Annotated in this window: 56 protein-coding genes, 1 tRNA gene, 1 other RNA gene and 2 pseudogenes (1 of these 60 only partly in view); 11 read left to right on the top strand and 49 right to left on the bottom strand. The window is 31.1% G+C overall.

Translation table 11 applies throughout. From position 1 onward, the window contains the following. On the bottom strand, positions 1 to 316 hold the 5' end (the start) of the coding sequence (locus FBF11_RS02730; protein ID WP_002856730.1) for a DUF969 domain-containing protein. 377 nt of this gene lie to the left of the window's left edge; the window shows 316 of its 693 coding nt (coding positions 1-316); its start codon is at positions 314 to 316; the stop codon falls past the left edge of the window. Between the two features lie 159 nt (positions 317 to 475). Beyond that, entirely contained in the window at positions 476 to 1,045 is a 570-nt protein-coding gene (gene efp, locus FBF11_RS02725) for an elongation factor P (RefSeq protein WP_002855210.1), read from the bottom strand. Positions 1,046 to 1,158: 113 nt separating this feature from the next. On the opposite strand from efp, the gene rnpB reads away from it, so the two are divergent. Beyond that, an RNA gene (gene rnpB, locus FBF11_RS02720) (RNase P RNA component class A) lies at positions 1,159 to 1,479 on the top strand. Here rnpB and FBF11_RS02715 read toward each other — a convergent pair. The 21 genes from FBF11_RS02715 to FBF11_RS02615 form a co-directional block, all read right to left on the bottom strand. Beyond that, on the bottom strand, positions 1,477 to 1,752 hold the full coding sequence (locus FBF11_RS02715; RefSeq protein WP_002791829.1) for a hypothetical protein: 276 nt from the start codon (positions 1,750 to 1,752) through the stop codon (positions 1,477 to 1,479). The genes rnpB and FBF11_RS02715 overlap by 3 nt on opposite strands. Continuing rightward, positions 1,733 to 2,119, bottom strand: a complete 387-nt coding sequence (gene fliS / locus FBF11_RS02710) for a flagellar export chaperone FliS (RefSeq protein WP_002776169.1) — start codon at positions 2,117 to 2,119, stop codon at positions 1,733 to 1,735. The genes FBF11_RS02715 and fliS overlap by 20 nt, the downstream gene beginning before the upstream one ends. 11 nt (positions 2,120 to 2,130) lie before the next feature. Further along, on the bottom strand, positions 2,131 to 4,059 hold the full coding sequence (gene fliD, locus FBF11_RS02705) for a flagellar filament capping protein FliD (RefSeq protein ID WP_057096860.1): 1,929 nt from the start codon (positions 4,057 to 4,059) through the stop codon (positions 2,131 to 2,133). A gap of 2 nt (positions 4,060 to 4,061) precedes the next feature. Next, a complete protein-coding gene (locus tag FBF11_RS02700; RefSeq protein ID WP_168977450.1) occupies positions 4,062 to 4,427 on the bottom strand; it encodes a FlaG family protein in 366 nt (121 codons plus the stop codon). 156 nt (positions 4,428 to 4,583) lie between these two features. Beyond that, the gene (locus tag FBF11_RS02695; protein ID WP_002868066.1) at positions 4,584 to 6,386 is read right to left on the bottom strand and encodes a menaquinone biosynthesis decarboxylase; all 1,803 of its coding nucleotides are present in this window, start codon (positions 6,384 to 6,386) and stop codon (positions 4,584 to 4,586) included. Then, positions 6,383 to 7,306: a hydroxymethylbilane synthase gene (gene hemC / locus FBF11_RS02690; protein WP_002820769.1), complete on the bottom strand. Its 924-nt coding sequence runs from the start codon at positions 7,304 to 7,306 to the stop codon at positions 6,383 to 6,385. Before hemC ends, FBF11_RS02695 begins: the two co-directional genes overlap by 4 nt. Next, a complete protein-coding gene (gene fxsA, locus FBF11_RS02685; protein WP_002868065.1) occupies positions 7,303 to 7,692 on the bottom strand; it encodes an FxsA family membrane protein in 390 nt (129 codons plus the stop codon). Before fxsA ends, hemC begins: the two co-directional genes overlap by 4 nt. Continuing rightward, complete coding sequence (locus tag FBF11_RS02680) at positions 7,689 to 9,398, bottom strand: proline--tRNA ligase (RefSeq protein ID WP_072225746.1); 1,710 nt, start codon at positions 9,396 to 9,398, stop codon at positions 7,689 to 7,691. Before FBF11_RS02680 ends, fxsA begins: the two co-directional genes overlap by 4 nt. Beyond that, complete coding sequence (gene hemA, locus FBF11_RS02675) at positions 9,382 to 10,680, bottom strand: glutamyl-tRNA reductase (protein WP_002868063.1); 1,299 nt, start codon at positions 10,678 to 10,680, stop codon at positions 9,382 to 9,384. The genes FBF11_RS02680 and hemA overlap by 17 nt, the downstream gene beginning before the upstream one ends. Further along, complete coding sequence (locus FBF11_RS02670; protein WP_002864642.1) at positions 10,680 to 11,573, bottom strand: hexaprenyl-diphosphate synthase; 894 nt, start codon at positions 11,571 to 11,573, stop codon at positions 10,680 to 10,682. Before FBF11_RS02670 ends, hemA begins: the two co-directional genes overlap by 1 nt. A gap of 13 nt (positions 11,574 to 11,586) precedes the next feature. Continuing rightward, on the bottom strand, positions 11,587 to 12,123 hold the full coding sequence (locus FBF11_RS02665) for a hypothetical protein (protein ID WP_057096861.1): 537 nt from the start codon (positions 12,121 to 12,123) through the stop codon (positions 11,587 to 11,589). Between the two features lie 2 nt (positions 12,124 to 12,125). Beyond that, positions 12,126 to 12,389, bottom strand: coding sequence for a DUF2018 family protein (locus tag FBF11_RS02660; RefSeq protein WP_002854834.1), 264 nt, complete (start codon positions 12,387 to 12,389; stop codon positions 12,126 to 12,128). A 138-nt stretch (positions 12,390 to 12,527) separates the two neighbouring features. Continuing rightward, positions 12,528 to 13,085: a 2-oxoacid:acceptor oxidoreductase family protein gene (locus tag FBF11_RS02655; protein WP_002812564.1), complete on the bottom strand. Its 558-nt coding sequence runs from the start codon at positions 13,083 to 13,085 to the stop codon at positions 12,528 to 12,530. Further along, positions 13,082 to 13,927, bottom strand: coding sequence for a 2-oxoglutarate ferredoxin oxidoreductase subunit beta (locus tag FBF11_RS02650; protein ID WP_002854895.1), 846 nt, complete (start codon positions 13,925 to 13,927; stop codon positions 13,082 to 13,084). Before FBF11_RS02650 ends, FBF11_RS02655 begins: the two co-directional genes overlap by 4 nt. Further along, on the bottom strand, positions 13,928 to 15,052 hold the full coding sequence (locus tag FBF11_RS02645; RefSeq protein WP_002858560.1) for a 2-oxoglutarate synthase subunit alpha: 1,125 nt from the start codon (positions 15,050 to 15,052) through the stop codon (positions 13,928 to 13,930). Positions 15,053 to 15,060: 8 nt separating this feature from the next. Continuing rightward, positions 15,061 to 15,372, bottom strand: coding sequence for a 4Fe-4S binding protein (locus tag FBF11_RS02640; RefSeq protein WP_002854819.1), 312 nt, complete (start codon positions 15,370 to 15,372; stop codon positions 15,061 to 15,063). A 14-nt stretch (positions 15,373 to 15,386) separates the two neighbouring features. Further along, positions 15,387 to 16,256, bottom strand: coding sequence for a succinate--CoA ligase subunit alpha (gene sucD, locus FBF11_RS02635; protein ID WP_057096862.1), 870 nt, complete (start codon positions 16,254 to 16,256; stop codon positions 15,387 to 15,389). A gap of 9 nt (positions 16,257 to 16,265) precedes the next feature. After that, positions 16,266 to 17,429, bottom strand: a complete 1,164-nt coding sequence (gene sucC, locus FBF11_RS02630; protein ID WP_002858590.1) for an ADP-forming succinate--CoA ligase subunit beta — start codon at positions 17,427 to 17,429, stop codon at positions 16,266 to 16,268. Next, positions 17,430 to 18,332: a malate dehydrogenase gene (locus tag FBF11_RS02625; RefSeq protein ID WP_002858544.1), complete on the bottom strand. Its 903-nt coding sequence runs from the start codon at positions 18,330 to 18,332 to the stop codon at positions 17,430 to 17,432. Then, positions 18,329 to 20,533 carry an NADP-dependent isocitrate dehydrogenase gene (locus tag FBF11_RS02620; protein WP_002858520.1) on the bottom strand — a complete coding sequence of 735 codons (2,205 nt, stop codon included), beginning with the start codon at positions 20,531 to 20,533 and terminating at the stop codon, positions 18,329 to 18,331. The genes FBF11_RS02625 and FBF11_RS02620 overlap by 4 nt, the downstream gene beginning before the upstream one ends. 116 nt (positions 20,534 to 20,649) lie before the next feature. Further along, entirely contained in the window at positions 20,650 to 23,220 is a 2,571-nt protein-coding gene (locus tag FBF11_RS02615; RefSeq protein WP_002858480.1) for a DUF3971 domain-containing protein, read from the bottom strand. Between FBF11_RS02615 and mltG the strand changes: the two genes are divergently transcribed. From mltG to FBF11_RS02590, 5 genes are all read left to right on the top strand, one after another. Beyond that, entirely contained in the window at positions 23,135 to 24,136 is a 1,002-nt protein-coding gene (mltG, locus tag FBF11_RS02610; protein WP_057042251.1) for an endolytic transglycosylase MltG, read from the top strand. The two genes, FBF11_RS02615 and mltG, sit on opposite strands and share 86 nt — an antisense overlap. An 80-nt stretch (positions 24,137 to 24,216) precedes the next feature. Further along, positions 24,217 to 24,648 carry a flagellar basal body rod protein FlgB gene (gene flgB, locus FBF11_RS02605; RefSeq protein ID WP_002858492.1) on the top strand — a complete coding sequence of 144 codons (432 nt, stop codon included), beginning with the start codon at positions 24,217 to 24,219 and terminating at the stop codon, positions 24,646 to 24,648. Positions 24,649 to 24,657: 9 nt separating this feature from the next. Beyond that, complete coding sequence (gene flgC / locus FBF11_RS02600; protein WP_002858484.1) at positions 24,658 to 25,152, top strand: flagellar basal body rod protein FlgC; 495 nt, start codon at positions 24,658 to 24,660, stop codon at positions 25,150 to 25,152. A gap of 6 nt (positions 25,153 to 25,158) precedes the next feature. Continuing rightward, positions 25,159 to 25,455, top strand: a complete 297-nt coding sequence (gene fliE / locus FBF11_RS02595; protein WP_002851122.1) for a flagellar hook-basal body complex protein FliE — start codon at positions 25,159 to 25,161, stop codon at positions 25,453 to 25,455. 6 nt (positions 25,456 to 25,461) lie between these two features. Continuing rightward, entirely contained in the window at positions 25,462 to 27,270 is a 1,809-nt protein-coding gene (locus FBF11_RS02590; protein WP_057042252.1) for a penicillin-binding protein 2, read from the top strand. On the opposite strand, the pseudogene FBF11_RS08440 reads toward FBF11_RS02590, so the two are convergent. The 11 genes and pseudogenes from FBF11_RS08440 to FBF11_RS02525 form a co-directional block, all read right to left on the bottom strand. Beyond that, positions 27,267 to 28,978 (bottom strand): annotated as a pseudogene (locus FBF11_RS08440) (Na/Pi cotransporter family protein). The gene FBF11_RS02590 and the pseudogene FBF11_RS08440 sit on opposite strands and share 4 nt — an antisense overlap. A 54-nt stretch (positions 28,979 to 29,032) precedes the next feature. Next, a complete protein-coding gene (locus FBF11_RS02570) occupies positions 29,033 to 29,467 on the bottom strand; it encodes a hypothetical protein (protein WP_002858595.1) in 435 nt (144 codons plus the stop codon). Beyond that, a complete protein-coding gene (locus FBF11_RS02565; protein WP_002858489.1) occupies positions 29,467 to 29,784 on the bottom strand; it encodes a rhodanese-like domain-containing protein in 318 nt (105 codons plus the stop codon). Before FBF11_RS02565 ends, FBF11_RS02570 begins: the two co-directional genes overlap by 1 nt. Further along, on the bottom strand, positions 29,781 to 31,607 hold the full coding sequence (gene htpG, locus FBF11_RS02560; protein ID WP_002868060.1) for a molecular chaperone HtpG: 1,827 nt from the start codon (positions 31,605 to 31,607) through the stop codon (positions 29,781 to 29,783). Before htpG ends, FBF11_RS02565 begins: the two co-directional genes overlap by 4 nt. 72 nt (positions 31,608 to 31,679) lie before the next feature. After that, positions 31,680 to 32,048, bottom strand: a complete 369-nt coding sequence (gene crcB / locus FBF11_RS02555) for a fluoride efflux transporter CrcB (protein ID WP_002859058.1) — start codon at positions 32,046 to 32,048, stop codon at positions 31,680 to 31,682. Continuing rightward, entirely contained in the window at positions 32,042 to 32,734 is a 693-nt protein-coding gene (locus FBF11_RS02550; RefSeq protein ID WP_002867672.1) for a lysophospholipid acyltransferase family protein, read from the bottom strand. Before FBF11_RS02550 ends, crcB begins: the two co-directional genes overlap by 7 nt. Further along, positions 32,715 to 33,911, bottom strand: a complete 1,197-nt coding sequence (locus FBF11_RS02545; protein WP_057096863.1) for an SH3 domain-containing protein — start codon at positions 33,909 to 33,911, stop codon at positions 32,715 to 32,717. Before FBF11_RS02545 ends, FBF11_RS02550 begins: the two co-directional genes overlap by 20 nt. Then, positions 33,883 to 34,555 (bottom strand): annotated as a pseudogene (gene purQ, locus FBF11_RS02540) (phosphoribosylformylglycinamidine synthase I). Before purQ ends, FBF11_RS02545 begins: the two are co-directional and overlap by 29 nt. 1 nt (position 34,556) lies before the next feature. Further along, on the bottom strand, positions 34,557 to 34,802 hold the full coding sequence (purS, locus tag FBF11_RS02535; protein WP_002858611.1) for a phosphoribosylformylglycinamidine synthase subunit PurS: 246 nt from the start codon (positions 34,800 to 34,802) through the stop codon (positions 34,557 to 34,559). An 8-nt stretch (positions 34,803 to 34,810) separates the two neighbouring features. After that, positions 34,811 to 35,521: a phosphoribosylaminoimidazolesuccinocarboxamide synthase gene (purC, locus tag FBF11_RS02530; protein WP_002854922.1), complete on the bottom strand. Its 711-nt coding sequence runs from the start codon at positions 35,519 to 35,521 to the stop codon at positions 34,811 to 34,813. 1 nt (position 35,522) lies between these two features. After that, positions 35,523 to 36,857: a S41 family peptidase gene (locus tag FBF11_RS02525; RefSeq protein ID WP_002856815.1), complete on the bottom strand. Its 1,335-nt coding sequence runs from the start codon at positions 36,855 to 36,857 to the stop codon at positions 35,523 to 35,525. A 117-nt stretch (positions 36,858 to 36,974) separates the two neighbouring features. Between FBF11_RS02525 and FBF11_RS02520 the strand changes: the two genes are divergently transcribed. Together FBF11_RS02520 and FBF11_RS02515 are read left to right on the top strand one after the other, a co-directional pair. Further along, on the top strand, positions 36,975 to 37,265 hold the full coding sequence (locus FBF11_RS02520; protein WP_002872629.1) for a metal-sensing transcriptional repressor: 291 nt from the start codon (positions 36,975 to 36,977) through the stop codon (positions 37,263 to 37,265). A gap of 111 nt (positions 37,266 to 37,376) precedes the next feature. After that, entirely contained in the window at positions 37,377 to 39,950 is a 2,574-nt protein-coding gene (locus FBF11_RS02515; RefSeq protein ID WP_057096864.1) for an AAA family ATPase, read from the top strand. A gap of 27 nt (positions 39,951 to 39,977) precedes the next feature. Here FBF11_RS02515 and FBF11_RS02510 read toward each other — a convergent pair whose 3' ends face one another. Genes FBF11_RS02510 through alaS form a run of 3 tightly spaced genes read right to left on the bottom strand, consistent with a single transcriptional unit; the run spans position 39,978 to position 44,985 of the window. Then, positions 39,978 to 41,909, bottom strand: a complete 1,932-nt coding sequence (locus FBF11_RS02510; protein WP_002868054.1) for a penicillin-binding protein 1A — start codon at positions 41,907 to 41,909, stop codon at positions 39,978 to 39,980. After that, positions 41,906 to 42,457, bottom strand: a complete 552-nt coding sequence (gene maf, locus FBF11_RS02505) for a septum formation inhibitor Maf (protein ID WP_002868053.1) — start codon at positions 42,455 to 42,457, stop codon at positions 41,906 to 41,908. The genes FBF11_RS02510 and maf overlap by 4 nt, the downstream gene beginning before the upstream one ends. Beyond that, positions 42,457 to 44,985, bottom strand: coding sequence for an alanine--tRNA ligase (gene alaS / locus FBF11_RS02500; RefSeq protein ID WP_002868052.1), 2,529 nt, complete (start codon positions 44,983 to 44,985; stop codon positions 42,457 to 42,459). The genes maf and alaS overlap by 1 nt, the downstream gene beginning before the upstream one ends. 114 nt (positions 44,986 to 45,099) lie before the next feature. On the opposite strand from alaS, the gene FBF11_RS02495 reads away from it, so the two are divergent. The 3 genes from FBF11_RS02495 to hemH are packed head-to-tail and all read left to right on the top strand — an operon-like array spanning position 45,100 to position 47,952. Next, positions 45,100 to 46,173: a DegT/DnrJ/EryC1/StrS aminotransferase family protein gene (locus tag FBF11_RS02495; RefSeq protein WP_057042254.1), complete on the top strand. Its 1,074-nt coding sequence runs from the start codon at positions 45,100 to 45,102 to the stop codon at positions 46,171 to 46,173. A 4-nt stretch (positions 46,174 to 46,177) separates the two neighbouring features. Further along, positions 46,178 to 47,044, top strand: a complete 867-nt coding sequence (locus tag FBF11_RS02490) for a Gfo/Idh/MocA family oxidoreductase (RefSeq protein WP_057042255.1) — start codon at positions 46,178 to 46,180, stop codon at positions 47,042 to 47,044. Continuing rightward, positions 47,041 to 47,952, top strand: a complete 912-nt coding sequence (gene hemH, locus FBF11_RS02485) for a ferrochelatase (RefSeq protein ID WP_002859048.1) — start codon at positions 47,041 to 47,043, stop codon at positions 47,950 to 47,952. Before FBF11_RS02490 ends, hemH begins: the two co-directional genes overlap by 4 nt. A 59-nt stretch (positions 47,953 to 48,011) precedes the next feature. Here hemH and FBF11_RS02480 read toward each other — a convergent pair whose 3' ends face one another. The 12 genes from FBF11_RS02480 to rpsL all read right to left on the bottom strand — a co-directional run bounded on the left by FBF11_RS02480 (position 48,012) and on the right by rpsL (position 57,397). After that, positions 48,012 to 49,247 (bottom strand): ammonium transporter, encoded by a 1,236-nt coding sequence (locus tag FBF11_RS02480; protein WP_002780812.1) that lies wholly within the window; start codon positions 49,245 to 49,247, stop codon positions 48,012 to 48,014. 286 nt (positions 49,248 to 49,533) lie between these two features. Next, positions 49,534 to 50,532 (bottom strand): tRNA 2-selenouridine(34) synthase MnmH, encoded by a 999-nt coding sequence (gene mnmH / locus FBF11_RS02475; protein WP_002854897.1) that lies wholly within the window; start codon positions 50,530 to 50,532, stop codon positions 49,534 to 49,536. Then, complete coding sequence (locus tag FBF11_RS02470) at positions 50,522 to 51,007, bottom strand: HIT domain-containing protein (protein WP_002854919.1); 486 nt, start codon at positions 51,005 to 51,007, stop codon at positions 50,522 to 50,524. The genes mnmH and FBF11_RS02470 overlap by 11 nt, the downstream gene beginning before the upstream one ends. A gap of 9 nt (positions 51,008 to 51,016) precedes the next feature. Beyond that, positions 51,017 to 51,793 carry an indole-3-glycerol phosphate synthase TrpC gene (trpC, locus tag FBF11_RS02465; RefSeq protein ID WP_002854779.1) on the bottom strand — a complete coding sequence of 259 codons (777 nt, stop codon included), beginning with the start codon at positions 51,791 to 51,793 and terminating at the stop codon, positions 51,017 to 51,019. Then, on the bottom strand, positions 51,790 to 53,067 hold the full coding sequence (locus FBF11_RS02460) for a hypothetical protein (protein ID WP_002899421.1): 1,278 nt from the start codon (positions 53,065 to 53,067) through the stop codon (positions 51,790 to 51,792). Before FBF11_RS02460 ends, trpC begins: the two co-directional genes overlap by 4 nt. Continuing rightward, entirely contained in the window at positions 53,040 to 53,414 is a 375-nt protein-coding gene (locus tag FBF11_RS02455; protein WP_002855009.1) for a YkgJ family cysteine cluster protein, read from the bottom strand. Before FBF11_RS02455 ends, FBF11_RS02460 begins: the two co-directional genes overlap by 28 nt. Next, positions 53,404 to 54,105: a tRNA1(Val) (adenine(37)-N6)-methyltransferase gene (locus tag FBF11_RS02450; protein ID WP_002874388.1), complete on the bottom strand. Its 702-nt coding sequence runs from the start codon at positions 54,103 to 54,105 to the stop codon at positions 53,404 to 53,406. Before FBF11_RS02450 ends, FBF11_RS02455 begins: the two co-directional genes overlap by 11 nt. Positions 54,106 to 54,110: 5 nt before the next feature. Beyond that, on the bottom strand, positions 54,111 to 54,260 hold the full coding sequence (locus tag FBF11_RS02445; RefSeq protein WP_002854981.1) for a hypothetical protein: 150 nt from the start codon (positions 54,258 to 54,260) through the stop codon (positions 54,111 to 54,113). Positions 54,261 to 54,277: 17 nt separating this feature from the next. Next, a tRNA-Arg gene (locus FBF11_RS02440) sits at positions 54,278 to 54,354 on the bottom strand. 28 nt (positions 54,355 to 54,382) lie between these two features. Next, entirely contained in the window at positions 54,383 to 56,458 is a 2,076-nt protein-coding gene (gene fusA, locus FBF11_RS02435; protein ID WP_002797112.1) for an elongation factor G, read from the bottom strand. A gap of 12 nt (positions 56,459 to 56,470) precedes the next feature. After that, complete coding sequence (gene rpsG, locus FBF11_RS02430; RefSeq protein ID WP_002779471.1) at positions 56,471 to 56,941, bottom strand: 30S ribosomal protein S7; 471 nt, start codon at positions 56,939 to 56,941, stop codon at positions 56,471 to 56,473. Positions 56,942 to 57,010: 69 nt separating this feature from the next. Further along, positions 57,011 to 57,397, bottom strand: a complete 387-nt coding sequence (gene rpsL, locus FBF11_RS02425) for a 30S ribosomal protein S12 (RefSeq protein WP_002782934.1) — start codon at positions 57,395 to 57,397, stop codon at positions 57,011 to 57,013. Positions 57,398 to 57,671 lie beyond the last annotated feature (274 nt).

The following is a 57,671-nucleotide window of genomic DNA, read 5'->3' as shown; positions in this document are numbered from 1 at the left end:
TAACTTGTCTAAAAACAAAATAACACATTAAAATTCGTCCTGTACTGGCAACTTTTATTTTGGATATTAAATTTTTAGCCTGCTCTCTTAAGCCTTTGCGTTCCAAAACAGCAAGTAAAGGTAAAATAAGCCAAATTATAGCAACATAGCGATTATCTACAAAAGATTTTCCTATATCACTAACAACCTTAACAAAATCAAAACCTGAAACAAGTCCAGCATAAATTCCAACTGAAGTTACCACTAAAAAGGGGTTAATCTTTAAAGCAAAACCTAAAACAATCAAAGGTATAGAAGCAAGAAGTAACCATTCCATCAACCATCTCCATAATATGAATTAGAAATATTATAGAAATTTTAAATTGAAGAAAAGTTTAAAAAAATATTTTTAAGAATGGAATGAGAAATTAAGTAACAAAATAAATTTTATATAAATTTAAAAAAGCCTTGGAATAGTCCAAAAGCTTTTTTTGTATTATTTGTTCGCTCTTTCTATATACTCACCACGCACAGTATCAACGCGTATAACTTCACCTTCTAACACATGAAAAGGAATTTGCACTACTGCGCCTGTTTCCAATGTAGCCGGTTTTTTATTTGATCCTTGAGTATCACCCTTAAAATTTGGAGCTGTTTCGATGATTTTGAGTTCAACAACTTGTGGAACTTCTACGCCGATAGCTTTACCATTATGGAAAAGCACATCTACCATCATACCATCAAGCATCCATTTTTTCGCCTCACCTACATCATCATCACTAATAGCTACTTGTTCATATGTTTGCGTATCCATAAATTGGCAATTTTCACCATCATCATAAAGATACTGCATAGTTTTATCTTCTAAATTTGGAGCTTCACATTTATCACCTGCATGGAAAGTTTTTTCAAGTACTTTACCATCAATAAAAGATTTGATTTTAATACGCACAAAAGCAGGACCTTTGCCTGGTTTTACATGCTGATACTCGACTATTTTAAAAGGAATTCCATCGATTTCTATTTTAAGTCCCTTTTTTAAATCACCCATTGAATAAGATGCCATAAATTTCCTTTGTTAAAAAATAAAAAACAATTTTATCAAATTTTGATTGATATCACAATAAAATTATTTTATTTGATGAAAAAATAAGTAAAATTACGCTAAAATCCAAATTTAAAGCATAGTAAATGCTCGCTTCTTTTTAGGAGAGGAAAGTCCGAGCTGCTAAAGACAAACATTCCATCTAACAGATGGCTAGGGTAACCTAAGGGATAGTGCAACAGAAAGAAAACTACCACGCAAGTGGAAAAGGTGAAACGGCGGGGTAAAAGCCCACCAGCGATTTTGGTAACAATTTCGGCTATGTAAACCCAATGTGCAGCAAGAAGGGATGGTTAGCGTCTTTGTTTTAACCCTTCGCTTGATTTTGTTTGCAAAAACAAAACTAGATAAATGAGCATTCAAGACAGAACTCGGCTTATCGCTATGCTTTTTTAAGATTTAAAATATGTCAACGCTTTTTGAAATTTTTGAATTTCAACAGCTTTTGTTTTTTTCTTTTGTTCAATCAGTATAACAGCTTCTTGCAAAAGAGCTTGAACTTGATAAAATACATCATTTGCATTTTCTTTTAAAAAATCTTCTGAAGGCGATTCTTTGGCTAAATTTTTAATAAAAGCTTTCATATCAAGTTCATCAAGTAAATTTTCAAGTTTATTGATATCTTCTTGGATTAATGCAAGTTTAAAATCACTGAGCCACTGTTTCATTGTTATGCACTTCTCTCCAAGCTTCTAGTAAACCTTTGGTTACATTTATAACTTCATTGATTCTATCTTCGTTATTTTCTAAATTTGCCAAAGATAAAAGTTGAATTTCTCTTGTATAAAGCCCGCTTAAATAATGTGCCACTTCTCCGCCTTTTTCATAGTTTAAAGTATTAATAAGCTCTATAAAAATAGCCGTGGTTCTTTTTACAAAATACACTCTTTGTTCTATATCTTCATTTCTTATGGCTACTTTAGCTCTTGCACAAAAACGCAAAATTCCCTCATAAAGCATTTCAATAAGTTTTTGCGGGGACTCTATCCCCACTTGATTTTGAGAATAAGCATTATAGGCTAAATTATTTTGCATCTTTTTTATCCTTAATTATTAGAATTGTTTGCCGCATTAATCATATTAGTCACAGTATTTAGCTGTTGATTGAGTTTATTTAAAATACTCTCATATTGCAACCATTGATTCGCCATTGTATCATATCTTGTATCAATCATAGCCTGAGTCGAGTCTTTAGAGGTATTTAATGATTTAATATCATTTGTCAAACTCTCATCATATTTTGTAATTGAACCATCTTTTCCAGTCATCTCTTGCAACGTGGCTTTTAATTTTGAAAAAATACCTTTACCTTCTATAGGCTTAGAGGTTATATTTACGTCAGACAAACCTAATTCCTTGAGAATGTTAGCATCTCCTTTGATTGAAAAATCCGAGCTACCATCTCCACTAAAATTCAACCTAAACCCTGTAACATTGTTTTGATTATAGGATTCAACCTTAACTTTTAAGCCTTCAATACCTTTACTGTTTATATGATTAGCTAAATTTTGAAGCAATTCTTCCTCTGTTTTTCCTGTTAATTTAAAATTAGTACCATCAGAATTTTTAGATAAATCATATGTTTGATTATTAAAAACTATAGTAAAATCTCCTGGTTTAAAATCTAAACCATTAGTATTACCTCCATTGGAATTAAGATATTTACTTAAACTTCCTGTCTTAATTACCTCTCCTGTGTGATTAATGTCTTCGTATTTAGTAATATTTGAAAAAAAACTTTCAGTAGAGTCTGGATCTTCTTTAACTTTTTGTTCAAATTTAGAAGAATCAAAACTCAAAGTGCCTGCATCATTTAAACTTAAGCCAAAATCCTGCATAGAAAGCATAACCTTAGTGTTTACTTTATTACCATTTGCATCTTCAGTAGTTCCATCAACAACTTGAGAATCAAACAAATCAGCAAGAATGCTTGAGCGTATTGAATTTACTTCACTGATGCCTTGTAAAGTTCCTTTTGTTCCAGTTTCACTATTATAGTCAGTTGCAGCATTAAGATTGGTTACTAAATCATTATAAGTATCCACCAAATCTTGCATGGCTTTTGTCACACCTTCAAAATCTTGCTGTACATCAAAATTAATTTCACCTGTTTTATTTAAAGTTAAAGTCATTCCTACACCAAGATCGGTAACAGTATTACTTGATCTAAACATCTTAATACCATCAAGTGTAAATTCTGCATTTTGCGCAGTTTGGATATGCAAAGAAGCATCCTTAATGCCATAACCTTTTTTATCCTTATCTGGATCAATAGAAGCCGATACATCTAATCCCCATCCAAGATCGTCGAATATTTTTTCTGCATTTGTATCTTTTTGATATTTACCATTCGAATCTTTTTTTCCCGCATAGAAACTTATCGCACTGTCTTCGCCTGTTTCTTTGCTGGTTAAAGTTAAGCGGTAAGGAGTGCCTTTCTCTCCTGTGTTTACAATCTTAGCAACAATCTCTCCTCCACTAGCTTCATTAATTTTATCAGCTAAATCTCTATAGGTTGTGTTTTTATCTACCGTAACAGTATATTCTTTGCCATTTGAAAAAAAAGTAAGATCGGCAGTTCCATTTAATTGTGCATTAACAAAACCACCGTCATTTGCTAATCCTTTACTTTGATACACATCTTTTTGTGCAAGTTGAGTAACATTGATATTCATGCTTTGTAAAGCAACACCCGAATTAACCGTAAGACTTGCTGGAGGATTATCGCTAATACTTCCTACAACTTTTCTTTTCGCAAAAACCGTAGCATCGGCTAATGATGAAACAGCCGTCTGAAAACTTAGTAATTTAGTTTTGATTTCTGTTAAATCTTTTTGTTTGGTTGTATTTTCTTCAATTTTTTTAGTATAAGGATCAATACGAGCTTTTTGCTCTGCTTCTTTTAATTTATCTATAGTATCTTGAGTTAAAACCCCAGAACCAAATCCTAAACTAGATAGACTACCAAATGCCATTTTTAACTCTCCTTATCAAATATCATTCCTATCACATCCCTAAAATACTCAGCTAATCTCATAGCTTCTTCACTAGGAATTTGACGGATTTCCCTTCCAGTGCTTTTTTCAGTCACGCTAATATACATAGAACCGATTTTATCACTATAACCAAAACGAACATTGGTATCTAGAGAATCCATTTGCTCATTTAACTTTTTTGTAATATCAGCCAACTTTTCACTCACACCTCGTTGCTGTCCATCATCGCCTTCTTGACCTTGACTTCTATCGGTTTGAATGTTTAAACTAGCCTGTATCTCACTTGTTCTTTGGCTAATGTTTGCCAAAGCTGTATCCATTTGCCCATTTGCCTTCGATATTTCCATTTTAAAATCCTTTTTAAAATTTCCTATTGCTAGTTAAAAGCTTATATCGACAAATTTATAAATTTATGAACACTTATAAAGAAAATTTTATTTTTCAATAATAAAAAAATAATAAGCAAAAACTGTGCCAAAATTTTAAAATAAATCTCAATTATCTTAAAAAATTTCAAATTTATTAAAAAGATCTGGATTATTTTCTAAAATATTACGCAAGATCAAATCTTCTATCACGCTTTTAGTGCAATCTGTTTGCTTAGGCCAAGCTCTTAAATAACCCTCAGCTTCACCTTTAGCACTTGCATCTACTCCAAGTCTTTCTTCTTTGATAAAAATATCTCTTTTAGCATCTATATTATTTACCACACGCCAAACAAGCATATAAGAATTTTCAAGCTTATTTTCAGCATCTAAAAACACTAAAATCCTAAAATATTTTTTAAATTCTAAAAGTTTGTCAAAACTTTGTTCGATTTTTTCTTTTTTATCAAGCAAAATACAAACTATAGGACTTTTACTTTCTTTATAAAATTGCTTTAAATTTAAAAGTTCTACCTTAGTTTTAAAAAGTTCTAGTAATTTTTCATCTTCTAAAATTTCAAGCTCTTCAACTTGTATTTCTTCACAAGCATCAAGTCCTGCTTTACCCCCAAAACAAGAATTAGGTGAAGCATGATCTAATTGATCACAAATTCCTTCTGAAATTAAAATTTTCTTTGTATTAAAACGATCTAACATATAAGGAATTAAAGCATCATAATCTTTCAAAGAAGGTGCATTTTTATCCACAAAAATTGCATGCTTAACAAAACTCATTTGCCCTACTCCCCAAAATGCATGCATAATTTGTTGCGCATGAGCGGGATATTTTGCATCGATTTTTGCTAAGATAAGATTATGAAAGACCCCATTTTCAGGCATATTATAATCAATTAAATCAGGTACTGAAGTTTGAAGCAAGGGTAAAAAAATTCTTTCAGTACCAAGCCCCATGATCTTATCTTCTAAAGGAGGCTTTCCTACAACCGTTGCTTGATAGATCGCATCTTTTTTAGCATAAATTTTTTCTACTTTCATCACAGGAAAAAGTTCAGCAGGAGTGTAAAAACCCGTATGATCTCCAAAAGGACCTTCGATTTTAAACTCTTCTAAATCCACATAACCTTCAATAACCACATCACTATCATAAGGTACAAAAATACCATTTTCACAAGGAGTAATTTTTGCAGGAGTTTTTTTAATAAAACCATAAAGTAAAAGTTCAAAAATTCCCTTAGGTAAAGGTGCTTGAGAACACCAAATATAAAGCGGATCTCCACCTATGGCTATACTTACAGGCATTTTTTTAAAACCAGCATTTTTGTATTCGTGATAAAAATTTGCCCCATCTTTATGAATTTGCCAATGTATTAAAAGTTCATTTTTATCACTCATTTGCAAACGATACATTCCAAGATTATTTTGAGTTTTATCTAAATTTTGTGTATAAACTTGCCCCATGGTAATAAATTTACCCGCATCATCTTCCCAAGTTTTTAGTATGGGAAGTTCTTCAAGTGAGTTTAAAATTTCATAATCATACAAGGCTTTATTTTTTTTCAGTCTTTTAGGAGGAATATTTTTAAAACTTAACAAATTCATAAAAAAATCCATTTTTGCTTTAAAACTCGTAGGAATATGAAGCTTGATGAGTTTTGAAATTTCTTCAGCCACCTCTTCATAATCACGTCCAAAAGCTAAATTTAAAGCCTTTTTATTGCAAAAAGTATTCATCAAAACAGGAAATTTATATTGTTTATTTAATTTTTTATCTATAGGATTTTTAAATAATAAAGCCTTCCCTTTTTCTCCTTTTTTAGCTTCTATATAGGCTAAATGAGCGATTTCAAGATCTACATCTACAGGTTCTTCAATTACCCTTAGAAGATCATTTTCTTTTAAAATTTGAATAAATTCTTTCATATCATACTCTCAGCTTTTTTTAAAAGTTCTTTAGCACCTTTAGCAATAAACTCCTTAGCCAAACTCTCTCCAAAACCTTTAAAATCATTCTTTTTAATCATTCTCTTATCTTTTAAAATTTCACTTCCATCGGGTAGTCCAAGTACCGCACGCACACAAATTTCATCTCCCAAGAGCTCTGCGTTAATACCTATAGGAACTTGACAACCTCCTTCTAAAGTAGCAATAAATTCTCTTTCAATGCTTGTTTCAATCAAAGCATTTTCATCATTTAAACATTTTAAAAGTTCTAAAATTTTTTCATCATTTATGCTTTCAATACCTAAAGCTCCTTGAGAAGCCGCAGGAATAAGCTCATCTTTGCTAAATTCATAAACAAAATTCACTTGCTTATCTAAGTTTAAGCGTTTAATTCCCGCCATTGCCAAAATAATCGCATCAAAATCATTATTTTTTAATTTCTCTATACGAGAATTGACATTACCACGCAAAGAAATAATATCTAAATCAGGTCTTAATAATAAAAGCTGCATCTTGCGTCTAAGACTAGTAGTGCCTATTTTTGCACCTTTGGGTAAAGAAAGAAAATCTTTATAATTTTGACTTAGCATAGCATCATTGCTTTGCTCTCTTTTACTTACCGCTGCCAAAACTAAACCTTGAGGAAAAAAACTAGGCACATCTTTTAAACTATGCACCGCTAAGTGTGCTTCTTTTCTTAACATACTTTCTTCAAGTTCTTTTGTAAAAAGTCCTTTACCACCAATTTTTGCCAAAGGAGAATCCAGCAAAACATCGCCTTTTGTTTTAAAACCTTCTAAAAGCACTTCAATTTGATGTGTATTTTTTAAAATTTGGGCTACATGCTCACTTTGCCAAAGAGCTAATTGACTTTTTCTTGTTGCGATAATAAGCTTCATTTTCTATCCTCTATAATTTCAACATCAATAATTTCTTCATTAGAATTTTGATACTCTTGCTTGGTGTATTGATATTTTGATTTAGTTATTAATTTCAAAGCAATACCAAAGAAAAATACAAAAATTCCAAAAACACTTGTAATAATCCCTGGAAAAATAAGTAAAAACCCTGCGATAACAAAAGAAAATTGTGTTAACATATCCTTTAAGCCACCCATTTGAAATTCAAGCATATTTTTCCAAAAAATTCCCAATAAAACCGCACCAAAAATCATACTCAAAAGTATGAAAAATAAAAAATTACCAAAACCAAAAAACACTATAAAAAGTATACTTGCAATAATTTCAAGTACAAATAAAGGGCTTAAACTTAATTTATAATTCATAACACTTTCTTTTTAAGAATTTCCATAAGTTCATCAGTTTTTATAAGTTCTTTTATCAAACCTTCTCTTTGGATAAACTCTATTTCATTATTTTCTAATCCTTTACCAATAACTAATGCACAAGGAAAACCCATAAGTTCAAAATCATTCATTTTAACCCCAAAACGCTCATTTCTATCATCAAGCAAGACTTCTAATCCAAGATTAGTTAAATCCTCATAAAGCTTATTGGCAAATTCTAAAGCCTTTTCATCTTTGAGATTTGAAACAATAATTTCAAGCACAAAAGGAGCTAAAGTTTTATTCCAAATACATCCTTTTTCATCATGATTTGCTTCAATAGCTACAGCCAACAAGCGTGAAACACCTATGCCGTAACATCCCATATAAAAAGGCTGACTTTTGCCATTTTCATCTAAGAAATTTGCATTCATCGCTTTGGAATATTTTTGTCCTAGCTTAAAAATATGCCCTACTTCTATACCTTTACTTTGTTTTAATTTTGCTCCACATTTAACACAGCAATCCCCTTCTTTAACTTCAATCAAATCTTTAAAACGATCTTTATTTAAATTTACAACATCAATACCGATTAAATGATAATCTTTTTCATTCGCACCCATAATCATTTGCTTTTCGTTTTCAAGCTCAAAATCTATATAAAAATCTATATCTTTTAATCCCACAAAACCTATAAAACCAGCTACTAAGCCAGCTTTCTCCAATTCTTCTTCGCTCGCATCGACTAGTTCAAGGGCACTGCAAGCATTTTGAGCCTTGATTTCTTGCAAATCATCACTTCCTCTTATAAAAAACACAACTAATTTGCTTTCATTTTCATAAATAGCTTTTTTTACCACTGCTTTAATCGTATAAAAAGCATTAATTTTAAAAAATTGTGCTAAAGAATCTATAGTTTTAATATTTGGAGTGTGAAATTTACTTGCATAATTTGCTTCAGGACGCTCATCTTGACAAGTTTTTTTAGCTCTTTTTGCAGCTTCAACATTAGCCGCATAATCACAATTTTCACAAATTAAAATATCATCTTCCCCATTTTTTGCCAAAACCATAAATTCCTTAGAACCACTTCCACCAATAGCCCCACTATCAGCTTCAACTGCTCTAAAATCAAGCCCCATTCTTTGTAAAATTTGAGAATAAGTTTTATACATAAGCTCAAACTCACGCCCTAAATCTTCTTCATTAGCATGAAAACTATATCCATCTTTCATTAGAAATTCACGACATCTTAAAAGCCCAAATCTAGGCCTTGCTTCATCACGAAATTTAAGTCCAATTTGATATAAGTGCAAAGGAAGTTGTTTATAGCTTGTGATTTTGTTTTTTACCAAAGAAAGCATAGCTTCTTCATGTGTTGGACCTAAAACAAATTCATTTTCTTTTCTGTCTTTAAAACGCAAAAGTTCTTTTCCAAAAACATTATAACGCCCACTTTCTTGCCACAAACTTGCAGGAGTGATAAAACTAAGATTTACTTCTTGTGCTCCAGCCTTATCCATTTCTTCTTTAACTATATTTTTAATCTTGTCTAAAACTCTTTTTCCCAAAGGCAAGAAATTATAAAGTCCGCTACCAATTTGTTCTACAAAACCCGCACGCGTTAAAAAAATATGACTAGGTAAACTCGCATCTTTTGGCGCTTCTTTTAAACTTGGTGCATAAAATTTAGTAAATCTCATCATTATTCTCCATATCAAATTCACATTTATATTGATTTAAACCTTCAAGATTATTTTGCAAATCAAAAACATAACGCATAGCATTAATCACTGTATCGCTTTGCATTTTACCTTGTAAATGTTTCAAATTTACAGTAGGCGTGTGTAAAAAAGCCTTAAAAACTTGATGAATCAACTTTCTAGCCTCTTCTTTATCAGATTTTTTCAAATATCCTTTTTTTAACGCAATTTCAAGTTGTTTATCTGCATATTCTTTAGCTTGCAAGCGTATAGCTTTGATAATAGGCATCAAAGCCAAATCGTTTAAATACCTAAAAAATTCACTTGTTTCACGACCTATTATCCCATAAGCCATACGAGCTTCTTGTTCTCTTAGTGCTAAATTTTTTTGAACCACAATTTCAAGATCATCTACAGCAAAAACAGATATATTTTCATTTTCATTGATATCAATATCCCTTGGAACTGCAATATCAAAAAAATACCTTTTATAAGAAAGTTCTTCTATTAAAGAATTTGTAATAATAGCATTTGGTGCATTGGTAGCTGAGAAAAAAAACTCGTATTGATTTAAATATTTTTTTAAATTTTCTAAACTATCATATTCGCTTAAAACACCAAGTCTCTCACACAAATCTTTAGCTTTTTGTAAATCACGATTTAAAATAATCACCTTAGCACCCGCAGCAATTAAATGTTTTGCCGCAAGTTCTCCCATCTCTCCAGCTCCAATAACAACAGCTTTTTTTTGCGTTAAATCTGCAAGTTCTTTTGCTTTTGACACGGCAACGCTAGCTACAGAAATAGAATTTTTGGAAATTTGAGTTTCATTGCGTACCTTAGCAGCACATTTAAAAGCACTATGTACTGCTCTTGAAAGGTGTACTCCACAAAAATTATTTTTTACAGCAAAAGCAAAGGCATCTTTTAATTGTCCTGCTATTTGAGTTTCTCCAACCACCAAACTATCCAAAGAACTTGCTACAGAAAAAAGATGGTGGATTGCTCCACTATCTTCAAAAATATCAGCTTTTTCAAGTAAAATATCTTTATCAACATCACAAAGTAAAGCCAAAGATTTAACAATAAACTCCGCACAGGCCATTTTTACAAAAGCAACAATTTCAACACGATTGCAAGTACTTATAACCAAACATTCTTCAATATTTTCATGAGTGCTAATGATTTTTAAAAACTCACTTTTTTTAGCTTCATTGGAAAAGCTTAACTTTTCCCTTAAGGCAATATCTGTATTTTTATGAGTAAAAGATATACAATAATACATTAAAATTCCCTATCTATCATAGCTTTAATAATATCATTAAGCTTATTATTATCATATTTTTCAATTGCTTTTCTAGCCTTTTTTGCATAAGTTTTAGCTTCTAAAATAGCTTTTTCTAAAGCTTTTTGTTCTTCAAATTTAGTTTTTAGCCATTCTTTTTCATTTTCATTTAAATCTTTTTTAAATAAAGTCTGCAAATATATCCTATCTTGTTCTTGTAAATTTTCATAAAGATAAATATAAGGCAAGGTAGTTTTACCCTCTTTAAAATCATTCATAGCAGGTTTTCCAAGAATTTTTTCATCACTCTTAATATCTAAAATATCATCAATCATCTGAAAAGCAAGTCCTAAATTTTTACCATATTCTGCAAAATCTTTTTCATATAATCCAGCCAAAATAGCTCCGCATCTAGCACTTGCTTCAATCAAAACAGCTGTTTTATTATAGATCATTTTCAAATAAGCTTCTTTATTGATATTAAATTTCTCTCCCAAATCAACATCCATAAGTTCGCCTATAGCAAGCTTTACAACAGCATCTGAAATAATACTTGCAAATCTAGCATCCATTTTGCTTAATTCATAAAAGGCTTTTGAATACAAAATATCGCCCAACATAAGAGCATTTTTTGTACCAAATTCAGCATTAACAGATCTTGCTCCACGCCTTAATTCACTCTCATCGATAATATCATCATGTAATAAACTAGCAAGATGTATCAATTCTATAGCCGCACAAATTTTAAAAGCAATCTCACTCTCATCTGCGATAGCTAATAATAATTTAGAGCGTAATTTCTTTCCTGATTTTACATTTGAAAGCATATTTAAAATAGGTTCATAGCCAAGCTCTTGTAAAAACTGTTTTATTAATTCATCTATTTTTTGCACTATCTTTTCCTTGTTAATTGCTATTATTATTTTCTTTGCTTGTTAATGGTTTTACCTGAGGTTCGTTAAAATTAATCATAGGAACAACCTGATTATTTTGCGGTGGATTTTGTAAAGCTTTTTTTCTCGGATCTAAAAATTCTACCATTAAGCGAGATTCCTTATCTTCTATATAAACCGTAAAAGTTGCCAAACCTTTATTATAACCACTAAATTCTAAAATAAGTCTTGCTCTATCAATATGTGGATTAGTATAGTCAGGTATTAAAGTTTGAGTTACCCAATCTAAATTTCTTCTTAAACTCATCACAAATTGACGCGGATATTTGCGAAATTTCGAATGTACGATGATATTAGTATTATCAAACAAAGTCCAATAAAAATCAAAATTTTGCACCTTATCTTCATAGCCTATTTCTTTAATCTGCACACTAGCTCTCTCATCTTTTTTAAGTATAAATTTATAAGTATAATTAAAAGTTGGTTCAGATGCTAAAACATTACTAAAAATAAAAAAAATACAAATTAAACAAGGGCTTATTTTAAACAATTTTAGCCTTCGTGTCCTAAAATTTTTGCGCCCAATTCTATATAAATATCATTTTGCCTTTCTTCTATAAAATCACCATTTTCTAATATGAAATTTTTTACATCCATTTCTGTTAAACCTTGTTTTTCCAAAAGTTCCACCATGGCAATATGATCAGCAAAAAATTCCTCAAAAACTTTTTCTAAGGCTCCTAAATTTCCATTTTGTATAATTTCTATAAATTTTTCTTTTGGAGTTTTATTAAACATTTCATCAAAAAAATCCATTAATTTTCCTTGAAAATATAAGTTTTTGATTATAAAATTTTAATCGTTAAAAGTAGCTAAATTAAAATAATTAAAATTTAAATTTTATTTGCAATGTGTAAAATTTTAGAAGTTAAATTCCGCATGATGCGGAATTTATTATGAATATGGTTTTGCTTGAGTGGCGTATTTTACACCCAGATCAAAAGCTTTAGCATTTGCATCACGAGTTTTTGCAGGAACCATATGAAGCATAGTTTCTTTTAAAACATCTAAATCTATACATTTGCTCATATAAGCAGCAATTGCAAGTGCAACAACTGATTGAGTAGCCACATTTCCTACCTCATCTTTAGCTATGGTGATAATAGGGATTTCAAAAATTTGCCATTTTTTATAATCTTCACTTTCAGGATGTACTAAATTTGGCTCTACAACTATAATACCTCCTTCTTTTACACCCCCACGAAAACCTTTATAACCCTTATCTGCAGTCGAAAGCATAAAATCTACTTCCCCTTCTACAGCATAAGGAAATAAAATTTCTTTATCATCAATGATAATATCCACCTTAGTAGGGCCACCACGCACTTGTGAAGTGTAAGTAGAAGCCTTAAAAGCTTGACGACCTTCTTTAATGGCTGCTTCTGCTAAAATTTCTCCTGCGGTGATAACACCTTGTCCGCCTTCACCGCCAAATCTTAATTGATATTTCATTTTAAAGCTCCTAAATCCACCATTCTTTTTTCTTTGGCTGCACGACGTACTTCTTCATAAGCGTGGCAGTATTCTGGCTGAGAATTATCTTCATGTAAAATTCCTGTTGGAAATTTATCTTTTCTTTCTTCAAAATCCATGCTTTCAAATTTAGCTTTATCCACAACGCGATTTTTAATCCAATCAAGCATAGCTACAGCTTCGCCCATTTTGTTTTTTCTGCCTAGATTGATATGACAATTTGAAAAAACATCTACAAAACTATAACCCTTATGCGCTAAAGCCTTATAAATTAAATTTTCAAGCTTATTAGCTTCGATCACATTACCCCTTGCCACAAAAGAAGCTCCTGCAGCTTTAGTTAATTCACACGCATCAAAATTAGGGTCAATATTTCCAAATTGAGCTGTTACTGTATAAAAACCTTTTGGAGTGGTTGGGCTTGTTTGGGAATTCGTAAGTCCATAGATGAAATTATTGATTACAATATGTGTTAAATCAATATTTCTGCGACAACCATGTATAGTATGATTTCCACCAATTGCCAAAGTATCCCCATCTCCACTTACTACAATAACATGTTTACTAGGATTGGCTAGTTTAATGCCTGTTGCATAAGCTATTGCTCTACCATGAGTAGTATGAACTGTATTGCAATTTACATAAGAACTCATTCTGCCACTACAACCTATACCCGAAACAAGACAAACATCATCCATATTCCAACCAAGTTTTTCTATCGCGCGGATAATACATTTTAAAACAACACCATCGCCACATCCCCAACACCATTGAGTAGGCATTTTATCTACTCTTAGATATTCATCATAATTAAAAGCCATTTATATATTCTCCTTTACCTTAGCAATAATTTCACTTGGAGTGATAGGACGACCATTTGCACGGTGCAAACTAATAAAATCGCGACGCGAAGTTACTCTTTCAATCTCTTCAAGATATTGTCCCATATTAAGCTCGCTTACCATGACTTTTTTAAATTTGCTTACAACCTCAGCAATTTTTTTCTCAGCCACTGGATAAAGAGTAATTGGACGGAAAAGTCCCACTTTAATCCCTTGCTCTCTTAATCTTTGTATAGCTTCTTTTGCTGAACGACTCACGCTTCCATAAGCAATGATTAAAAATTCAGCATCATCAAGCATATACTCTTCATAAGTACAAATATCTTCTTGATTGTTTTTTATTTTACCTATGAGTCTTTCCATATTTTTTTTCACTATAACTCCATCTTCAGTTGGAAAACCTATATCTCCATGATGAAGTCCTGTAACATGATAACGATAACCTGTAAAGAAAGGATTTAAAGTTGCAGGCTCATTTTCTCCTGCTGCATAAGGTTTATAATCCTTTTTATCGCCTTCAAATTTTTTACGGTTATATACTTTAATATCTTTTAAATCAGGTAAAACCGCTTTACCATTCATGTGCCCTACAGTTTCATCCATAAGTAAAAATACTGGAGTCATATATTTTTCAGCTAAATTAAACGCTCTAATGGTTTCTGTATAAGCTTCTTCAAGACTTGCAGGAGCAATAGCAATACTTGCAAAATCCCCATGAGTTGGTGCTTTAGCTTGAAACAAATCTCCTTGTGCTACACGAGTTGGAAGACCTGTTGAAGGACCACCTCTCATAACATTTACAATCACAAGTGGAATTTCAGCAATAAATGCAAGTCCTATTTGCTCTGCTTTTAAAGAAATTCCAGGACCGCTACTTGCAGTCATGGATTTTACCCCACTCATTGCCGCACCAATAGCCACGCTAATACCTGAAATTTCATCTTCCATTTGTATAAAAGTTCCATCATTTGCAGGAAGCATATGGCTTAATTCATGAGCTATCTCACTACTAGGAGTAATAGGATAACCTCCAAAAAATTTACATCCACAATCAATCGCAGCTTTGGCGATTAAAACATTACCTGTTGCTATAACTTCTCTCATTATTTTTCCTATGCTAATTTTTTGTATTTGTTATTTTTTACGGCTACAGCTCTATCTTTAGCCTCAGCAGTAAGTTTGGCAAATTTAAATTCATCTCTTTTTGCCACCATAATAGCAAAATCAGGGCAATGTGTCTCACACTCGGTACAGCCTATACAGGATTCAGGGTGTACCACCTCTATCATTTGTCCTAAAACCGCATGCACATCATCGCGCATAGCTAAAACCCCAGCGGGGCAATAGCTAACACAAATATTGCATGCTTTACATCTATGCTCATCTACCCAAACAGGGGTATCTTTTGGAGCTGTCATACTCATGTTTTTTTCCTTTATTAACCTAATATTTTTTGAATTTCTTCACCAATCAAAGCCGGAGAATCCACCACATGAATTCCATAGCTTTTTAAAGTTTCTTTTTTAGCTGCAGCGCTTTCATCAGCACTTCCTACTATGGCACCTGCATGCCCCATTTTTTTGCCTTTAGGAGCAGTTGCGCCTGCAATGAATGCTACCACAGGTTTGCTAATATTTTCTTTAATAAATTTAGCCGCTTCCACTTCCAAACTACCACCAATTTCACCTATCATTACAATAGCTTTAGTTTCATCATCTTTTTGAAATTCACTTAAAAGTTCTTTATAAGCAAGACCTATGATAGGATCACCGCCAATTCCTACTGCAGTAGAAATTCCATAACCACCTTGAACTACCTGATTAGCAGCTTCATAAGTTAAAGTTCCACTTTTTGAAATAAGCCCCACGCAACCTTTTTTAAAAATAAAACCTGGCATAATTCCTAATTTGCATTCTTCAGAAGTGATAATACCTGGACAATTTGGTCCAATGATTTTCATACCCTTTTTATTGGCATATTGCTTAGCAAACATCATATCTTTTACAGGCGTATGTTCTGTGATTACAACTGCAAGCTTAATACCCGCATCAGCTGCTTCAATCACGCTATCACCCACAGCAAAAGCAGGGACAAAGATCAAGCTTACATCAGCCTTTGTTGCTTTAACCGCATCTGCAACGGTATCAAAAACTGGTTTACCTAAATGAGTTTGTCCGCCTTTATGAGGGGTGACACCTCCAACTATATTTGTACCATAAGCCATGCATTGCTCAGCGTGAAAAGTTGCTTCTTTACCTGTAAAACCTTGAACTATTACTTTTGTATTTTTATTAACCAATATACTCATTTTCCATCCTTATCCTACTAAACTTTTTACAAGCTCTGCACCGTTTTTAAGATTGGTTGCTGCTTTGATATTTTTAAGATTTGAATTATCTAAAATTGTCTTTGCTTCTGCTGCGTTAGTGCCATCAAGACGCACTACAATTGGAATATTTACCTCAACATTCTTAGTAGCTTCTAAAATTCCATTTGCTATCCTATCACAACGAACAATACCACCAAAGATATTGATAAATATAACTTTTACATTTTTATCTCTTAAAATAATTTCAAAAGCCTTTGCAACAGTTTCTGGAGAAGCTCCCCCACCTACATCTAAGAAATTTGCAGGTTTTGCACCACTATAATTAATAATATCCATAGTTGCCATTGCTAGACCCGCACCATTTACCATACAAGCTACATCTCCATCTAATTTCACATAGCTTAAGCCAAATTCAGCCGCTTCTCTTTCAGCAGGATTTTCTTCAGTAGTATCTCTAAGTTCAGCAATTTCAGGATGACGATAAAGCGCACTATCATCAAAACTGCATTTTGCATCAAGGGCATAAAAATCCCCTTCTGCAGTTTTAATTAAAGGATTAATTTCAAGCATATTCATATCTTTATCCATGTAAAGCTTATAAAGTTTAGCTATCATAGAAATGAGTTTTTTGCCTTCATCTTTATCAAGTCCCAAAACTCTCGCTACTTCAAGTCCATGAAACATTTTAAATCCAATTTGTGGATCAATACCTACTTTTGCAATTTTTTCAGGACTTTCTTTGGCTACTTTTTCTATATCCATCCCTCCTTCACTTGAAGCGATAATGGTAATTTGCTCTGCCATTCTATTAAACAAAATAGCCAAATAATACTCTTTTACTATATTAGCACCACTTTCTATATAAAGTTTTTGCACAAGTTTGCCTTCAGGTCCTGTTTGATGAGTTACTAAATTCATTCCTAAAATTTTACTTGCATAATCTTTTACCTCATCTAAATTCTTAGCGATTTTAACACCACCACCAAGACCACGGCCTCCTGCATGAATTTGAGCTTTAACTGCCCAAACACTACCGCCTAATTCTTTAGCATTAGCCACAGCTTCATCTACGCTAAATGCAACTTTTCCCTTTAAGGTAGGGATGCCATTGTCTACAAAAATTGCTTTTGCTTGATACTCATGTATGTTCATTTATTCTCCTTTATATTGATATTTGATTAAAGATTTTTCTAATTTGTCTTTTTCTTGCAAACTAAGATCCATTTTCATGATTTCAATCACACCTTCAAGTCCTAATCTTGCCATAACTCCCAAGGCTTTGTTTTGCACTCCAAATTCTCCATGTAAAATCACACTCATAGGTAAAAACTCGCCACTTCTTATAGACTCAAGCATTCTTATACAAGCACTAGCAGGGGCTAAATAAGCTGAAGTTTTAAGATGTTTGATTACTTTAGCTCCACCTGTTTTAACTTCATTTTCTAAATCCTCAAATTCTTCTTCATTTAAAAATTCGCTTATATTTTTATTTTTAACACTTGCGTAAGATTTTACCAAAACCATATCATCATTATGAAAACCAATAAGTCTTGTATCCACTCTTGACATTTTGACATTAAGTTTTTTGGCAAGTTCATACTTAAATCTTGCATTGTCTAAAACACCCGCCATGGCTATAATTTTCTTTGATGAAAAAATCCCGCTTTCATAAAGAGTATTAAGTAGAAAATCCACAGGATTAGTTAAAATAATAAAAAGCGGATCTTCTGTAAAATCTTTAATTTTTTTAGCACAATCAAGCATAATGCTTGTATTTAACTGAAGCAATTCTTCTCTACTTTGCCCATCTTTTCTAGCAAAACCTGCACTAAAAAGCACTATATCTGAATTTTTGGTATGAGTATAATCTTTAGTGCAAAGTAAATCTATATTTAAATTTAAAGCAGCTATGCTTTGAGTAAGCTCTAGTTCTTTTGCGTAAAGCAAATCCTCGTTAATATCTACTAAAACAATTTCATTTGCTATTTCTCTTAAAATCAAAGCATAAGCTACGCTTGAACCTACATTGCCAGCCCCTATAACAGTGATTTTCATCTTTGTCCTATTTTTTCTAAAATAGCGTTAAAAGTTGCACTTGGACGCATGATTTTATTTGCTTTTTCATCATCAAATTTATAATACCCACCCAAATCCACTTTCACACCTTGTGCATCGTTAAATTCGGCTCTGATTTTTTCTTCATTAGAAGAAAGCTCTAGGGCAATATCTTTAAAAAAGCTTTGAAGCTCCATATCACTTGCCTGTCTTGCTAAATGATTTGCAAAATACATTGCTAAATAAAAATGACTTGTTCTATTATCATCTTCTTTGACTTTTCTTGATGGAGCTTTATTATTTTCAAGCCATTCGCCTATAGCCTCATCAAGACATTCTGCTAAAACCTTAGCTTTATGATTGCCACACTTATTTGCATAAAATTCCAAACTTGCTTGCAAAGCCAAAAATTCACCCAAACTATCCCAACGCAGATGATTTTCTTCGACTAATTGTTCTACTTGTTTAGGTGCTGAACCCCCTGCTCCTGTTTCAAACATAGCTCCACCATTTAACATAGGCACAACAGAAAGCATTTTTGCACTTGTTCCAAGCTCTAAAATAGGAAAAAGATCGGTTAAATAATCCCTTAAAACATTACCCGTGATAGAAATAACATCTTTACCTTCTCGGATTAACTCTAAACTTCTTAAACAAGCTTCTTTTGGAGTTAAAATGGCTACATTTTTACCCTTTTCTTTTAAACGATTTTGTACCAAAGTTATCATGATTTTATTACTAGCTCTTTTGCTATCTAACCAAAAAATAGCTTCGGCTCCACTAAGTTCTGATCTTTCTATACCTAAATCAATCCAATTTAACACTGCATCAAATTTAGCCTGATTAGCTCTATAAATATCACCTTTTCTAACCTTATGTTCTAATAAAACTTTACCGTTAGAAACTATTTTAAAAGTTCCTTCTTCTTTAGCCACAAAGGTTTTATCGTGCGATCCATATTCTTGAGCTTTTTTAGCCATTAAACCTACATTAGATACACTGCCAAGTTTTGAAGGATTTAAAGTACCATTTTTATGCAAATCTTCAATAACCGCCTCATAAATAGTTGCGTAAGTTTGATCAGGAATTACGGCATTTGTGTCCTTTTCCTTACCTTCCTTATCCCACAATCTTGCGCCATTTTTAAGCATTGCAGGCATAGAAGCATCAACGATAACATCGCTTGGAACATGAAGATTTGTAATGCCTTTATCTGAATTTACCATAGAAATATCTGCAGATTTAGCTAAAATTTCACTGTATTTTTTTAAAATTTCATCTTTTTTGCTTGAATTTTCGATCTTACTTAAAAGCTCACTTAAACCATTATTTGGATTAATGCCTAATTTTTCAAATTCATCTTGAAATTCGATAAATAATTCTTTAAAAAATACTTTTACCGCATAACCAAAAAGTATAGGATCACTTACTTTCATCATTGTAGCTTTTAAATGCAAAGAAAAAAGCACATCATCATCTTTGCTTGCTTTAATTTCTTTTGCATAAAATTCCTGAAGTTTTTGCACATCCATAAAAGTAGCGTCTAAAATTTCATTTTTTTCAAGTTTTAAGCCCTCTTTTAAAATTTCTTTTTTACCATCAACGCTTGTAAATTCTATATTAGCCACACAATCTTGATCGATTAAAACCGCTTTTTCATTAGAGAAAAAATCCCCTTCTTTCATGTAAGAAACACGAGTTTTTGAGTTTGGATTAAACTCAACCACACGATAAGGATTGTTTTTTGCATAGTCTTTTACCGCTTTTGTTGAACGACGATCTGAATTTCCTTGTCTTAATACAGGATTAACCGCTGAACCTAAAACTTTTTGATATTTTGTTTTAATTTGCAATTCTTCATCATTTTTTGGCTCATCTGGGTAATTTGGTAACATATAACCCTTATCTTGCAATTCTTTAATCGCCGCCTTAAGCTGAGGAATAGAAGCTGAAATATTTGGGGTTTTAATAAGATTTGCATCCGATCTTTTGACAAGCTCGCCTAAAAGCTCTAAAGCATCTTCACATCTTTGTTCCTCTTTTAAATACTCACTAAAAGTAGCTAAAATCCTTCCAGACAAAGAAATATCCGAGGTTTTTACTCCTATATGTGCCCTACTTAAAAAAGCTTTCACTATAGGCAAAAACGAATAAGTCGCAAGAGCTGGCGACTCATCTGTTAAGGTATAAGTAATTTGCATTTTTAGTCCTTTAAAATACTTATTTTTATTTTCATTTTTAAGTATATTACAAATAAAAAAAAATGCAAGAGTAAGTTTAAAGTTTGTTTTAGTTTTCAAACAAACTTTAAATATTTTTAATTAAGTAAATTAGCAGGAAGTTGTATGATATTTTTAATAAGATTAAAAGGGGTTTTTAGGGTATCTGTTAAAATTTCGGTATGAAATTTAGGGTCATCTATGCTTCCATCTATTTTTAAGTTTGTGCTAATTTCTTGATTTTTACCTAAAATTACATAATTTAAAATTGGAACCTTGGATATAGCTTCTGAAGCTGATTTTAAAGTTTTAAGCTCTAAACTAAAATCCACTGTATTTAATCTTAAATTTGCTGATCCTAAACCATATATATCTACACTATCACCATTTAAATTAATAGCCGAAACACTTAAAAGATCTTTTTTTCTATTAAAAATAATCTTTCCATCATGTAAGCTTAAACCTTTTTGATTAAAAGTTGGAGATTTAAACATCAATAAACTTGGTACAGTATCGATAAAGGAAATAAGCTGATTTATACCTTTTAAATCCTTCACATAAGTATTTTTAAAATCGATCTGTCCATCAAAATACTCCAATCCACTTCCTTTTATACTTAAGTTAAACACTCCATCTTGAACAGCTTGTTTTTGTAAAAACTCATTTAAATAATTATCATCAATATTGCTAACGTTTAAATTTAAATCATTAGAAGAATAATAAAGATCAAATTTTGCATTTCCTCTAGAACCTTTAAGATCTAAAGCATTGCCTTTTAAATCAGCTTCTACTCTATCAAAAGCCAAAGTTTTATTAGAATCTGCCAAAATTAAAGCTACATTTGCTCCACCAAAACTAATATTTTGGGTATTAGTAGCAATATCAAATGTTGAATTTGAAGAGTTGGAATGTTTTCTATAAATATAACTTAAATTTTTTAAATGAATTTCTTTATTATCAGAACTTATTTTAGCACTTGCTGTATCACTTTGAGTATGAATTTCCATAATGCCCTTATTTTTTACAATATCAAAGCTATCATTTTCATAAGGAGTTTGACCGTTGATAAGTAAATTATTTTTAAAATAAGCATCATTAACACTTGCATTAAAATCTTCAAAATTTAAAGTTTTATAATAAACATTTTTAGCATTGATAAACCCAAGCTTTTTAAGTAATGGAGAAAATGAAAATAAAATCTTAGGATTATTAAGATTAGCCTCAAGTCCATCTTTAAAATTTAAAATCAAATTCCACTGAGGAATGCTAATGTTAACATTTTGCGAATAATCTAATTTTACTTCTACATTTTGATTTTTTAAATCTAAAAGCTCTGCATTGTCAAAATAAAGCCTTGAAATCTGAGTATTGAAATTTCCTTGCTGTTTTTGTAAGTCAAATTTAGCATTAAAATCAGCTTCTAAAAAGCCATTTTTAACACTGGCATTTTCTATATTTAAATCATTTTGATTTAATTTTACAAATGCTTTTGTAATATTAAAATCAGCCAAAGAAATACTAGCATTCTCTAAAGCTAAAATACCACTATAAGAAATTTCACCCTTATCATGAAAATCAATTTTAAGCTCCAAATCACTTTTAATTTTTCCGCTTTTTTGATAAAAAGGTAGTGAAAAATGATAATCCTCTAAAGCTTTAGCAAGTTTTTCGTCAAATTTTAGATTATCAGACTTAATGCGCAAATAAATCCCAACTTTTTTTTCATCAAACAAATCATATAGATAAACCTTACTAGAACTTAAATCAGCACCATTATAGAAAGCTTTATTAAAGACAAAATCGAGCTTTTGTTTGTTTAAATTTAAATCGAGTTTTGGAATTTCAATAGCATTCATTTTATCATCCAAGCGAACTTTGACATTATTAACATAACCTGATGCACTAATATTGTCTAAATAATAATTATCTTTAGTAAAATCTATAAAGCCCTGCAAATAATCTAAATGATAAAATTCTCCCTTAGCCCTATATGCTACCCAAAGATTTAAACTCTGCGGAAGTTCTATTCTTTTATTAACTCTTTTAAAAATTTCCGTAATATTTCTAATGTTTAAATCTTCTATTTTATAAGCTAAATTTTTATCTTTGTAAGAGATGCTTGCGTTAAAGTCAAGCAATTCTCCACTTGCTCTACCTTGAAAATAATAAAACTCGCTCTTAGTATTGATACTTAAATTTCCATCAATACTTAAATCATAATCTTTTAATAAAAGTTTTTTAATATCAGCTATAAGTTCTTTATTTTGACGCTGTAATGTTAATTTTAAAAACAATAAATCATTATCTATAAAAAATTCATTATCTTTAAATAAAATACGCACATGATTATCTTTTATATTTAAATTTTGTATATCAATCTCTTTAACAAAAGTATATAGATATTTTAAATTTTTTGTTATTTTTAAAATCTCTGTTGAAGCATTATCAGAAGAGTGGGTTTGTGATGAAATTTCGGAATTTTGAGTCTCATTTATAGTGATATTTTTTGCTCGTACAATTAATTTTTTATCTAATTTAATATATAATTGTTCCAATTTTAAAAAATCAAATTGGATACTAGAGATGACAATTCCATTTTTAAGCACTATAAACAAAGCTAATATAAGCACAACAAAAAATACAACAATATATAAAATTTTCTTTTTCATACGCAACTTCTTTTTGATATTTATTTTGGGGATTTTTTATTATCTAACTCAGCCTTTAAAAAGCAATTCTGTGGTATTTATTCCCCAAGGTTCAATTTCTCAAATTATAACATATTTAAAGCAAAATAAATATCAGATGAGTAATATTGATAAATATATTTTATTTTTTTTAGGACACCCTCAATCAGGCTGGATCAACATAGGTACAAAAGATTTAAATAGAGCTGAATTTCTACATAAACTCACTATTGCTAAAGCAGCACTTCAAACCATTACTCTTATCCCAGGAGAAACAAGCGTAATCTTTCTAGAACAAGCAGCCAAACAACTTGGACTTGATAAAGATATACTTTTAAAAGAATTTCAAGCTCAAGCTCCTTATGATGAAGGAGTTTTTTTACCAGAAACTTATAAAATCCCGAAAGGCATTACAGAAAATCTACTCATTCAAATGCTTTTAAACCATGCTGAAATTTCCAATAAAAAAATTTCTGAGAAAATTTTTGGTGATTATAATCCAAAAAAATGGCACCAATATATCATCATCGCTTCTGTAATACAAAAAGAAGCTGCTAATGACAATGAAATGCCTATAGTTGCAAGCGTAATTTACAATCGACTTAAAAAAGGTATGAAACTTCAAATGGATGGAACTTTAAATTATGGAATTTATTCCCATGTAAAAGTTACCCCACAAAGAATAAGACAAGATAATAGCTCTTATAATACCTATAAATTTACAGGATTGCCTAAAGAAGCGGTTTGTAATGTTTCTTTAGCTGCTATTCGTGCAGCTATTTTTCCTTTAAAGACAGATTATTTATATTTTATGCGTGATAAAAATACTGGAGTTCATATTTTTAGCACAAATATAGATGATCACAATAAAGCCATAAATTTACAAAAAGGAAAATAATTTTTGATATTTTTATACAAAATAGTTAAATTGGAACAGTATTTGCTTGTTAATATTAAAAATTATAAAAAGGATAAAAAATGATTAACCCATTTAAATCAAAAGAACTGGTCACTGGTGCTTTAGCGGGTAGAAATCTAAGAAATCAACTCATCAATGCCAATCTTGCAAATGTTGATACTCCTTTTTATAAAGCAAGAGATATTGAATTTGAAACAGCTTTGGTAAATCGTGCAAATGAAATTTTCAAAAAAAATGATAATAAAGAATTGCAATTAGCCGTAACTGAAGAAGAGCATCAAAAACCTTGGAAATTCCCTGATCCTAGTAAATCTACTATTTACTTAAGAGATGGTCATTTAGCAAGAAATGATGCAAATACTGTTGATCTAGATGTAGAAACCACAGAAATGAGTAAAAATACAGTTATGATAACAGCTCTTGATGGAGTTTTAAGAAGACAAAGCAATATCTTTAGTTCTATACTTGATGCAAGCTCTAAATTAAGTTAAAGGTAAATTATGGCATACTTAAGTGATTTTGATATTAGTGGTTATGGTTTAAGTGCTCAGCGTTTTAGAATGAATGTTATTAGCTCTAATATAGCTAATGCAAACACTACAAGAACAGCTGAAGGTGGGCCTTATAGAAGACGCGAAGTGATCTTTAAAGCAACAGATTTTGATAAGCTTTTAAATGAGCAAATTAACAAAGATAATAATTTTTTAAAATATGAAAATCCTTTAAATGATCCAAGTTCGCCAGAAGAAGCTAAACCTGCTATTCAAAGTGTTGTAGTGGATAAAGTGGTCAGAGATGACAAAGATTTTCGTATGAAGTATGATCCAAGCCATCCTGATGCAAATGCTGAAGGTTATGTAGCGTATCCAAATGTAAACCCTGTTATTGAAATGGCAGATTTGATTGAAGCTACAAGAGCTTATCAAGCCAATGTAAGTGCTTTTACAAGTGCAAAAACTATATCTCAAAGTGCGATTGATTTATTAAGAGGATAATAAAAAATGAACAATATTAATGATTTAAGATTAAATAATAATATTTCAAATACCAACAAAAGTCAAAATTCCACAGGAATTGGTGATGAATTTGCCAAGATGCTTAAAAATGAAATCAATGATTTAAATAAAGCACAAGAAAGTGGAGAAGCTGCAATGACAGACATTGCCACAGGACAAGTAAAAGATTTACATCAAGCAGCTATAGCTATCACTAAAGCTGAAAGCAGCATGAAATTTATGCTAGAAGTAAGAAATAAAGCAATCAGTGCTTATAAAGAAATCACAAGAACTCAAATTTAAACCCTAATGCAAGAATATAAAAAAAATAGGGTTTCAAAAGTTGCCTTTGCCTACTGCATGGCACTTTTGTTTATGATTATTTTTATCAGCTCTACTTTTTTTCTTACATCAAAACGTCATATACCTAACACTGAAAAAGATCAATACGCTCTTGCTCTAAGAGGATCGATTATAACCAAAGATAATTTTACTATCACAAGTTCTAAACAAATTTATCGTGCTGAAATTGATCTTAGAAGCATTAACAAAGATAAATTTGATCTATTTTTAAAGCTTTTTCAAATTTATAGTGGGATAAGTAACGATCAAGTAGCAGATATTAAAAAAAGAATGCAAAATCAAAAAAAACGCTCTTATAATTTTGTTCTTTTGCAAAACTTAGATTCCAAGCAAGCAAGCTATCTTAAAGACCTTGCTAAAAAACTTTATATACAAGGTTTTTTCAAAGCTTTTACAAATAACTCTGGAAGAGTTGAAACAAGAGGATTAAATATCATCGAACATGAAGAAGATAGAATTTACATGTCAAAAGATTCTTTTACTCCTATTATCGGTTATACCAAAATGATATTAGATCCAGAAAGTGGAATTTTAAAAAATATAGGAGTTAAAGGTTTAGAAAAATACTACAATGAATGTCTAAGTCCTGTTCAAAATGAAAAAATTCAAGGACTTAAAGATATAGGTGGAAATATTATTTTAAATCTAAATTCACTACAGCAAAAAAAGATCAATGGTTGTGATTTATATCTAAATCTTTCTTTAAAACTGCAAAAAAGTATAGAGAAAGCTATAGATCAAAGAAATGAGGATTTAAAAGCCAATGAAATCATCGTTGGTGTAATGGAAAGCAAAACAGGAAGAATTTTAGCTTTAGCAAGCTCAAGGCGTTATGACCCGCAAAATCGCGGAAAGGATCTATCGGTTCTTAATGCAAGTGCTATAGAATACGGCTATGAAGCAGGTTCTGTTATCAAGCCTTTTATCTTTACAACAGCCTTAAGACTTGGTAAAATAAAAATGGATGAAGTGATTAATACTTATGGCGGTTCTTATAAGCTAGGACGTTTTACCATCAAAGACGATCACAAAATGAACAAAATGACCATGGAAGAAGTTATAAGATATTCTTCAAATATAGGCATGATACAAATTGCCAAAAGACTTAACAACATAGAAATCATATCAGGACTTAAAATATTTAAATTTGGCGAAAAGAGTGGTATTGATCTACCTTATGAACAAAAAGGAGAAATTCCAAATCCTAAACGCTTAAGGGATATAGAAAAATCTGTTTTAAGTTATGGTTATGGACTTAAAACAACCTTTATACAACTCCTTGCAGCTTATAATGTTTTCAACAATGATGGGTTTTATATCACACCACGTTTAGCTGAAAAATTCTATCAAAATGGACGCTTTACAAATCTTGATGATGATGTAAAAAAAGAAAAAATTCTTTCTAGCGAAGCCGCTAAAACGATGCAAAATGTTCTTATAAATGTTATAGAAAAAGGAACAGGAAAAAAGGCAATTACACAAGGTATTATTGCAGGAGGTAAAACAGGAACGGCAAGAATAGCCGAAAGACAAGGTTACACCTCAAATCGCTACAATGCATCCTTTTTTGGTTTTGCAAATGATTTAAATCACGCCTATACCATAGGAGTTCTCGTAAGACATCCTACTAAACCTTATAGTTATTATGCTGCACAAAGTGCTTTGCCTATGTTTAAAGATGTTGTTGATATTTTAATCAATGAAGAATTTCTAACGCCTATACAAGACAATAACCAAACTAGCACAAACAACTAGTTTGATATATCTTTAGAAAATATCACCTCAACAGCACCTATAAGTTCTTCAGCAATCTTAGCAGCAAAAGTTGTATCATTAAGTATTGAAATTCCTTCAGCTGTTGTGATTTTTCTTACTGAAATAAGATGTTCAACATTGCTCAAGGTTAAAGTATCGATTTCTTTTAAAATTTCTTTTCCTTTTTGAAGATTTTTAATAATCAAATAAAGCTTTTCACGATCTTCAACAACTCTAAGCTCTTCGATACTTCTTAAAAGCTCTCCTAAATTCGATCTAATTTTATTGTACTCTAAAGCCAAAAATTCATTAGAAGAACTAGAATATTTCTTAATATTTGCTTGGATAATTTTTAAATTTTTAGTTGTTTCGGCTAAATTTTTAGCTGCCATCTTAAAGGTAAAAATTTTATGATTCTTTGTTTCATCGTTAATATAAACTTGTGCTTTAGTTGAAAAATCGATAATAGCTTCAAAAAGAACCTTTATCCTAGTTTGATACAAATAGTCCAAATCCACATTTTTACTAAACCACTTTTTATTTTCTAAAATTTCTTTAAAACTTTTATCACTTTGTATATCTTTACGACTAAAACCTATAGCATGAGCAACAACTGCATAGGTATTGTTATAAAGATGCTCGCTTTCTTTCCTTAAAGCTTCGATGGCTGTGTCACTAAATTTAACCAAACTAATCAAGATATAAAGGCTTGTCTTTATTCTTATCTTTAGGAGCTTTTACTATTTTATTTAAAAAAACAATTTAAGGAGTAAAGAATGAAAAAAACGCAACACCAATTAAATTAAACAAAGTGTGAAATAATGCCACTTTCAAAGCTATATCTTCTATGTTTAACGCAATGGATAAAAAATTAAGAAATGTATAAAATAAGGAAAAATAAGCACTATTAAAAAAGCTATACCAAAATTAAAAATACAATTTGCAAACGCTAATTTCTTTCCTTCAATATTGGTACTTAAAGAAGCTAAAACAGCCGTTACAACTCCTCCAACACTAGTACCCAAAGTTGCTGCTAAGGAATTTTCCAAACTGATTTGTTGTGCAAGTAAAGCAGCGACAATAATAGCCATTATAACTGTGCTTGATTGTATAACTCCTGTAAGCAAAGCACCTAATCCTAAAAAACAAAAACTCCTTTAAAACCAGCAAAATCAAAACGAGAAAGATCAATTATATGTTTAAAATTTTCAAAACCACTTTTAATATAATCCACACCCAAAAAGAAAAAACCTATACCAATAAAAATATTACCCAAACCTTTTAAAATACTATCTTTTTGAAAGAAAAATAATACTCCAATAATCAAAAGCGGGATAGCCAACATTAAAATTTTAATATTTGTTAAACCAACAATCAGCCAAGAACTTGCCGTATTTCCTAAATTTACTCCAAAAATAATCCCTATGCCCGCACCCAAAGAAATAAGCCCTGCACTCAAAAAAGAAATCGTAACAATAGAAACTAAAATTGAAAATTGCATAATTAAAGTACTTAAAGTACCAAAAAGTATACTTTTTATCTTTGTATCAGTTGACTTTACTAAAATTTTTTCAAGCAAATCACCACTAAAAACTTTAAAACCTATACCTAAATTAGTCATTCCAATAAGAAGTATTGCCACTCCTGCTAAAAGATTAGCAAGCTCGTCATAACGAATTAAAATAAAAATCAGAACTAAAGTAAAAATACTTCATGAAATAAATTTAAAATATTTTAAAGAATTTCCTTCTTCTTGCAATGCCTAACCTTTTAGTTTTTCAAATTCATCCATCAGAAATTCTCTTAAATTTTCAGCTTCTTCTTCGCCTTTTTCTAGATACTCAAGCAATAAATTTTCTAATTCTTTTAAAAAAGAAAAAAGTTCATTTTGCCAGATACTATCGTTTTTATTGCTCAAATTCATGGTTTGTATGAAAGTCAACTCTCTGCTTAAATCCCCAAGTTTTTCTAAAAATTCATCTTTTTGATTAGAATTTTTTAATGTTAAATTAGCATTTTGGATATTTTCTTTAAATTCTCTGATTTTTTCATCGATTAAATCACAAAATTTTGGATAAATATCCATTTTAATAGGCTCTAAAAGGGTTCGCTCATCTATATTTAAAGTAAGCTTTTTAACAGCAAAATAAAGAGCTAAAAAAGACAAAGCTGCTATGAGTAAATAAATTCCTAGCATTAACAACCCTTAAGGGCTAGCATTCCGCCATCTAAATTGATGCTTTCAAGTCCCAATTTTTCAGCTATAAATTCAGCTGCAACCATGCTTCTATGGCCACTACGACAAATAAAAGCAAGTTTTTTACTTTCATCTCTTTTGCTTTGAAATTCATCTAAAAATTTAGCATTTAAAAGCCCTTGATTATCATATAAAGCCACACATTGCGCATTAGGTAAAATACCTTCTTCCCATTCTAAAGGAGTACGCACATCAAAAATTTGATATGCGTTTAAATCTTGCTTTGTCCAAAGACTTGCAGAGATATTTTCTATCATGAAAAAGCCTTGTTGATGATTTTTGTAAGGCTTGCATTAAATTCAGCAGGATTATCCACTCCCATACCTTCGCTTAATTTTGCCATATTTAAAACTAAGGTTGCTATATCTGCACTAAAGCTTTCGTTGTTTTTAAGACCTGTAAAAATAGCGTGTTTTGGATTGATTTCTAAAATAGGTTTGAAATTTTGTTCTTGACCCATTTGTTTTAAGAGTTGTTGCATAGCAAAATCAGGTTTATTTTTATCATAAACTATACAACTTGGACTATCTTTCAAACGACTGGTTAGTCTTACATCTTCAACTTGATCTTTTAGAAGTTCTTTAAATTTAGCTACAAGTGGAGCAAAAGTATTTTTTTCTTCGTCGCTTAGTTCATTTTTATCTTCTACTTGATTAATGGATACAAATTTTAAACCTTCAAATTCTAGCATAGGAGTTACTAAAGAATCAATCTCATCATCCATGAGTAAAACTTCTATATTTTTTTGCTTATATTCTTCAAGTAAAGGAGAGGTTCTTAATAAACTTTCATTATTTCCTGCTATATAAAAAATTTCCTTTTGCTCGCCTTGAAGGTCATTTTTATACTCTTCTAAAGAGCGTAAATTTTCACCTTTGGTGCTTTTATAAAGCATGAGTTTTAAAAGACTGTCTTTTTCTCCGCCAAAACCATAAAGTCCTTCTTTTAATACCTTGCCAAAGGTTTTAAAGAAAGATAAGTATTTTTCTTTATCATTGTTTTTAAGTTTTTCAAGTTCACCTAAAATCTTTTTAACGCTAGCTTCTTTAACACCTTTTAAAATTTGATTTTCTTGTAAAATTTCACGACTTACATTAAGTGGTAAATCTTCTACATCGATAATCCCCCGCACAAAACGCAAATAAGTTGGTAAAAGTTCTTTATCGTCATCGCTGATAAATACGCGTTTTACATAAAGTTTTAAGCCGCTTTGATAATCCACACGGAATAAATCAAAAGGTGCATTTTGTGGTATGAAAAATAAGGAATTGTATTCTAATTTTCCTTCGCTTTTAGTGTGAAGATAAAGTAAAGGTTTGTTTGAATCATGAAAATTTTGCTCATAAAATCTTTCATAATCTTCTGCTTTAAGGCTTGATTTTTGTATTCTCCATAAAGCATTGGCTTTATTGATTTGAGAAATTTTAAGTTCAGTTTTTCCTTCTTCTTCGCCCTCTTTAGCAGGAGTAAATTCTTCTTTTTCCATGAAAATTGGAAATTGAATATGATTAGAATATTTTTCTATAATGCTTTCGATTTTATAAGTATTAGCAAACTCATCATCTTTTAAATATAAAGTAATGCTTGTTCCTTGTTCTTCTTTGCTTGCGTCATTAATCTCATAACCATTTGCATCGGAACTCCAAAGATAAGCTTTATCATCTAAAGCTTTTTTACTTAAAACTTCAATTTTGCTAGCCACCATAAAAGCAGAATAAAAACCTACTCCAAATTGTCCTATGAGTTGAGAATCTTTTTTAGCATCACCGCTCAAATTTTCTAAAAAGCTTTTAGTGCCGCTTTTTGCTATGGTTCCAAGGTTGTTGATAAGATCATCTTTATCCATACCTATACCATTATCACTAATACTTAAAGTTTTTTTATCTTTATCAATTTTGATTTCAATTTTAGGTTCAAATTTTAAGCTTTTATATTTATCATCACTTACGCTTAAAAAATTAAGCTTATCTAAAGCATCGCTTGCATTTGAAATAAGTTCTCTTAAAAAAATTTCTTTATTAGAATATAAAGAATGTATCATAAGCTGTAAAAGCTGATTGACTTCGGTTTGAAATTGCATTTTAACTTCCTTTGTGATTTTTTAAAGTGGTATTTTAGCAAAAAATACAAATTCTAAAGTAAATTTAAAGATTTATTTGAAAATTATAAAACCAAGCCATGCGGCAAATAAGCAAAGAAAGACATTTAAGATAATATTTAACGCAAAATGAAGATAATTTCCACTTTGCAAAAGAAGTAAATTTTGATAAGAAAAAGTAGAAAAAGTTGTAAAAGCTCCTAAAAAACCTGTACTTATAAAGCTTTTAAGTAAAGGAGATAAACCTTTATTTTGTGCATAAGAAAACAAAAGTCCTATGATAAAAGAACCCAAAACATTAACAAAAAGAGTTCCAAGGCTGATAGAATAAGGAAAAAATTTATTCACTAAATTAATAGAAAACATTCTTAAGATTGCTCCTATAAATCCCCCAAAACCAACAACTAAAAGGGTATTTAGCAAAGCTTAGCTCTTTCTTGATCGAGTAATTCTTGCATTTTTTTTCTAGTGTTTTCAAGCCATTTGTCATCATTTGTATCGACTAAATCCATACAAATGATTTTAAGCACTCCGCTGCTTGCACTAAAACTTTTTGTGTCTAAAATTTTTGCAGAATCCACAATTAAAATGGGTTGAACTTTAAGATTTAATTTTTCACTTAAAATTTTTGCTCCACTTTGAAATTTAAGCATTTTTTCATTTTTAGATCTAGTTCCTTCTGGAAAAATAGCCAAAACCCTATCTTCACTAATTCTTTCTTTTGCTTCTTTTAAAACTCGTACCAAATCACGCGGATTTTTTCTATCTATACAAAGAAGTTTTGGTTTTTTCATAGCAACTTTGAAAATAGGAATTTCTCCTAATTCTTTTTTGGCAATCCAGCATAAATTTTTAGGATATAATTCTTCTAAAGCGATGATATCTAAAGCACTTTGATGATTCATTAAAATCATCTGAGCTTGTGGATTAAAAGTACCAATGATTTCTTGTTTATAAGAGATGGTATATCTTTGAAATTTAGCCCAAATTTTGCGGATTTTCCAAAGTGTGTTTTGAGATTTTGTAAAGCAAAAACAAAAAATCACCAAAGCAACACTTAAAACAAAAAAAATCCAAAAATAAAGAGCTTTAATTTTTTTGTAAATCATCTTTATTAACCCAACCTATTTTTCCATCAGAAAACAGTACTTTAATATAATTTTGTCGTTTGCCTAAAACTTCTACTTTTTCATCTGCATTTGCCGTATAAAAATAAGTTGAAGGCTCTGTAGGTAAAATTTTAGCCCTAGAACCAGCCTTGATAATTGCATTTTGAGTATTGGTATCTACAAGAAAACTAAGTGCAAAACAAACAACTGCCAAAGCCAGAATAATGTAATTTTTTCTCCATACAAATAAAGCTCCAAATAAAACCGCTAAAAACCATAAGGTATATTGTTTATAAATATTTAAGTCTTTATTTACAGGATTTAAATCACTCTGAGTGCTGATCTCATCGTCACTAATTTTTAGTTTTAAATTTATATTTTCAAGCTTTTTACTGTCCTTATTGAAATACGAAAATTCAAAATTTGTTTTACTTAATGGCAAAATAGCATAATAAAAAGCACTAGAAGCATTAAAATCCCCTTTTAAATTTTCAATACCTTGCTTTTGAATTCCTTCTATAAAAAAGCTTTTAAGATTTGTATTGGTTGCGTTTAGTTCTACCATCATAATGATATTAGCATCATCAAAATAACTCGCTTTAACTTTTTTAATTTCCAAAGAACTTGCCACAAGGTGTGAAAAATCTTTATTGGATAAAGTATTTTCAAATTTGATAGGATTAAGATTGATATCAGCCTCTTGAAAAGCTTCATTATTTCTAAGAAGTTTGATAGAAATTTTACTCAAACTAGCATTTGAATTTTTGGCTTCAAACCATAAAGTTGTTTTATATTCGTTATTGATAAATTCCCATTTTGCATCTGGATTTAAAAAAGATAAGTTAATTTTTTCTACGCTTATGTTAAAATCAAATTTTGTATTTTCCGTAGTGCGAGCATAGATCGTAATAGGAAAAACTTCTCCAACATATACCCTACTTGGATATTCATTATTTGTAAGAACCAAACTCCCTTTAGCTACAAAAGGATCATCTACATTGCTTTCAAAGTCATTGTTTTCATCACTTGGCGGAATATTTTGATAAATTTTTTGTTCTTCTTGGGGTAATTTTTGTAATTCTTTTTGCATATTTTCATCTTGGCCGCTAAATACAGAAATTTCACCCCTGCCAAACAATACAACAACACTAAAAATTAAAGTTAATAAAATTTTCAAAATAAAAAGCCTTTAAGCATTTTCAAACCTATATCATTACCTAGGACTTTTTCACAAGCACGCTCAGGATGTGGCATGAGTCCAAAGATTTTTTTGTTTTCATCACAAATTCCTGCGATATCAAATACAGAACCATTTGGATTTGGCTCGTATTTTAAAGTAATAAGATCTTTATCTTGCAATTCTTTTAAAGTAGCCTCATCAGCGTAATAATTTCCCTCTCCATGGGCAATTGGTAAATTAATAATTTCATCTTTTTTGAAATTTTTCAAAAAGGCATTACCATTAGAAACTACTCTTAAATTTTGGTTTTTTGAGATAAAACTAAGATTGTTGTTATGCTTCATTGCACCTTTTAAAAGACCGCTTTCAAGTAAAATTTGAAAACCATTGCAAATACCTAAGATATATCCTCCCTTTTTTGCATGATTAAAAACACCTTGCATAGCAGGAGCAAGTTTTGCAATAGCTGCACATCTTAGATAATCTCCATAAGAAAATCCGCCTGGCAAAACAACTAAATCTGCATCAAATTCTTTTTCTTCATGCCAAATAATCTGCGTTTTTACTCCAAGTTTTTCAAAGGCATAAGCTGTATCAAATTCACAATTTGTCCCTAGAAATCTAATAATAGCAACTTTCATTTTACTCTTTCTCAATTATAAGCTCATAATCTTCAATGACGCTATTTACCAACAACTCTTCACACATTTTTTTTACTTGTTCTTTGGCTAATTTTTCATCTTTCTCATCAAGAGAAATTTTGATTTGTTTTGCTATTTTTACTTCTTTAACACTATTAAAATTTAAAGAATGCAAAGCTTTTTCCACCGCTTTGCCTTGTGGATCTAAAACCCCATTTTTTAAAGAAATATTTACAATAACTTCCATATTTTTCCTTAATTTAATATTCTTTTTAAAACTTCTTCATAAGCCATTTTTACATTACCTAGATCTTGACGAAATCTATCTTTGTCTAATTTTTCATTACTAAATTTATCCCAAAATCTACAACTATCAGGGCTTATTTCATCGGCTAAAACAAGTTCATTATCTTTAGTTAAACCCAGTTCGATTTTAAAGTCAATCAGCCTTAAATTTTTATTGTCAAAAAATGGAGTTAAAATAGAGTTAATCTTTCTAGCCATATTTTTAATTTCACTAATTTGAGCTTCATTTTGCACTAAATTTAAAATCAAACAATGCTCATCATTGATAAAAGGATCGCCTAAGGCATCATCTTTAAGACAAAATTCCACCAAAGCAAAAGGTAGCACAGTGCCATCTTTAATGCCCAGTCTTTTTGTAAGAGAACCTGTTGCAACATTGCGTACTATAACTTCAATAGGAACAATTTTACATTTTTTAACCACTTGTTCTGTATCGCTTATAGTTTCTACCAAATGGGTTTTAATCCCGTTTTTTTCGAGCAAATGAAAAATTTCAGTACTGATTTTACAGTTTAATGCGCCTTTTCCACTTTCATTGCCTCTTTTTTCTGCATTAAAAGCAGTTAAATCATCTTTAAACTCACTAATTAGTAAATTTTCATCATCAGTTTTGAAAAGTTTTTTACCTTTTCCTTCGTAGAGCATTTCTTTTTTTGTCATTTTATTGTCCTTGTTTGATATTTAAAATTTTAATAGTATCAATAGCCGATTTTAACTGTGCGTCATCATTGATTTGTTTTTGACTGATTAGATTTTTATTGTCTTTATTTTCTTGTTTATCTTCTTTTTTATTTTTATCTATTTTTTCAAGCTCACTTTCTAAATGTTGTTTTAAGTCGCTTTCTTTTATAGAAAAACCATCTTCTTGAGTATTTACTTTACCTGGAAAAACTTCAATATCAGGTTTTACACCCACTGCTTGAATAGTACGTCCGCTTGGAAGATAATATCTTGCGATAGTAAGCCTTAAAGCTTCAGTTTTATTAATAGGTATGATTTGTTGAACACTACCTTTTCCAAAAGTATTTTCACCCACAATAACACCGCGTTTAAGATCTTGTAAAGCTCCACTTACGATTTCACTTGCACTAGCACTTCCACCATTTACAAGCACAACCAAAGAAGCATTAGAAATTTTGTTTTTAGGATCGGCTTTATATTCTTGATTTTCACTTGCGATGCGTCCTTTTTGAGAAACAATAACACCTTTATCTACAAATAAATTTACAAGTCCTATGGCTTGATTTAAAAGTCCACCAGGATTATTTCTAAGATCTAAAATAACTCCTTTAACATTAGGATATTTTTTAAGCTCTTTACTTGCCACATCTACAACATTTTTATCAAAATTTGTAACCCTAAGATAAAGAATGTTTTCATTTTCTATCATTTTTGCATAAACACTTTCTATCTTAATAATTTCTCTTGTAAGTGTAACATCAAAAGGTTTTGTTGCACCTTTTCTAAAAATGGTTAAAGTGATTTGAGTTTTTGGCTTACCACGCATTTTATCTACAGCATCATTGAGATTAATTCCCAAAGTGGCCTCATCATTAATTTTTAAAATAATATCTCCTGATTTTATCCCTGCTTTATCTGCTGGTGTTCCTTCTATAGGAGAAACAACTGTTAAAGCGCCATCTTTCATACCTACGGTTATACCAAGGCCACCAAATTCGCCATTGGTTTGAATTTTCATATCATTAAAATCTTTTTCATTTAAAAAAGAAGAATGCGCATCAAGATTGCTTAAAAGTCCTGATAAAGATTTATCCACCAAATCGCTGATATTTTGATCATCCACATAGTATTGCTCTACTATAGCAAGAGTTTTTGTAAGCTTATCTAAAGCTTCTAGGCGTTTTTGAACCTGCTCTTCTTTTTGATCAACTTTAGCTTGTAAATGACTTGTTAAAAATAGACATAAAATAAAAGTAGTGGCAAAGCCTGCAAGACCCGCAAAAAATCGTTTTGTTTTCAAAATAAGCTCCATCATTGAGTTTTAGTTTAAAGAGTAAATTTTAATAAAAATTACTTAAAACTTCGTAAATAAATTTAAATTCTTAAAAATATGTTAAAATAGACTAAAAATTCCAAAAAGAAAGTTAATACAATGTGCCAAGAAAAACATACTTATACACATTCTCAAAAACATCTTAAAGCAGTTTGCAATCGTCTAAGTAGAACCATAGGGCATTTAAGCGCTATTAAAAGAATGGTTGAAAATGACAAAGACTGTAGTGAAATTTTAATCCAGCTTGCTGCTGTAAAAGCCGAAGTTAACAATACTGCAAAAGTAGTTTTAAAAGAACATTTAGCTCATTGTATGGTACATGCTGTAGAAGAAAATGATATTCAAAGCATAGAAGAGTTAAACAAGGCTATAGATATGTTTATGAAATAATCTAAAATTAGTCATTTGTCCTATTATTTAAAAAATTTTACTCAATTAACTTGACATTATATGACTAAAGTTATATAATAGCAAGTATATAAACCAAATAAAGGATAAAACATGGCAAATATACAAGATTTTTTAACTGATAATATGCTTTCAAACCTTGAAAGTGCAGCATCTTTAGCTATACATTCTAAAAATAATGAAGTTGTACCTTTACATCTTTTATGGGCTTTAAGCGTAGATAATGCAAGTATTTTAAATCAAATTTTAAATAAATTAAATATTTCTAAAGAAGCCTTAGAGCTTGAAATTAAAAGCAGAATTTCAAAACTTACAACGAGTTCAAATGTAAACCGTGAAAATATACGCTTTTCCAATGAACTTATAAATTCATTAGAAAATGCTAAAGGATTAATGAGTGCTAATGGAGATAGTTATTTAAGTGTGGATACTTGGCTTATAAGTGAAAGTCAAAAAAGTCCTATTAAAGAAATTTTGGCGCAATTTTTAGATTTAAGAGAATTTCAAAAAGAGCTTGAAAGTCTAAGAGCGGGACGCAAAATCGATAGCAAAACAAGCGATGAAACCTTAGACAGCTTAAATAAATTTGGTATAGATTTAACCTTAAAAGCAAGCGAGGGTAAACTTGATCCTGTTATAGGCAGAGAAGAAGAAATCGAACGTTTGATGCAAATTTTAATACGCAAAACCAAAAATAACCCTATACTTTTAGGTGAACCAGGCGTAGGAAAAACAGCTATAGTAGAAGCTTTAGCACAAAGAATTATCAAAAAAGATGTTCCAAAATCTTTGCAAAATAAAAAAGTTATCGCTCTTGATATGAGTGCTTTAATTGCAGGTGCAAAATACAGAGGAGAATTCGAAGATAGATTAAAAGCTGTGGTTAATGAAGTGATAAAAAGTGAAAATATCATTCTTTTTATCGATGAAATTCACACTATAGTAGGAGCTGGAGCGAGTGAAGGCAGTATGGATGCGGCAAATATTTTAAAACCCGCTCTTGCAAGAGGTGAACTCCATACCATAGGCGCAACTACTTTAAAAGAATATCGTAAATATTTTGAAAAAGATGCAGCCTTGCAACGCCGTTTTCAACCTGTAAATGTAGGTGAGCCAAGTGTTAATGAGGCTTTGGCTATGTTAAGGGGTATAAAAGAAAAGCTTGAAATTCATCATAATGTAACTATAAATGATAGCGCTTTAGTAGCCGCAGCTAAACTTTCAAAGCGTTATATAGCGGATCGTTTTTTACCTGATAAGGCCATTGATTTAATCGATGAAGCTGCAGCTGAACTGAAAATGCAAATTGAAAGCGAACCAAGTTCTTTAAGAAAAGTACGCAAAGATATAGAAACTTTAGAAGTTGAAAATGAAGCTTTAAAAATGGAAAATGACGAGAAAAATCAAAAAAGACTTGATGAAATCGCAAAAGAACTAGCCAATTTAAAAGAAAAACAAAATGCCTTAAATTCACAGTTTGAAAATGAAAAAAGTGTTTTTGATGGTATAAGTACTAAGAAAAAAGAAATTGATCTGCTTAAAAATGAAGCTTCTTTGGCTAAAGCTAGAGGTGAATTTCAAAAAGCAGCCGAGCTAGAGTATGGAAAAATTCCAAGTCTTGAAAAAGAAGTAGAAATCTTAGAAGATAAATGGAAAAAAATGAGTGAAAATGGAGTTTTACTTAAAAATCAAGTGGATGAGGATTTGGTTGCTGGAATTTTAAGCAAATGGACGGGTATTAGCGTGCAAAAAATGTTAACTTCTGAAAAACAAAAATTCTTAGAAGTGGAAAAACATTTAAAAGAAAGTGTCATAGGACAAGATAAGGCCTTAAGTGCTTTATCTAGAGCCATTAAACGCAATAAAGCAGGACTTAATGCAGACAATAAACCTATAGGAAGCTTTTTATTTTTAGGGCCAACAGGGGTAGGAAAAACACAATCAGCTAAAGCTTTGGCAAAATTTTTATTTGATGATGAAAAAGCAATGATTCGTTTTGATATGAGTGAATTTATGGAAAAACATAGTGTTTCAAGACTCTTAGGTGCACCTCCAGGGTACATAGGACATGAAGAAGGTGGAGAGCTTACTGAAGCTGTGCGAAGAAAACCTTATAGCGTGCTTTTGTTTGATGAAGTTGAAAAAGCGCATAAAGATGTATTTAATGTGCTTTTAGGGATTTTAGATGATGGTAGAGCAACCGATAGCAAAGGTGTAACAGTGGATTTTAAAAATACCATTATCATTTTAACTTCTAATATCGCCTCAAGTGCCATTATGAATTTAAGCGGGAAAGAACAAGAAGATGCGGTAAAAAATGAGTTAAAAAATTTCTTTAAACCTGAGTTTTTAAACCGCTTAGATGATATTATCACCTTTAATCCACTTGGAAAAGATGAAGCTTATGAAATAGTTAAGCTTTTATTTAAAGATTTACAAATGAGCTTAGAAAACAAGGGAATAAAAGCAAGTTTAAGCGAAAATGCAGCCCTTTTAATCGCTAAAGATGGTTTTGACCCTGATTTTGGTGCTAGACCTTTAAGAAGAGCTATTTATGATCTTATAGAAGATAAATTAAGCGATATGATACTTGCTGATGAACTTCATGAAAATGATAGCATTATCATTGATGCAAAAGATGATGAAATAATCATTAAAAAAGCTTAATCATTTTGAAAGTAGATCTTTCTACTTTCAAAATATAATCTCGCTTTCATTAAACTTCATATTTGCTTTTGGTAATGGTGATTTGGTGGTATAATAAGCACTTTCTCCTTTATAATTTCCACGATAAACTCCATTAGGAATGCTAAATTTTCTAGTTGTATCAGGGAATTTTTCTATATATTGAGTTAAAAATTCTCTAAACACAGGAGCAGCTGTTCTAGCCCCACCTTCTGTATAACGCATAGGCTTGTTGTTATCATTTCCATACCAAATGATTGCTTCTATTTCAGGCGTAAGTCCACAAAACCAAGCATCAACACTTTTATTCGTTGTTCCTGTTTTTCCTGCTATTTCTATATCTTTTACTCTTGCATTACGCCCTGTGCCTTTTTCAACAACATTTCTCATCATATCTAAAACCAGAAAACTTTGCGCTTCATCGCTGACTTTACGCTCATTTAAGTTAAATTCCATGATGGTTTTACCGGTCTTATCCTGAACTTGTCTGATAATTTGAGGATCTTTAATCGTACCATAGTTCCCAAACATGGTATAAAATTTCGAATACTCCAAAGGAGAAATACCAAAACTTCCCAATACGATTGATAAATTAGGCGGTATATCTTTAAATCCAAATTCCATTAGCTTAGAGTAAAGAACATCCAGCCCCATATCAAGTGCGAGATTAATGGTAGCTAAATTTCTTGATCTTGTTAAAGCTTCTTTTAAGGTAATTAAACCTAAAAATTTACCCCCTTCATTTTTAGGTTTCCAATCCTCATTATTACCCGCTCCACCTTCAAAAATTCTAGAAATATCAGCAATTTCACTCATAGGCGAATATCCTAAATTAATCGCCACTTGATACACAAAAGGTTTAAAAGAGCTTCCAGGTTGACGCATACTTTGAGTAGCACGGTTATAATTACTTTTTTCATAATCAACCCCGCCTACCAAAGCTAAAACATCACCACTTTGATGATTTACCACGACCATAGCTCCGTTTAAAGTGCTTAAATTTGCATCTTTATCGCGTTTTACTATCTCATCATAACCAAATTTTAAAGCATTTTGCGCCATATTTTGAACATCTAGGTCTATATTTAAAATGATTTTATATCCACCTGTTTTTAAGTCTTTGATATTAGGGCTTAATTGTTTAATCACTTCATCTACAACATAAGGAGCAGCATTTTGAGTAAGCGTATCATCATAAACTTGCGGAATTTCTTTAATGGCTGTATCATAATCTGCTTTTGAAATCCAACCTAGATTATACATTCTTGAAATAACATTATTTGCTCTTGAGATGGAAAGATCTAAATGCTTTGTAGGATCATAACTGCTAGGTGCTTTTGGCATACCTACTAGCATAGCAATCTCTTTAAGGCTTAGTTCATTTAAATTTTTATGAAAATACCCCAAAGCTGCGGTTTTTACTCCATAATACCCATGTCCAAAAAAAATAAAATTTAAATACCTTTCTAAAATTTGCTCTTTAGTTAAAATGGTTTCCATTTTATAAGCAAGCAAAGCTTCGCGAATTTTACGCGTAATAGTTCTTTCAGGGGTTAATTCCGTGTTTTTAATAAATTGCTGGGTAAGAGTGGAAGCTCCTTCCATGGTTTTTCCACCGCTTTTTATGATTTTTACAGCAGCTCTAAAAATGGCGTCGATATTAACTCCATTATGTTCAAAAAAGCTTGTATCTTCTATAGCAACCAAAGCTTCTATAAGGCGTGGAGGAAGCTCTTCATAAGGAGCGTAAAAACGATGTTGTTCAAAAGTATTAGCCACAAGCTTGCCATTTCTATCGTAAATTTGTGTTGTAAGAGGAGGTTTGTATTCTTTAAAAGTATAACCCTCAGTATCAGCACTTGTGAAAAGATAAGCCACATAAATAAATCCAGCTATAAACAAAAGAGTAAAAAATGAAAAAATATATTTTAATATTTTCATAAATAAGCCTTTAAAGTTTGGATATCAAGCCCTAAAGCAGTGCTTAGATTTCCTACTTGTTGGGTGATGAAATTTTGATGAAAACCCTCACACATAATACAACCCGCCTTGCCTTTATAAAGATCATTTTCTACATAATCTCTTAAAGCATTTTCATCAAAATTTTTAAAATAAAGTGTAGTTTTTGAAAGAGAAAAAACTCTTTTTTCAGGTTTTACAAGCAAAAAAGCCGATAAAATACTTGCATACTTTCCATTTTGCAAGGCAAGCATTTCATAAGCTTCTTTTTTACCCTTTGCTTTGGTAAGAATTTTTTCATCTATACAAACTATACTATCTGCAAAAAGCAAATTTTGGTTTTGAAAATCTTTGCCTAAAGTACTTAAAAATTGTCTTTCTTTTTCAAGAACTATTTTTTGAACATATAAAAAAGGTGAAATATTTTTATTTAAATTTTCATCATAATCAAAACTAACTTGCCTAAAATCAATCTTTGCGGTTTTAAGCAAGTTAGCTCTTGAAATGGAACTTGAAGCAAGAATTAACATTAAAGTGCTTTTTCTATCGTTTCTAAGCTTTGTTTTAAAGCTTCATTGATTTTGCTTAAATCTTTTCCACCTGCAGTAGCAAAATCATCTCTTCCGCCACCATTTCCACCTAAAATTTGCGCCGCTTCTTTAACCAAAGCTCCTGCTTTTAAAGGCACATCTTTAACGCCAGCTGCTAAAGTGATTTTTTCATCTTTTACTTGGATAAGTAAAATCACCGCTTTAGCAAATTTGTTTTTAAAATCATCAATCATAGCTTTAATATCACCATTATCTATACGTTTTACGCAAATTTCAACACCTTGGATATTTTTAGAATCAAGCTCGGTTTTACTTGAATTTTTAAGCTCATTTTTTAAACTTAAAATTTCATTTTTAAGCTTTTTAATCCCGCTTAAAATATCATTATTTTTAAGTTCATCTTTTACTTTAGAAAGTTCTTCGAGTTGATTTTTTACAAATTCTAAAGCCGCTTTAGAAACCACAGCTTCAATACGTCTAACTCCAGCACTCACACCACTTTCTTTAACTATGTAAAAACTTCCTATTTGAGCAGTATTTTTAACATGAGTTCCCCCGCAAAGTTCTTTGCTTTCACCTAGAGTTAAAACACGCACATTGCCTTGGTATTTTTCATTAAACAATGCTATAGCACCGCTTTTTTTAGCTTCTTCTAAAGGCATATTTTCTAAGATAGCTTCGCTTGAGTTTATAATCATTTTATTGACTCTTTTTTCAATGCTTTCTAACTCTTCTTTGTTTAAAGCTTTATGATGAGTAAAATCAAATCTTAGTTTATTGCTTTCAACCAAAGATCCTGCTTGGCTTACATGAGAACCTAAAATTTCTCTTAAAGCATGATGTAAAAGATGAGTGGCTGAGTGGTGGCGTGCGATTTGCTCTCTTTTTTCTGTATCGATTCTTGCATGAACTATATCGTTAACTTTTAGTTCTTCGCCTGCTTTTATAAAGCTAAGATTGAGATTAAAAAACTTTTGCGTATCTAAAACTTCACGCTTAGCTATAAATCCACTATCAGCACTTTGCCCCCCACTTGTTGCATAAAAAGGTGTGTTTTCAAGCATCACCCAACCCGCATCTTTAAGGGTGGAAACTTCTTTAAAATCTTCATCTAAAAGGGCTAAAATTTTACTTTCGCATTCTGCTTTTTCATAACCTACGAAATGATTTTCTCCAAATTTTTCAAGTAAGTTTTTAAAATCTCCGCTTGCAGTTTTATCTCCACTTCCTTTCCAAGAAGCCTTAGCGCGTGCTTTTTGCTCATTCATGAAAAGTTCAAATTTTTCTTCATCAACTTTAAGATTTTTTTCTCTTAGCATATCAGCCGTTAAATCAAGCGGAAAACCATAAGTATCATAAAGCTTAAAGGCTACTTCTCCGCTAAAAATTTCTTTAGTGTTTTTAAGCTCTTCATTAAAAATTTCAATCCCATTTTCTATAGTGCTTAAAAATCTTTCTTCTTCAAGGCGAATTTGTTCTTTTACAAAGTCTTTTTTCTCATTAAGATAGGTATAATGTCCGCCCATTAAATCGCACACAATATCAACTAGTTTATACATAAAAGCTTGTTTAAAACCTAGCAAATATCCATGTCTTAAAGCACGACGCAAAATACGACGCAAAACATAACCTCTACCTTCTTTATCAAAACTTACCCCTTGTGCAAGCAAAAATACACTTGATCTTATATGATCAGCTATGACTCTAAAACTTGCTCCGCTTTCATAAACATAAGTTTTATTACAAAGTTTTGAAATTTCATTGATGATTGGCATAAAAAGCGAGCTATCAAAATTGCTAAATTTACCTTCTTTAATCGCTGTTACCCTTTCAAGCCCCATTCCTGTATCAATGCTTGGCTTTGGCAGTGGGCTAAGCACTCCATCAGCACTTCTTTCGTATTGCATAAAAACAAGATTCCAGATTTCTAAAAATCTATCTCCATCTCCGCCCATATAATCTTCGCTTGAGTTAAAATGCTCTTGTCCTTGGTCATAAAAAATCTCACTACAAGGACCACAAGGACCAGTATCGCCCATTTGCCAGAAGTTATCTTTATCGCCAAATTTGTAAATTCTTTCTTTTTGAATGTGTTTTTGCCATAGATTAAAAGCTTCATCATCGTTTTCATGCACGGTTACATAAAGTTTATCTTTAGGTAGTTTTAAAACTTCAGTTACAAATTCCCAAGCATAAGCTATGGCTTGTTCTTTAAAATAATCTCCAAAACTAAAATTCCCAAGCATTTCAAAAAAAGTATGATGGCGTGCGGTATATCCTACATTATCTAAGTCATTGTGCTTTCCACCTGCTCTTATACAAGTTTGACAGCTTGTTTTGCGTGGAGGGTTTGGGCGTGGAATTTCTCCTGTAAATATACTTTTAAAAGGCACCATGCCCGCATTGGTAAAAAGTAAAGTTGCATCATCAGGAACTAAAGGACTTGACGGGGTTATCTCATGTCCTTTTGATGCAAAAAAATCCAAATAAGCTTTTCTAATATCCATGAATTTTCCTAAAGAAATTTTTATAAAAACATATCATACCAAAATTACTTTAAATTAAGTAAAACTAAAATACAATAAACATTTTTATTTAATTTTATTTCTCTAAGGTTTTTTATGAATTTTATCAATCTTCAAGCCCAATATCTCGCATACAAAGATGAAATCAATGCTGAAATTGAAAGCGTTTTATCAAGCTCTTCTTTCATAGGCGGTGCAAAGCTTAACGAATTTGAGCAAAATTTAACTCATTTCTTAGGTGTTAAACACGCTATAGGTTGCTCAAGTGGAACTAGTGCTTTATACCTTGCCTTAAGAGTCTTAGATATTGGTAAAGATGATGAAGTTATAGTGCCTAGTTTTACTTTCATAGCAACAGCTGAAGTTGTGGCCTTGGTAGGTGCAAAACCTGTTTTTGTAGATATAAATTTATCAAATTACAATCTTGATTTTAAAGCAGTGCAAAAAGCAATAACTCCAAAAACTAAAGCTGTTATAGCAGTGAGTATGTTTGGACAAATGAGTGATTTAAGGGCTTTAGAAGAAATTTTAAAAGATAAAAATATCACTTTGATCGAAGATGGTGCACAAAGTTTTGGCGCAAGTTTCAAAGGAGAAAAATCCTGCTCTATAGCTAAAATTTCATGCACAAGCTTTTTTCCTTCGAAGCCTTTGGGAGCTTATGGCGATGGCGGGGCTATTTTTTGCCATGATGATGAAATTGCTAAAAAAATAAGAATTTTACTCAATCACGGACAAACTCAGCGTTATAAACATGAATTTATAGGTATAAATGGACGCCTTGACACCTTACAAGCAGCGATTTTAAATGTTAAGTTAAAATACCTAGAAAAAGAATTAGACAAAAGACAAAAATTAGCACAAATTTATAATGCAAATTTAAAAAACTGCCAAATTCCACAAATTAATCCAAATGCTTTTAGTGCTTATGCACAATACAGCGTTTTAGTTGAAGATAGAGCTAGTGTATTGCAAAAATTTGAAAAAGCTAATATACCTTATGCTATACACTATCCAACCCCTTTGCATAAACAACCTTGCTTTAGTGAGTTTTCAAATTTAGAACTTAAAAATTCAGAATACGCAAGCGAACACATCTTATCTTTGCCTTTTTCACCTTTTTTAAGTGAAGAAGAGCAAGAGCAAGTTATTTGTATTTTTAAAGATTGATTCCATGAAAATAGGTATCATAGGCCTTGGAAAAATGGGGCAAAACCACTTAAATGAACTTAGTAAAAATTCTCATTTTAAACTTAATGCACTTTTTGATCTTTGCAAAAATCCAAACCTAAATATTTTTGATGATATTTTTTATGATGATTTGGATAAATTTTTAAATCAAAATAATGATATTATCATCATAGCAACACCTACAAATTCACATTTAACAATAGCAAAAAAAGTTTTTAAACAATGCAAATGCGTTTTAATCGAAAAGCCTTTAGCTCTAAATTTAAAAGAAATAGACGAAATTTCAAATTTAGCTAAAGAATACAGCATAAAAGTAGGTGTAGGTTTTTGCGAAAGATTTAATCCTGCGGTTTTAGCCCTAAAAAAAGAGCTTGAAAATGAAGAAATTATCAGCATTAACATACAAAGATTTTCACCCTACCCACAAAGAATCAGCGATGTAGGGATTTTGCAAGATTTGGCTGTGCATGATCTTGATTTGCTTTGTTTTTTAAGCAAACAAGAAATAACAAAAACCAATTTGCTTAAAAAATACACCCAAGATCAAACAAGAGAAAGTGAAAGCATTATTCTATGTAAGCTTGAAAAATGTATTGCTAGCATACATCAAAGTTGGAATAGCACACAAAAACTAAGAAAAATTCATCTTATTACTAAAAATCATTTTTATGAAGCCAATTTAAATGACTTTTCTTTATTAAAAGATGGAAATCTTATAGAACTTACTCAACAAAGTCCACTTTTTTCAGAACACGAAGCTTTGTTAAAACTTATCGATAATCAACCCAATCATTTAGCCAGCACGAGCGATGCTTACAAAGTTCAAGAAATTTTAGAAAGGTTTGCGTGAAATTAGTTTTATTTTTAAATATGGGCGGAGCTACGAATTTACAAGATTGTGAAGTTTTTTTAAAAAATATGTTTAATGATCCTTATATTTTAGGAATCAAAAATCGATTTTTAAGAAAATTTGTAGCATGGATCATAACAAAGGCTCGCGTTAAAGCCATGCAAGAAAACTATAAAAAAATGGGCGGAAAATCCCCTTTAAACGAACTTACTCAAAGCCTGTGTGACAAGCTTAATTTAAAACAAGATGAATTTAAATTTGATTTTGTAAATCTTTATGTTCCTCCTTTTGCCACAGAAATTTTGCAAAAATACACTTTAAATGCAAGTGATGAAATCATTCTTTTTCCACTTTATCCGCACCATTCTTGCACCACAGTAACTTCATCTTTAGAAGTTCTGCAAAATGAAATTTCAAAGCAAAAAATTCAAGCAAAAGTAAAAACTATAGATATTTTTTACAAAAATGAGCTTTATAACGAGATGATAGTTTCGCACATTTTGGCTAAAAAAAGTAAATTTGATGCCAAAATTTTGATTTTTTCAGCGCATTCTTTACCACAAAGCATTATTGATAAAGGTGATTTATATGAAAAGCATGTAAATGATCATGTAGAAATTTTAAAAGAAAAGCTAAAAGATCATTTTGATGAATTTATTTTAGCTTATCAGTCTAAACTAGGCCCTGTAAAATGGCTTGAACCAAATACAAGCGATGTTTTGGCAAATTTAAACGATAAAGCTCTGATTTACCCTATTTCTTTTTGCATTGATTGTTCTGAAACGATTTTTGAGCTAGGTATGGAGTATAAACATTTAGCAAAGTGCGATTATGATTTAATCACTTGCCCAAATGATAGTGATGAATTTATCCACTTTATTTTAAAGTATTTGTCTGATTTTAATTAAGAATGATTTTGAAGTCCTTGTTTATGATTACAAGGACTTTTTAGTAAAAATTTAGCCAACTAAGCTAAAGTATAAGCTTTTTCTCCGTGCAAACTCACATCTAAGCCTTTTTGCTCTACTTCTTCTTTTACTCTTAAGTCTGTAAAACAAGAGATAATCTTAAAAATAACAAAGCTTATAAGAGCTGACAAAACCACACAAATCACAATAGCAAAAATTTGCTCTTTTAAAAGTTCCAAACTTCCGCTGATAAAAAATCCCTCGCCAAGTGCATTTTGGGCAATCACATTAGGATTTACTTTAGCACTTGCAAAAAGCCCTGTGGCAATTCCTCCCCAAATACCTCCGATTCCATGTAAAGAAAAGGCATCTAAAGAATCATCCCATTTGAGTTTGTATTTAATAAAACTTAAACCAAAATAACAAAACACAGAAGACAAAGTCCCTATAACAAGAGAAGCATAAATATCTACATAACCGCAAGCTGGAGTAATTCCCACAAGCCCTGCTACAAGCCCACTAAGTCCACCTAAAATAGTCGGTTTTTTATGGATGAGCCACTCAAGTACCACCCAAGATAAAAAGCCGCAAGCTGCTGATATAATACTTACTATAAAAGCATTGATAGCAATATCATTCATTTCGCCAGCACTTCCAGCATTAAAACCTAACCATCCTATAAAAAGCAAAATCGCACCTAAGAAAGCATAAGGAATAGAATGCGCGTTTTTATCCTCATCATCACTTTTTCTAGCGCCTACCATCAAAGCTCCTACAAGTCCAGCAACCCCAGAGCTAATATGCACAACACCGCCCCCAGCAAAATCAAGACTTCCTCTTTTAAGCAAAAATCCCTCACTGCTCCAAATCATATGTGCTAACACATCATAAACTAAAGTACTCCAAAAAAGTAGAAATATCACCAAAACACCCAGTTTAATTCTTCCCACCAAAGAGCCTGTTATGATGGCAGATGCAATAAGTGCAAACATCATTTGAAAAATCACAAAAAGAATATTTGGAACGCCTGAAGCGTTGTATCCGCTAATACCCTCTAAGAGGAAATTCTCGAAATTTCCTACAAGCCCAAGTCCTTCATCTTTACCAAAAGAAAGACTAAATCCAAGCACTACCCATTGTAAAGTAATAACACCAAAAACAATAAAGCAATTCATTATAGTATTAAGAGTATTTTTACTTCTTACCATACCTGAATAAAACATTGCCAAAGCTGGAGTCATAAGCAAAACTAGCAAAGTACACAACACAATAAAACTTGAATTTATCGCATTCATTTACCTGTCCTTTCTTACAAAAATTTAATTGCGAGATAATTATATTTAAAATGATTTAAAAAAATATAAATTTAAGAAATATTTTATATATTTTTTTTATCAAAATTTATTTTTTTATCTTAAATTACTATAAATAGGTATTTTAAAAAATATTTTACTTCTCTATAATTCAAAATTACTAGCATTAAAATAAAAATTTGAGCCAAGTTAAAAAACAACAAAGATAAAAAGGATTATTACAAGATAATGAAGAAAAAATTTGATTATTTAATAAAATTATCTGATATTAAAAAAGTAATTGTGCTTTAAAATGATCTAAAAGCTCTTCTTTAGCTTTTAAAATATCATCAGTATTTAACTCAAGATCAATCTTATCTGGTTTTTTATAAGTTTTATCATAATACTCCAAAAGCATAACAATAAGCTTTTGCCATTCTTTTCTCTCATAACTTTGAAGCAAATCTTGGCGTAAATTTAAGCTGATATAAGGACTGATTTTTTGCACACATTGTTGAAATTTCAAAGGAGTCATTTTTTCTTGATAAATTTTTTGTATTCTTCTAACGCGATTTTCCAAAGAACAAAAACAATAAATTTTAAAAGCCTTTTGCATTTTTTCATAAAATTTCAAAGGTAAGATAATATCCCCTATTTTGCGACTTTCGCTTTCTATGAAAGCAAAATTTTCTAAATTTTGAATATTGTGAAAAAGTTCTGCTTCAAAAGCTTTTTGCGTAGGTTGTTTTCCTAAAATATCACCAAAAGACGAGCCTAAATGATTTGCCATTTTTTCTAAATTTATAGCTTGTGGGAGTTGTTCTAAAAGCTCTGTTTTTCCACAACCTGTATTACCACAAAGAGCAAAAAAATCAAAATTTATTTCATTTTCGAAATAATGCGTTACAAAAGTTCTATAAGCTTTAAACCCACCTTTTAAACGCACCACCCTAAAGCCAAGCTCACTTAAAATCACTGCGATAGACTTTGAACGCAAACCCCCACGAGAACAATAAATCCCCACCTTTTCTCCTATGCGAAAATTTTGAGTGATTTCTAATATATGCTTAGCGGTATTTTGACAAATATAACTCGCACCCATAGCCTTAGCTAAAGCTTGATTTTTCTTATAAATTGTTCCTATTTCTTGATATTCTTCATCATTGAGTGCATAAAAATTTAAAGCTCCTATCAAGTGAGAATGCAAAAATTCTCTAGGGCTTCTTGCATCGATTAAAAAAGAGAAATTTTCTTTTTGAAACTCTACAAATTCAACTTCACTGAGCATTTTTAAAAGCCAAAACAAGTTTTTGATAAACTTGCTCTATATTAGTGCCACAAACCCTAGTTTCTCCTATGGTTGTGATAAAATTTGTATCTCCTGACCAGCGTGGCACTAGATGATAATGACAATGAAAAGCTATGCCAGCTCCTGCATCCTTGCTTAAATTCATACCGATATTCACTCCATTTGCATGAATTTGCTCTTTTAAAATTTTTACCCCCAAACGCACAAAATAACTCATTTCTTGCCAAATTTCATCACTTAAATTTTCTATATGCTCTTCATGTATATAAGGAATCACCATAAAATGCCCTGCAGAATAAGGATAGCGGTTCATCACTCCAAAACAATGCTTTGCTCTAAAAATCACGCCTAATTCTTCATCGCTTTTGATCTTATTAGCACAATCACAAAATGGACAAATGCTTTTTTCTTTTTCAAAATACTCACTCCGCCATGGTGCATACAAATACTGCATTTTCCCTCCTTAAAGCAAAGCTTTTAAAGCCTTTCCTTCATCTTTTTCGCGCATAAAATATTCGCCGATTAAAAAAGCATCAACGCCTAAATTTTGCAAATGCTCTAAAAATTCTTTATTTTCTAAACCACTTTCTGCGATGATGATTTTTGAATTTGGGATTTGTGGGATAAGTTTTTCGCACAAACTCATATCCATAGTAAAATCCTCTAAATTACGATGATTAATACCAATGATATCCGCTCCAGCAAAAATAGCCTTACTCAAATCCTCTTTATCATGAATTTCAACCAAAGCCTCAAGACCTAAATGTCTTGCAAACTCAAGCAGTTTTTTAAGCTCTTTCATGCTTAGCATTTTAGCGATTAATAATACAAAATCCGCCCCATAAACCAAAGCTTCTAAAATTTGATACTCATCAAAGATAAAATCTTTTCTAAGTAAAGGAATTTGCGTATAACGGCGTATAAGACTTAGGTATTCTAAAGAACCTTTAAAAAAATGCGGCTCAGTTAAAACAGAAATCGCCGCAGCTTTGTTCTTCTCATAATTTAAAGCGATACTCAAAGGATCAAAGTCTTCTCTAATGACTCCCTTGCTAGGGCTTGCTTTTTTTACTTCTGCTATGATTTTAACTTCTTTTTCTACTCTTTTTAAAGCCTTAATCACATCTTTTGGAAAGAAAGGATTTGAAGCTAAAGAACGCCCTAGCATATCATAAGGAAGTTTTAGTTTGCGTTCTTTTAAATCTTCTTTTGTTTTTTCAAAAATTTTATCCAATATCATGGTTTTATACACGCCTTTATCGCTTTTATATGAACTTTGCTCTCATTAGAATTTGCAAATTCTTTATCATCTAATGTTTGTTTTAAAATTTCCCATGCTTGCTTACAATCGCCTAGTTTATAATACCCCCAAGCTAAAGAATCTAAATAATACAAATTCTGTGGATCTTTTTCTAAGGCAAGTTTCACAAGCTCTATACCTTTTTTAACATCTAAATCATAATCTATAAGCAAATATCCATAGTAGTTTAAATACAAAGCATTGCTATCTTTATCGATAGCCTGTTCGAATTTTTCTTTTACAGAATCAATTACTTTTGGAGTGATTTTTTTAGCTTCATTTGCAGCTTCAAATTCAAAAACTGCCGCTCGTAGAAGATATTCTTTATTTTTTGTTTTATGATAAAGAGCTAAACTCATTTTTTTAGCATCATCAAAGCGTTTTAAATTCTGATACAAAGCGAGTTTAATGTCATCATCTAAATCATACTGCAAAGAAATTTTTAAAGCTTCTTCTGTTTTGCCTTGAGAATTTAAAAGCTCAACTAAAGCCAATACAAAACTTTTATTTTTGGTAAGTTGATAAAGCTCTTTATATATACTTTTTAAAGCTTCGATATTTTTTTCATCAAAATAAATTTTAGCAAGCAAGACGCAAGTTTTGAGAGTGCAACCATTGGTTTTTCTTGAAAATTCTAATACACTTTTAATATTTAAAATATCATTCAAAATCGCATAAATTCCTATGAGTTTAAATAAAATTTCTTCATTTTGCACTTGATTATAAGCAGATCTATAGTATTTTGTAGCATTTTTTAAATCATTTTTTTTAACCAAAATATCTCCGTAAAGCTCTAAATTTCTAGGATCGCTATCCTTTTTTGTTAAAAGCTCTTTCATAAGTTTTTGAGCATTGTTGATATCATTTGAATTTAAAGCATAAAGAACACTAAGCCGCCTAAGATTGTCATTTTGATTTAAATAAGGCTTTGCTAGATTATTTAACTCTGCTTGCCTGTCAAGATTGTTTGCTAAAGAAAGTAAAAATGCATTTTCTAAAAAATTAGTATTATTATAATCTTGATAAAGACTTAAAAATTCATCTCTGGCTTCTTTGTATTGTTTATAATACTCATAATTATAAGCCTTCATAACCCTTAAATCAAAATCATTGCTTTTATATTTTGTATAATCAGGATAAACAACATTGATTTTTGAACTTCCACAAGCTGCCAAAAAAAAGGCTGCTAAGACAAATAACAAATACCTATACATTCTTTTTCTAATTCCTTTTGATGTGTTTTAAAATATTCCCAAAATGGAAAAGTTCTGCATTGTTTTGGACGAAAATCGTAGATACTACAATTTCTTTTTTGAGTATCAAAAAAAATGCAAGCAAAGCCATCTTCACATTCGACTTCCTTAAAACTCATTTTAAAGCCCACCTTTCTCAAGTATTTTTCAGCAAATTCTTTGCTTTCTAAATTTAAATGCTTTCTTAATGCTTCTAATTCTTCCTTGCTCGCAAAAATATTGCCACTTTCTCCAGTGCAACACTTTCCACCGCATTTCTCACAAGCATTTTCATCAAAAGCATAAGAAAAATTTTTATCAAATATCATAACTTTTTAACCTAAATCTTAAGTGAATTTCTTGCATTTGTTTGCTTAAAAATTCATTTTCATATACAAAAAAAGGAGGTAAAATCTCACAAGGCGATTTTGAACCTTTTTTTACCTGTATCAAAACAAGTCTTGCTTTTTTGCTTTGATATGTATGTACAAAGCAAAGCTTTGTTATTTTCATTTTCATATCTTTTAAAATAAAACAAATTTCATCTAAAGCTAAAGCTTCATAGCAAAAATACAAAGTACCATTTGGCTTAAGCATAGAATTTGTTTTAGCTAAAAAGCTATGCAAGGGTAAAAATTCCTGAAATTTACTTATAGCTTTATGCTGATCTTCACTCTTGTAAGCTCCTTGTCTATAAAATGGAGGATTGCAAACTATGAAGTCAAATTTTTTTATGATTTGAAATTGATTAAAATCATCATGAAAAATATCGCCTTGTATTTTGTTGGATTTTAAATTTTTTTCAATCAATTCTATATTTTCTTTTTGAATATCAATCAAAGATAAACTTAAATTTGCAATATTTTTTTTAAGTAAAATACCTATGATACCACAGCCCGCACCTACATCAAAAACAGCGCCTTTAATTCCTTGTTTTAAAATAAAATCAGCTAAAATTAAAGAATCACTATTGTAACGATACCCTTGTGATAATTGTGCTAGCGTAATCAGATCTGACATATATTTTAATGCGTTGGAATTTTAATGCGTTTTGGAGATTGTTCTTTAAATATATTTCGTTCTTTTGTTATATTATTATCTTCTTTAAAATTTACTGGGCTTTGTGCTGCCAAAAAAGAAATTACAAAAGTTATAAAAAAAGCAATTTTTATCATAATAACACCCCATAAAATGGTGTCCACGGCGAGATTCGAACTCACGGCCTCAAAATTAGGAATTTTGCGCTCTATCCTGCTGAGCTACGAGGACAGAAAGCGGGAAAAATCCCGCTAAAAATTTAACCGTTTCTTTTTTTGATGATTTCATCCGCAACATTTTTAGGAACTTCATCATAGTGATCAAATTCCATAGAATAAGTCGCACGACCTTGAGTTTGACTTCTAAGATCAGTAGAATAACCAAACATTTCAGCCAAAGGACAAAATGCTGTGATGATTTTATTTCCACCACGCTCATCCATGCTATTTACTTGACCACGGCGTTTGTTAAGATCTCCAATAACATCACCCATGTAATCTTCAGGAGTTTCTACTTCAACTTTCATCATAGGCTCTAAGATCACAGCACCTGCTTTTCTAGCACCTTCTTTAAAGCCCATAGAAGCAGCAAGTTTAAACGCCATCTCAGATGAATCCACCTCGTGATAACTTCCATCATAAACAGTTACTTTAACATCTTCCACAGGATAACCTGCTAAAACACCATTTTGTAATGCTTCTTGAACACCTTTATCAACTGCAGGAATGTATTCTTTTGGAATTACTCCACCTTTGATATCATTAACAAATTCATATCCACTACCTGGCTCAAGTGGTTCAAGGCGTAAGAATACATGTCCATACTGACCACGACCACCTGATTGTTTAGCGTATTTGTATTCTTGTTCAACAGTTTTTCTAATAGTTTCGCGATAAGCAACTTGTGGTTGACCTACTTCAGCTTCAACTTTAAATTCACGAAGCATTCTATCAACGATAATTTCAAGGTGTAACTCACCCATACCTGAAATGATAGTTTGGCCACTTTCTTCATCTGTAGAAACTCTAAAACTTGGATCTTCTTGTGCTAATTTATTTAAAGCAATAGACATTTTTTCTTGATCTGCTTTAGTTTTTGGCTCAACTGCAACAGAAATAACTGGATCTGGAAAATCCATTCTTTCAAGGATTACCTTATCTTTTTCACTTACAAGAGTATCCCCTGTTAAAGTATCTTTAAGTCCTACAACAGCACCAATTTCGCCTGCGTAAAGCACTTTAATCTCTTCTCTTTTGTTAGAGTGCATTTTTAACAAACGACCAATTCTTTCTTTTTTATCTTTAGTTGAGTTATAAGCATAAGAACCACTTTCTAAACAACCGCGATAAACACGCACGAAAGTAAGTTGTCCTACAAATGGATCTGTCATAATTTTAAATGCAAGTCCTGCAAACTCGCCATCATCAGTTGATTTTACAGAAACTTCTGTGCCATCTTCATATTCACCCTTGATATTTGCCACTTCATCAGGAGCTGGTAAATAAGCCACAACAGCATCAAGTAAAGGTTGAACCCCTTTATTTTTAAACGCTGTACCGCAAAGCATAGGAACGATAGAAAGACTTAAACATCCTGCTTTAATCCCTGTTTTAATCTCTTCAAGGCTTAATTCTTCTCCGCCTAAATATTTTTCCATCAACTCATCTGAAGTTTCAGAAACTGCTTCTATCATTTTTGTGCGATATTCTTCTGCCTTTTCTTTAAGTTCAGCTGGAATTTCTTTTTCTACATAATCCGTTGGCTTAGTATCATCTTCCCAAACTAAAGCTTTCATAGTTACAAGATCGATTACGCCTTTAAAATTATCCTCAGCACCGATTGGAATTTGAAGTGGAACTGGATTAGCTTTTAAACGGTTGCGAATTTGATCTTCTACATTGTAGAAATTTGCACCGATTCTATCCATTTTGTTTACAAATACTATTCTTGGAACACCATATTTATTTGCTTGTCTCCAAACTGTTTCACTTTGAGGCTGCACCCCACCCACTGAACAAAATACCGCAACAGCACCATCAAGAACACGCATAGATCTTTCAACTTCAATTGTAAAATCCACGTGGCCTGGAGTGTCAATAAGATTGATTTGATGATCTTTCCAAAAACAAGTTGTAGCCGCAGAAGTGATAGTAATCCCGCGCTCTTTCTCTTGTTCCATCCAGTCCATAGTTGCAGCACCATCATGAACTTCACCGATTTTATGACTCATACCTGTAAAGAAAAGAATTCTTTCAGATGTAGTCGTTTTACCCGCATCAATGTGAGCAGCAATACCGATATTTCTAACTTTTTTTAAAGGAGTACTTCTTGACATACACACTCCTTCTTACCAACGATAGTGAGCAAATGCTTTATTTGCTTCAGCCATTTTATAAGTATCTTCTTTCTTCTTAAATGAAGCACCTTTGCTATTTGCTGCATCTAAAAGCTCAGCTGCAAGTTTATCAATCATAGTTCTTTCGCTTCTTTTTCTTGCAAAAGAAATAATCCAACGAATCGCCAAAGCTTGTTGTCTAGCAGGACGAACTTCAACTGGAACTTGATAAGTTGCACCACCTACACGACGAGATTTTACTTCTAATAAAGGCTTAATATTTTCAATCGCATCATTAAAAATATCAATACCTTTTTTCTCGCCACCTTTTTTATCAATAGCTTCCAAAGCACCATACATAATTGTTGTAGCTGTGCTTTTTTTACCATCATACATTAAAGAATTAATAAATTTTGTGATTACTTTATTACCATAAATCGGATCAGGCAAGACTTCTCTTACCGGAGCTTTTCTTCTTCTCATTATTTTTCCTTCAAATTTTAAATTTTACTCAAACAAAATCAAATCTAACGGATTTGTCTGTATGAATGATTATTTTGCAGCGCCTGCTTTAGGACGTTTAGCACCATATTTAGAACGAGAAACTGTTCTTTTTGCAACACCTGCTGTATCAAGAGCACCACGAACGATGTGATATTTAACCCCTGGTAAGTCTTTTACCCTACCACCACGCACTAAAACAATGCTGTGTTCTTGCAAGTTATGACCTTCACCGCCGATATAGCTGATCACTTCAAAGCCACTAGTAAGTCTTACTTTGGCAACTTTTCTTAACGCTGAGTTTGGTTTTTTAGGTGTTGTAGTATAAACCCTAGTGCAAACTCCCCTTCTTTGTGGACAATTTTTAAGCGCTGGAGATTTAGATTTTTCTAAAACTTTTTTGCGCTCTTTTCTAACCAATTGATTTATGGTAGGCACAATAATTCCTTTCTTTAAAAATGTAATAAACTTTGGATGATATCTAAAATTTACTTACAAAAATATAAACTAGAAATAATTTAAATGCTTTTAAAAATTTTTATAAAATAAACCTACATAATTTACATTAATATTTATAAAACATAAACTAATTTTTAATTATTGTTTTACTTATAAAAATAATCTTACTCATTTTAGACAAAATGAAAAATTCCAAAATTGATTTTAAGAAATTACTAAAAAAGTGTTTAATCCATAGTTATAAAGCATCATA

The organism is Campylobacter sp. CFSAN093224 (assembly GCF_012897395.1).
Lineage (GTDB): Bacteria > Campylobacterota > Campylobacteria > Campylobacterales > Campylobacteraceae > Campylobacter_D > Campylobacter_D jejuni.
Note: the sequence above shows the minus strand (reverse complement) of the source record. Positions and strands in the feature narration are given on the sequence as shown.

Bases quoted from the DNA above. Each gene is read 5' to 3' on its own strand.
- efp (WP_002855210.1), bottom strand. From the start codon at position 1,045: ATGGCATCTTATTCAATGGGTGATTTAAAAAAGGGACTTAAAATAGAA.
- FBF11_RS02715 (WP_002791829.1), bottom strand. From the start codon at position 1,752: ATGAAACAGTGGCTCAGTGATTTTAAACTTGCATTAATCCAAGAAGAT.
- fliS (WP_002776169.1), bottom strand. From the start codon at position 2,119: ATGCAAAATAATTTAGCCTATAATGCTTATTCTCAAAATCAAGTGGGG.
- fliD (WP_057096860.1), bottom strand. From the start codon at position 4,059: ATGGCATTTGGTAGTCTATCTAGTTTAGGATTTGGTTCTGGGGTTTTA.
- FBF11_RS02700 (WP_168977450.1), bottom strand. From the start codon at position 4,427: ATGGAAATATCGAAGGCAAATGGGCAAATGGATACAGCTTTGGCAAAC.
- FBF11_RS02695 (WP_002868066.1), bottom strand. From the start codon at position 6,386: ATGAAAGAATTTATTCAAATTTTAAAAGAAAATGATCTTCTAAGGGTA.
- hemC (WP_002820769.1), bottom strand. From the start codon at position 7,306: ATGAAGCTTATTATCGCAACAAGAAAAAGTCAATTAGCTCTTTGGCAA.
- fxsA (WP_002868065.1), bottom strand. From the start codon at position 7,692: ATGAATTATAAATTAAGTTTAAGCCCTTTATTTGTACTTGAAATTATT.
- FBF11_RS02680 (WP_072225746.1), bottom strand. From the start codon at position 9,398: ATGATGAGATTTACTAAATTTTATGCACCAAGTTTAAAAGAAGCGCCA.
- hemA (WP_002868063.1), bottom strand. From the start codon at position 10,680: ATGTATTATTGTATATCTTTTACTCATAAAAATACAGATATTGCCTTA.
- FBF11_RS02660 (WP_002854834.1), bottom strand. From the start codon at position 12,389: ATGGATTTTTTTGATGAAATGTTTAATAAAACTCCAAAAGAAAAATTT.
- FBF11_RS02655 (WP_002812564.1), bottom strand. From the start codon at position 13,085: ATGAAATATCAATTAAGATTTGGCGGTGAAGGCGGACAAGGTGTTATC.
- FBF11_RS02650 (WP_002854895.1), bottom strand. From the start codon at position 13,927: ATGGCTTTTAATTATGATGAATATCTAAGAGTAGATAAAATGCCTACT.
- FBF11_RS02645 (WP_002858560.1), bottom strand. From the start codon at position 15,052: ATGAGAGAAGTTATAGCAACAGGTAATGTTTTAATCGCCAAAGCTGCG.
- FBF11_RS02640 (WP_002854819.1), bottom strand. From the start codon at position 15,372: ATGAGTATGACAGCTCCAAAAGATACCCCTGTTTGGGTAGATGAGCAT.
- sucD (WP_057096862.1), bottom strand. From the start codon at position 16,256: ATGAGTATATTGGTTAATAAAAATACAAAAGTAATAGTTCAAGGTTTT.
- sucC (WP_002858590.1), bottom strand. From the start codon at position 17,429: ATGAACATACATGAGTATCAAGCAAAAGCAATTTTTGTAGACAATGGC.
- FBF11_RS02625 (WP_002858544.1), bottom strand. From the start codon at position 18,332: ATGAAAATCACTGTTATAGGGGCTGGCAATGTAGGTTCAAGCGTAGCT.
- FBF11_RS02620 (WP_002858520.1), bottom strand. From the start codon at position 20,533: ATGCAAATTACTTATACCTTAACAGATGAGTCGCCAGCTCTTGCGACT.
- mltG (WP_057042251.1), top strand. From the start codon at position 23,135: ATGACAATTCCATTTTTAAGCACTATAAACAAAGCTAATATAAGCACA.
- FBF11_RS02615 (WP_002858480.1), bottom strand. From the start codon at position 23,220: ATGAAAAAGAAAATTTTATATATTGTTGTATTTTTTGTTGTGCTTATA.
- flgB (WP_002858492.1), top strand. From the start codon at position 24,217: ATGATTAACCCATTTAAATCAAAAGAACTGGTCACTGGTGCTTTAGCG.
- flgC (WP_002858484.1), top strand. From the start codon at position 24,658: ATGGCATACTTAAGTGATTTTGATATTAGTGGTTATGGTTTAAGTGCT.
- fliE (WP_002851122.1), top strand. From the start codon at position 25,159: ATGAACAATATTAATGATTTAAGATTAAATAATAATATTTCAAATACC.
- FBF11_RS02590 (WP_057042252.1), top strand. From the start codon at position 25,462: ATGCAAGAATATAAAAAAAATAGGGTTTCAAAAGTTGCCTTTGCCTAC.
- FBF11_RS02570 (WP_002858595.1), bottom strand. From the start codon at position 29,467: ATGCTAGGAATTTATTTACTCATAGCAGCTTTGTCTTTTTTAGCTCTT.
- FBF11_RS02565 (WP_002858489.1), bottom strand. From the start codon at position 29,784: ATGATAGAAAATATCTCTGCAAGTCTTTGGACAAAGCAAGATTTAAAC.
- htpG (WP_002868060.1), bottom strand. From the start codon at position 31,607: ATGCAATTTCAAACCGAAGTCAATCAGCTTTTACAGCTTATGATACAT.
- FBF11_RS02550 (WP_002867672.1), bottom strand. From the start codon at position 32,734: ATGATTTACAAAAAAATTAAAGCTCTTTATTTTTGGATTTTTTTTGTT.
- purS (WP_002858611.1), bottom strand. From the start codon at position 34,802: ATGGAAGTTATTGTAAATATTTCTTTAAAAAATGGGGTTTTAGATCCA.
- purC (WP_002854922.1), bottom strand. From the start codon at position 35,521: ATGACAAAAAAAGAAATGCTCTACGAAGGAAAAGGTAAAAAACTTTTC.
- FBF11_RS02525 (WP_002856815.1), bottom strand. From the start codon at position 36,857: ATGATGGAGCTTATTTTGAAAACAAAACGATTTTTTGCGGGTCTTGCA.
- FBF11_RS02520 (WP_002872629.1), top strand. From the start codon at position 36,975: ATGTGCCAAGAAAAACATACTTATACACATTCTCAAAAACATCTTAAA.
- FBF11_RS02515 (WP_057096864.1), top strand. From the start codon at position 37,377: ATGGCAAATATACAAGATTTTTTAACTGATAATATGCTTTCAAACCTT.
- FBF11_RS02510 (WP_002868054.1), bottom strand. From the start codon at position 41,909: ATGAAAATATTAAAATATATTTTTTCATTTTTTACTCTTTTGTTTATA.
- maf (WP_002868053.1), bottom strand. From the start codon at position 42,457: ATGTTAATTCTTGCTTCAAGTTCCATTTCAAGAGCTAACTTGCTTAAA.
- alaS (WP_002868052.1), bottom strand. From the start codon at position 44,985: ATGGATATTAGAAAAGCTTATTTGGATTTTTTTGCATCAAAAGGACAT.
- FBF11_RS02495 (WP_057042254.1), top strand. From the start codon at position 45,100: ATGAATTTTATCAATCTTCAAGCCCAATATCTCGCATACAAAGATGAA.
- FBF11_RS02490 (WP_057042255.1), top strand. From the start codon at position 46,178: ATGAAAATAGGTATCATAGGCCTTGGAAAAATGGGGCAAAACCACTTA.
- FBF11_RS02480 (WP_002780812.1), bottom strand. From the start codon at position 49,247: ATGAATGCGATAAATTCAAGTTTTATTGTGTTGTGTACTTTGCTAGTT.
- mnmH (WP_002854897.1), bottom strand. From the start codon at position 50,532: ATGCTCAGTGAAGTTGAATTTGTAGAGTTTCAAAAAGAAAATTTCTCT.
- FBF11_RS02470 (WP_002854919.1), bottom strand. From the start codon at position 51,007: ATGCAGTATTTGTATGCACCATGGCGGAGTGAGTATTTTGAAAAAGAA.
- trpC (WP_002854779.1), bottom strand. From the start codon at position 51,793: ATGATATTGGATAAAATTTTTGAAAAAACAAAAGAAGATTTAAAAGAA.
- FBF11_RS02460 (WP_002899421.1), bottom strand. From the start codon at position 53,067: ATGTATAGGTATTTGTTATTTGTCTTAGCAGCCTTTTTTTTGGCAGCT.
- FBF11_RS02455 (WP_002855009.1), bottom strand. From the start codon at position 53,414: ATGATATTTGATAAAAATTTTTCTTATGCTTTTGATGAAAATGCTTGT.
- FBF11_RS02450 (WP_002874388.1), bottom strand. From the start codon at position 54,105: ATGTCAGATCTGATTACGCTAGCACAATTATCACAAGGGTATCGTTAC.
- FBF11_RS02445 (WP_002854981.1), bottom strand. From the start codon at position 54,260: ATGATAAAAATTGCTTTTTTTATAACTTTTGTAATTTCTTTTTTGGCA.
- fusA (WP_002797112.1), bottom strand. From the start codon at position 56,458: ATGTCAAGAAGTACTCCTTTAAAAAAAGTTAGAAATATCGGTATTGCT.
- rpsG (WP_002779471.1), bottom strand. From the start codon at position 56,941: ATGAGAAGAAGAAAAGCTCCGGTAAGAGAAGTCTTGCCTGATCCGATT.